Genomic DNA, 45,861 nt, shown 5'->3' on the forward strand with positions numbered 1-45,861 from the left:
ACGACCGGGCCATGCGCACCTTCGCGCGAGAGTTCGCCGAGCACTACCGCGCCTGCGTCGAACACCGTCCCCTGCGGTCGGCGCCGCCCCCCATGCAGCCCGGTGCGTACGCCATCCGGCAACGCTCGACACCACGCGACCCGGCGGCGCTGACCTACTGGCTCGGCAACCTGCGCGGCCTGTCTCCCGGCACGGCGACCACGATTCCCCCGACCCTGGCACCGGGGACACCACCCCACAGCGACCGGGTGGCCTTCGCGCTCGACGCCGCGCTCGTCGAGAGCCTCCGCGCCGCCTGCCGCAGGCTCCACACCACGCCCCTCGTTCTGCTCGCCGCGACGACGGCCCTCCTCCTGCACGCCGCCGGCGGCGCACGCGACGTCATCGTGGGCACCCCGGTGTCCTACCGGGGCGCCGCCGACCGCGATCAGATGATCGCCCCGCTCACCAGGCTCCTGCCGCTGCGGCTGCGGCTCGCCCCCGGCCAGTCGTACGCGGCCCTCGTCAGGCAGACCAAGCGGAAGGTCCACGAGGCCCTCGTCCACCGGAACGTGACCCAGCACGACCTCGTCCGGCTCGTCCGCAGGTCGCGGTCCGGCGCCCTGCGACTGTGCCGCACTCTGATCGTGGTCGACGAGCCCGAGCAGCCACGCATCGACCTTCCGGGCGTGACCGCCCGGCGGCTGCGCGTGGGGCCGGGGCCGTTGGGGGCCGACCTCTGTTTCACGTTCGTCGTCGACGGCGGCGAGCACCTCGGCTTCCTGGACTACGCGGCCCACCTGTTCTCCGCCACGACCGCACGGCACCTCGCCGAGACGTTCCGCACACTGCTGACGTCGTCTCTCGGCGACCTCCGCGGCGGTGGCCGCCAACCGGGGGACACGGTGAGAGCGGACACCTGACCGCACGGCCATCGCGTCTCGCACCTTTACATCCCCCGTACGCCGCGTGCGGTTTGCTGCGCGTGTCAGAAGTCGAACAGTTCCCCGGCGGCCGACCGCTTCTCACAGTCGTTGCCGAAGGTACGCCGGAACCGGAAGTACTTCCCGTCCCAGATGCCGCTGGCGGTGACCGTGACAGGTGCGTAGATCATCGTGCAGGGCTCGGCTTCGTTCACCCGCAGGGCGCCGGGGTCGAGGCCCGACCTGTTCAGCCAGGCGCACGCCTTCTCCGGAGCGGGATGTGAGCCGCCCGCCGGAGCGCAGTTCAGGAAGGCCGACCGCGTCGCGGGCTCCGGCTGCTCGCCGTCCGCGATGGTCAGGATCACCGCCCGCACCCGGGAGGCCGGCGACCGTGCGGCCCGCAGGGCGATCTCGGGCGGCGGCGGAGCCGGCAGGGTGGCCCGCCGCGCCGGCGCCGCACCCGCCCTCACGGGTGTCACGGGCCCGAGCGGCCCGGATCGGACGGTCTTTACGTCGTCGCCGGCCGCGCCGGGATGCGCCCATGCCTGGGCGGAGGGGCCGGCGGCCAGCGCCGCACCGGCCAGGACAACAAGCAGCGGTTTCATGCGATCCCCCCGTTTCCGCTGGTGACCAGCGTTCTCAAGGGAGCCCCCGGGGGCAAGCGCCCACTCCGGACCGCAAAGAAATCTGACGTACCACAGACCACATCGGTTCCGCTGGATTCATAACGAGCTGGGCAAGAAGGGATGCCACAACCGTGTGGATCTGGAAAAATCACCCTCTACTGTCCATATCTCCACGACGAGAGGTCCCACGGTGACCAGGAAGCTGACACTCGCCGCCGGTGGCGTCGTCGCCGCCGCGAGTGCGGTCGCCGTGCTGTGGAGTCAGGGCCCCGCCGTTCCCGCGACCGCCGCGTCCAGCGTCACCACGACGACGGTCTCCGCCGCCGCGGGCATCGGCAAGAACGGGGTCAGCGCCTTTCCCCTCGCCCCCCGTCAGGCCGACGAGCAACGGGTGGCGGCGTACTGGAGCCCGGAGCGGCTCAAGCAGGCGAGCAGCTACGTGCCGAGCACGAAGCCGTCGCCCTCGACCAAGAGCACCCCCTCCCTGGTCGAGGTGGGTCCGGCGGACGCGACACCGCGCGCGGTCGCGCCGCGCGGCGCGGCGCCCCCGGCCGCCGCCTCCCCTCCGATGGTGGGCAAGGTCTTCTTCAAGGTCGGCGACAAGGAGTACTGGTGCTCCGCCTCCGCGGTGCACTCCGCCCGCCGCAACCTCGTCGCCACCGCCGGGCACTGCGCGTACGCGCTGGCCCAGGACAAGACGGTGGACAACTGGGTCTTCATCCCCGGCTACCACGACGGCGTCGCCCCCTCCGGCATCTTCGTCGGCCACACGCTCTACATGCACGAGGACTTCGCCGGTCAGGGCGACTTCGACCGCGACTACGCCTTCGTGACCGTGCACCGGGGCTTCACCTGGCAGCCGTACGTGGAGAACGGCAGGCTCAAGTACCGGCCGGTCGACGTGGGCCGCCTGGAGGACAAGGTGGGCGCCTTCCGCTTCGCCTCCGGCAAGCCGACCGGACGACCGATCTCCGTCTTCGGCTACCCGGCCGGGGCCCACCCCGACGGCAGCCGCCCGTACACCGGCCAGACGGTGAAGTCCTGCGACGGCACCACCGAGAAGAAGTTCGTCAGCGCGCCGACGTGGCAGCTCGAACACGGGGTGCGACTGCCGGGCTGCCCTTTCACCGCCGGCGCGAGCGGCGGCCCGTGGGTGATCGGCTACGACGCCGCCAAGCGGACCGGCTACCTCACCGGAATCACCAGCCTGACCTGGAATCTCAGCGGCGGCGGACGCCTCGACGCCGTCTCCACGCCGTACTTCAACCAGCTGACGCAGCGGGTGTACACCCAGGCGAGCAAGCAGGGCACGGGCTGACTCTCCCCGCCGCGACGGGTCCCGATGTGATTCACGTCACACCTTGCCATCCCATCCGGCTGCGCACAGTACGTGATTTGACACGGAAGGCATCCGAGTGGACCTGCACTGATGTCACGAGACGGTCTCGACCCTGACAAGCGCTGTCATGCGTCACGGAAAAGTCACGGCCGATGTGCACTCAGAACCACGTAAAAATCGGATAAAGGCGAGAGGTACTGTCTTTACTAGCCCTTTACACACGGGTGGGACGCATGTGGCGTGCCACGACAGCACCTGGAGCTCTATGAACACCCGAGTCAACCGTCTGATCGTCCCCATCGGGGGTGTGGCCGCGGCAGGCCTCATCGGGGCCACCATCGCGGTCCCGGCGCAGGCGGCCGGTGACACGGCCTCCGACTCTCTGGCCGCGAGCGGCATCGCCGCGAAGAACGTCATCGCCTACTGGCTCAACCAGAAGGCCTCCAACCTGGTCCACGCCACCCCGTACGGGTACGAGAGCCAGGTCAGCGCCAAGCACGTCTCGACCGGCGGGCCGTCCGCCGACAGCAAGCCCGGCACCGTCTCGCCCACCGGCGGCGGCAAGTCTGGCGGCTCCCTGAAGAACGTCAACCTGCCGCGCACCACCGGCAAGGTCTTCTTCCGCGGCGGCGACGGCAGGCCGCACTGGTGCAGCGCGACCTCCGTCCAGTCGAAGTACGGCAACCTGGTCGCCACGGCCGGGCACTGCGTCTACGACACCAAGACGAACAAGGCCACCCTGGACCGCTGGGTCTTCATCCCCGGCTACTACCAGGGCAAGGCGCCGTGGGGCATCTACGTCGGCAAGACGGCCTACACGCACTACGACTTCGACGTCTACGAGGACGGCGACCGCGACTACGCCTTCGTGACCGTCTACAACGGCATCAAGGCGGGGCGCGGCGGCGACCTGCGCAACATCGCCGAGTGGAACTGGAAGCAGGTCGACAGGAAGACCTACCTCAAGTACGACCGCTTCCTGCGCAAGAGCCGGGGCGGCAAGTACTACATCGTCAAGTTCACCGACGTCGGCCGGCTCGAGAGCAACGTCGGCGGCCAGGGCCTGGCCTACAACCAGAAGATCGGCAGCTCGGTCTACGTGTTCGGCTACCCGAGCGGGTCGCACCCGGACGGCAACCACGCCTTCACCGGCCAGACCCTCAAGTGGTCGTACGGCAAGACCTTCGCCGCCAAGGCCCCCTCGGTCAAGGGCGAGGAGCTCGTGGGCGTCAAGTCGTCCTTCACCGGCCAGGGCTCCTCGGGCTCGTCGTGGCTGCTGAGGTACAGCAGCGCCAAGCGGCTCGGCTACCTCAACGGCGTCACCAGCGGCGTCTCCGACACCGACGGCAACAAGCGGATCGACACCAGCGTCTCTCCGTACTTCGACGGCGAGACCTACGGTGTCTACAAGGCCGCCGCCAACAACTGGTCCGGCTCCATCGCCTGAGTCGCGGACGCCCGGCGCCGCCCCTCGGGTGGCATGCTGAGCGGACGGCGATCACGAGGAGATCAGCGATGACCCACCCTTCCGGAATGCAGCCCGCTTCCCGGCGAACCCCCCTCGACGCGGAGGAAAGGGTGCGTGGCGAGGCCAACTTCTCGCTGCTCGTCGCCGAACACCTCATGACGAAGGGCCGGTTCAGGATCACCGCCGACAGCCCGGAGATGGTGGATCTGTGGCAGACGGCCGCCCGCAAGGCGGGTGAGAGGCTGCAGCGGCCGGTGGTCAGCTACGCCGACGGCCGGGACATCGTCATCACGTTCGCCCAGCAGGCTCCGAGCCTCACGACACAGGACTGAGCACCCCCCAGGAAGTGCCCCGCCGCGCCGCGGCGGGGCACTTCGGCGTTCCGGGGAGAACGACGAGCGTCCGCGTTGTTTTCCCGACTTGATCCCCATCGCTGTATGTTCCTTCGCAGCCCATTCACGTGTGGGGCGCGGGAGACGTCACACAGCAAGGAGATCCGTTGAAGCGCATCCTCCCCCCGCTGTGGGGTGCGGCGGCGACGGCCGCGTTGCTCGTCGCCGGGGCGGCGGTACCCGCTCACGGCTACGAGATCACCGTGACGACGCCCCTCGCCTCCGGCGCGAAGGTGGCTTCGGTGCTCGCCTACTGGCTGAGGAACGGCGGCCGCCCGCTCGCCGACGCGACTCCCGCGTCAGCGCCGGCCGGGATCGAGGCCACCCCCGTCGCGCCCGACGGCGCCGCTCCCGACGGCGTGCGGGGCGTGGTGCCCGCCGCCGCCGGGGTCAAGCGGGCCACCGGCCCCTCGAGAAACGTCAACCTGCCGAGGACGACGGGCAAGGTCTTCTTCGTCGGCCCGGACGGCCGCCCCCACTGGTGCGTGGGCACGTCCGTGCAGTCCGACCACCGCAATCTCGTGGCGACGGCCGGGCACTGCGTGTACGCCGCGCGGTCCACGGCGGGCTCCACCGCCACACCGCACCGGAACTGGATCTTCATCCCGGGCTTCGCCGGCGGCGGCACACCCTGGGGCGTCTACGCCGGCGGCCAGGCCTTCGCCCACAGCGACTTCACCAGGTACCGCGACCTGGACCGCGACTACGCGTTCGTCAGCGTCCACGCCGGCGTGCTGCCCAAACGCGTCGCGCTGCGCGACGCCGCGCAGTACGCCGCGTTCTCCGGCGGCCTCAAATACCGCACCGCGACCGGCTACACCGGAGTCCGGCTGCTCCCCGTAGGGCGTCTCGGCGACAAGGTCGGCGGGCAGGGCCTCGCCTACAACCTGCCGGTCGACCGGCCGCTCGCCATCTTCGGCTACTCCCTGCGGGCCTCCGCGCGTCCCGCGAACGGGCTCACCCGGGCGTACCGCAGGCCCTTCCTGGCCCAGGACCTGTCCAGGAGCGCGAACGAACTGGTCGCCGTGCGTTCGGCCTTCGCCGCCGCCTCCGGGTCGCCGTGGCTGGCCGCCTACCGCGGCGTACGCGGCCTGGGGTACCTGAACGGCCTGACCATCGGGCTCTCCGGCGCGGGCACCGGCCTGTCGCCGTACTTCGACGGGGAGCTGTTCCAGGTCTACAGCGCGGCCCGGCGCGCCGGCTGAGGGGCCGGCGCCCCGGCGGGGCGGCCCTCAGACGCCGACCGCCTCCCTGGCCGCGGCCTGCGTGCTCGTGCTCTGCCTGGTCCCCGCGCGGCCCCGGCCGCGCGCCAGCAGCTCCGCCACCCGCGGCTCCGCGGCGTAGGGCGCGAACCGGCGGCACATGTCCGCCACGTACGTCCGCGTGCGCGCCGACTGGATGTTCTCGGCGAGATCGAGGGCCGACGACGCCGCCTGGCACGCCTCCTCCAGCTCGCCCTCCTGGATGAGGGCCGTGGCGAGCAGCGAGAGGTTGAACATCTTGCCGCGCACGTAGCGCCCGTCCATCACCAGCGAACGCCGGGCCTGCCGTACGGCCCGCGCCCCGTCGCCGAGGTCACGCAGGCAGTGGGCCGACTTCGCGGCCAGGTAGGCCTCGTCGAAGTAGCCGATCCAGCCGGGCTCGTTCTGCGGCGTCCGCCGGTCGAAGGCGACCTCCGCCTCGTGCAGCGCGCCGCCGCACGCCGTGCGGTCCCCGAGCAGGGCCAGGGCGTGCGCCTCCAGCACCCGGGCCTCGGCCAGCAGCGACCCGACCCCCGAGCGCCGGGCGGCCGCCACCGCCGCCCTGGCCAGCTCCAGAGCATGCCGGGGATGCCCGATGTAGACGGCCTGGTGGCTCATCCCGGCCAGGATCTCGCCGCACAGGGCGTGGTCGCCCGCGCCGCGCGCCAGGCCGAGCGCCTGGATCAGGTAACGCTGGGCCAGCCCGTGCTGCTCCAGGTCGTAGGCCATCCATCCCGCCAGCCGGGTCAGCTCGGCCGCCGCGGTCGCCAGCGAGCGCCCGGTGGCCTCGCCGTACGCGCCCTCGCGCAGCAGCGGCGTCACGGCGGTGTGCAGGTAGCGCACGACCGGGCCGCGGATGCTGCCGCCGCCGAACCGGTTGTCCAGCTCGCCGAACGACCGGGTGACCTCGCGGATGGCGGCCACGTCGGAGGGCCCGACGCGGCGCGGCCCGTTCGCGGAGAGCCGCTCCCCGTCGGGCGCCGCCAGCCAGCGGACGATGCCCGCCGAACCCGCTCCCAGGGCGAAAGTGGAGTCGAGCAGGAACCTGCGCCGCTCGACGTCGGCCCTCCACAGTGCTGTCACGCTTGCCACACCCTCCTCCCACGAATGGGGGAACTCCCGTCCCAGATCGAGGGGGACCGTTCCACGCGGCATGCCGATGTCCTCCCTGGACACCTGCCGCCCCAGCCGCAGCGAGAAGATCTCCGCCAGCAGGCCGGGAACCGGTTCGCGCGGGCTGCGGCCGCCGATCCAGCGCAGCACGGAACCGTGGTCGTACCGCATCCCCCGCAGCCCTCGGGCCAGGCCGAGACCGTTGAGCCGGCGGGCCAGCCCCTTGCGGGACAGTCCGGCTTCGGTGAGGTGCTGCTGGAGCAGGCGGTTGGGGTCAGGTCGCATCGCTCTCCAACCGGGACAGGCAATAGCCGATTTGGTTACGGAGAGCTTTCTTTATAGCACTAACCGTGAGGACCTAAAGGCATTCCCAAATGTTTACGCGCCCTGACAGGGAGAAGACGAAGGGCCGCGCACCGCGCGTTCACGCGGCTCGCGGCCCTCGGGCGTCCGGTGGTGGCCGGAGGACTACTTGCGGGCGACGCCGTCCTCCCTGGCCTGCCGCGCGACGGCGGCGATCACGGCGGGGGCGACCCGGGCGTCGAACGGCGAGGGGATGACGTAGTGCTCGGTGACGTCGTCGCCGACCACGGCCGCCAGCGCGTCCGCCGCCGCCACCTTCATGTTCTCCGTGATCGTCGTGGCGCGGACGTCGAACGCGCCGCGGAAGACCCCGGGGAAGGCCAGCACGTTGTTGATCTGGTTGGGGTAGTCGGACCGCCCGGTGGCGACCACGCGGGCGTGCCTGCCCGCCACCGCGGGGTCCACCTCCGGGGTGGGGTTGGACAGCGCGAAAACGATCGAGTCCCGCGCCATCGACGCGATGGCGTGCTCCGACACGGTCGACCCGGACAGGCCGACGAACACGTCGGCGCCCGCGAGCGCCTGCTCGGTCGACCCGGACAGGCCGAGCTTGTTGGTGTCGCGGGCCAGCGCCCGCTTGACCGGGTTCAGGTCCTCGCGACCGGCGTGGATGACGCCCTTGGAGTCCGAGACCGCGATGTCGCCGATCCCGGCGTTCAGCAGGATCCGCGACACGGCGACGCCGGAGGCTCCGGCGCCGGCCACCACCGCGCGCAGCTCGCCGAGGGAGCGCCCGGTGAGGCGGGCCGCGTTGCGCAGCGCGGCCAGGACCACGATCGCCGTGCCGTGCTGGTCGTCGTGGAAGACGGGGATGTCGAGAAGCCCCCGCAGGCGCTCCTCGACTTCGAAGCAGCGGGGAGCGCTGATGTCCTCGAGGTTGATGCCGCCGAACGACGGCGCGAGCCTGACCACGGTCTCGACGATCGCGTCCACGTCGGTGCAGTCGATGCAGATGGGCACCGCGTCGACGTCGGCGAACTGCTTGAACAGCAGGGCCTTGCCCTCCATGACGGGCATGGCGGCGGCCGGCCCGATGTCGCCGAGCCCCAGGACCGCGGTGCCGTCGGAGACCACGGCCACGACGTTGGAGACCCAGGTGTAGTCGTTGACCAGGTCGGGGTTGTCGGCGATGGCGGTGCAGACGCGGGCGACCCCGGGCGTGTACGCGAGCGACAGGTCGTCGGCGTCGCGGACCGGGACGGTGGAGCGGACCTCCAGCTTGCCGCCGCGGTGCAGGGCGAAAGCGGGATCCAGGTCGAGAGATGCCAAGGAAGAAGAAGATGTGACGGTCACAGCGACCCCAGTGTCGAAAGGACGAGTTCCTTCGGTAGACGCCGTCAAGAGAACGAGAGCCCTGGCTTCGGTAGCCGCCGGAGGCCGTCGTCGTTGACGGTCGTCTCTTGAGGGGGTACGGGGGTCACCCGTTCCCTGATTGTGCCACAGGATGTGACACGCGCCCCGGCCGGATCGGGTCACATATCGTTGCACGTTCAGGTGTTCCCCCAGGCCATCGGGCATGTAATACTCGGCTTTGCCGGTGATCTCTTACGTATTTGGGCGTCCCAGTGGACTTGACGTCTTACGCCGAGCTGGCCGTACAGCTGGTCAACATGGGCGGCGAACTCAAAAACCCGTTCTCCCTGCGGGCCCTCCTGGAGGAGACGGGCCGTACGGAGGCGGCCGCGCGTCTCACCCGCCGCGACATCGACGCGCTGTGCGAGCTGCGCGACGAGCTCGCGGGGGTCTTCGCGGCGGCCGCGGAGGGCGACGACGTGGAGGTGGTCGAGCGGCTCAACGGGCTGCTGGTCCGCCATCCCGTGCATCCGCAGATCTCCGGGCACGACGGCCAGCCCTGGCACCTGCACCTGACCGAGGGCGGCCGGGTCGCCGACGCCCTCTCGGTCGGGTCGGTCATGGGCCTGGCCAGCGTCGTGACCCGGCTCGGCGTGGACCGGCTCGGCATGTGCCAGGCGGCGCCGTGCCGCAACGCCTATCTCGACACCTCCTCCAACCGGTCGCGCCGCTACTGCTCGGAGCGGTGCGCCAGCCGGGCGAACGTGGCCGCCTACCGGGCGCGCAAGCGGGGCGCCTGACGGGCCGGCCCGAAGAAGGGCGCGGTCAGGCGGCCGGCGTGGGGAAGCGCAGCGCCGGCCTGGGCCAGTAACGCAGCACGACCCTGCCCACGACGTCCTCCTCGGGCACCGCGCCGAAGTCCCAGCTGTCCCGGCGCCCCGGGGCCGACTGGTTGTCGCTCTCCAGCCACCAGCCGTCGCCCGTGAGCCGGAAGGCCCGCTTGACGATCAGCCCGTGCGGCCGCCTGGCGACCACCAGGTCGCCGGGACGGATCGGCGCGCCGCGCCGTACCAGCAGCCAGTCTCCGGGCCGCAACGCGGGCAGCATCGAATCGCCGGACACGCACACGGCGGTGAGCACATCCCCCTCCGCACAGTGATTTCGAGACGAGTAAGGTCGGTCCTGGAACAGTGCTGTCACCAGCATTCCTAAGGAAGGATTCCGATGCTCGCACGACTGCTGCGACCCCGGCACGAGGCGTCCGCCCACTGCGACCTGCCGTGCGGGGTCTACGACCCGGCCCAGGCCCGCATCGAGGCCGAGTCGGTGAAGGCGATCATTAAGAAGTACGCCGACAACGACGACCCGGTCTTCAGGACCCGCGCGCTGATCATCAAGGAACAGCGGGCCGAGCTGGTCAAGCATCACCTGTGGGTGCTGTGGACCGACTACTTCAAGCCCCCGCACCTCGAGCAGTACCCCCAGCTTCACCAGCTCTTCTGGGACGCCACGAAGCTGGCCGGCGCCGCCGGGGCCAAGGGCACCGTGGACCCCGCCCTGGCCGACGACCTCCTGGCGAAGATCGACGAGATCGCCAAGATCTTCTGGGAGACCAAGGCCGCCTGAGCCTCGGGAAACCTCGGGCCCCGCACGGCCTCCAGGGCCGCGCGGGGCCAGATCATCCCAGGGCCCCATACAAACTCCATATTCGGTAGCACGGAATTTACGTGCAGGTACCTCCAAGGATCGCCACAATCAGCGCGTCCGCCCGGGGCGGCACCGCTCGAGTGGCGGTAGGTTGCAGTCAGCGGCACTCAGCCGGCTGAAGAGGCGAGGAGGAACGTGACCGAGGAAACCGAGACGCCTGCGGTGGATCTGACCGGGATTCGCGATGCTGTGAGTGTCCGGCTGCCCGCCGTGAGCGCCTACCTGTCCGTGCTGCGCACGGCCACCGCCGGGCTCGCCGCACGGCTCGACTTCACCCTCGACCAGATCGAGGACCTGCGCATCGCCGTCGACGAGGCGTGCGCCATGTTGCTGCGGCACGCCGTGCCCGGAACGGATCTCCTCGCGGAGTTCGAGCTCACGGGCCCGGAGATGACGGTCCGCGTCGAGGTCAACACGCTGGGCGTCAGCTCGCCCAACCGGGAGGACTTCGCCTGGATGGTGCTGACCGCGCTGGCCGACGACGTGGACGCGATCTCCGACCACGCCGATCATCTGGCGATCGTGCTGCGTAAGCGCCGGAGCTCGGCGAGGCCGTCGTGATGACGGAAAGGACGAGTGCGATGACCTCCGGCGACTCGGCGGTGCCGGACCGCGTACGCGCCCGCACACTCTTCGCCGAGCTGTCGGAGCTTTCGCCGGACGACCCGAGGCGGCAGCGCATCCGCGACGAGCTGGTCGAGCTCCACCTGCCTCTGGTGGAGTACCTGGCCCGCCGCTTCCGCAACCGGGGCGAGTGGCTCGACGACCTCACGCAGGTCGCCACGATCGGGCTGATCAAGTCGATCGACCGGTTCGACCTCGCCCGCGGCGTGGAGTTCTCCACGTACGCCACTCCGACCATCGTCGGCGAGATCAAGCGGCACTTCCGCGACAAGGGCTGGGCGGTCCGCGTGCCGCGCAGGCTCCAGGAGCTGAAGCTCTCGCTCACCAAGGCGATAAGCGAACTGTCGCAGCGGGAGAGCCGCGCGCCCACGGTCGCCGAGCTCGCCGCCCATCTGGGCATGAGCGAGGAGGAGGTCCTGGAGGGCCTGGAGTCGGCCAACGCCTACTCCACCGTCTCGCTCGACGCGCCCGACTCCGGCGACGACGACGCGCCCGCCGTGTCCGACTCGCTCGGCATCGTGGACGAGTCACTGGAGGGCGTGGAGTACCGCGAGTCGCTCAAGCCGCTGCTTGAGCGCCTGCCTCCGCGCGAGAAACGGATCCTGCTGCTGCGGTTCTTCGGCAACATGACGCAGTCGCAGATCGCCACCGAGCTGGGGATCTCGCAGATGCACGTGTCCCGGCTGCTCGCCCGGACGCTGGCCCAGCTACGCGAGGGCCTCACCGCCGAGGACTGAGCGGGAACCCATCCGAGCCCGGACGATCGGACGATCGCCAGGCAGACGACCGCGACGCCGCGCTCCCCCCGGCGGCGCCCGGTCACCGATCGCACGGCTCAGGACGCGCCGGGTGCGCCGTCCTCGCCCATCAGGGCGCGTGTGGAGGCCGGCGCGAGCAGCGTGACCAGGGCGACCGCCGCCGCGGCGATGAGCGGAACGCCGAAGGCGTACTGCGCCGACTGGATGAGACTGATCGCCACCGGAAGCGCGAATATCTGCGTGACCACGGCCGGGCCCCGGCTCCAGCGCAGCACCAGCCACAGGCCCCGCGCCACCCAGAGCAGCGCAGCACCGCCGAGCACGCCGAATCCGGCCACGGCGATGCTGGTGATCACGTCGGTGGGCTCGCCGACGACGGTCTCGACGCCGACGTAGCCGCCCAGGACGAGGGCGAGCAGGCCTTCTGCGGCCAGGACTGCGGTGGCCACGGTGAGTGTGCCGGGACGGCCCACGGAACTGCTGATCACACCGCCCAACCCTACCCGCAGTGGCGCTCACCCCATTGAGCAGGCGTCACCCGGCGCGAGCGGTAAACCGTTCGTTAACCTTCAGGCATGCGGGCACTCCTCCTCGTCAATCCCAAGGCGACCTCGACGCACCGGCGCACCCGGGACGTGCTGATCCGGGCGCTCGGCGCCGCCGTCGATCTGTCGGTCGAGGAGACCGCGTACCGTGGCCACGCGACCGCGCTCGCGGCCACCGCGCACGGCAAGGGCTTCGACGCGGTGGCGGTCCTCGGCGGCGACGGCACGATCAACGAGACCGTCAACGGCCTGCTGGACGCCCGTCCCGACGGCGGCGCGAGCGACCGGCCCGCGCTCATCGTGATTCCCGGCGGAAGCGCCAACGTCTTCGCCCGCGCCCTCGGCCTGCCCAACAATCCGGTCGAGGCGACCGGTGCCGTCCTGGAGGCGCTGCGGGAAGGACGCCGCCGCACCATAGGTTTGGGACAGGCGATTTGGCATGACGAGGTTTCGGGCCCGGATCCGGGGGCAGATGCGCCACCTGACCAGCAAAGGTCCAGATATTTCACATTTTGTGCTGGGCTGGGATACGACGCCGAAGTCGTCCGGGCCGTCGAGGGCTTGCGGAGCGCGGGACATCGCGCCCTGCCCGCCCTCTACGTGAACACGACGGTTCGCCACTTCTTCGTGACGGACCGCCGGCGGCCGGCGATCCGGCTGACCCGTCCCGGCCGGCCGCCAGAGGATGGGATCTTCATGGCGATCGTGTCCAACACGTCGCCGTGGACGTACGCCGGCACACGTCCGATCAACCCGACGCCGTGGGCCGGTTTCGAGACGGGGCTCGACATGCTCGGGCTCCGGAGGATGAGCCTGCCGGCCATGCTCACGCTCGTCCGGCAGATCATCGGCGAACACCGGGGATTGCCGCGCGGTAAACACCTCGTTCAGATCCATGACGAGGCCGACTTCACCCTCCTCGCCTCCCGCCCGGTCGCCTTCCAGCTCGACGGCGACTACCTGGGGGAACACGAGTGGGTGATCTTCCGCGCTATCCCGGACGCGTTACAAGTTCTCGTCTGACCTGTTACATGTAGTCATAGTGTGACGCATCCGACAGCCACGACGGGCAAAACCTTGTCCCAAACCTCTTGTGTGGTGTTGGTACGGCTGAAAAGCTGAACACGACGTCGGAACGTAGGACCTTTACGGAGACCACAGCCTCCGTAAGGAGCCCCGGCGATCGCGCGGACATACCCGGCCCCTCACCCAGGATCCGGGTCGCTGTTCGCAGCAGCTAGTGAAAGAAATCACAAAGTTGACGAGGAGCCACGGTGGCTCCACTTTACGAAGGAGTGGAACGCATGGACTGGCGCCACCGCGCTGCCTGCCGTGACGTGGACCCCGAACTGTTCTTCCCGATCGGGAACACTGGTCCGGCGCTCATGCAGATCGAAGAGGCCAAGCAGGTATGCGGGCGATGCACGGTCGCCGAGTCCTGCCTCAAGTGGGCCCTCGAGTCGGGCCAGGACGCCGGAGTCTGGGGCGGGCTCAGCGAGGATGAGCGCCGCGCCCTCAAGCGCCGCAACGCGCGCGCCCGCGCCCGCGCCGCCGTCTGACTCCCCCGCCGCACGCGAACGCCTTCGGTGAATGCCGGGCATGGCATTCACCGAATCGCGGGGCATCCGGCCCCGGCCGGGACGGCCGAGGAGCCTCCCGCCCATAGGGCCGTCCGTCCACCAAGACATCGCGTCCACTATGGCATCCCCCACAACGGTCCCGCACAGCGGGTCCCCTGTGGCGCGTCCCGCGTCCCGTGAACGGAGACGCCGACGGGAGATCAGCCGGCGGGAGAGATCAGCCGGACTGCACCGGGATGCTGAGGCTGACCTCGGTGCCCCCGCCCTGTCTGCCCGCGACGCTGAGCCGGCCCGACAGCTCGCCGACGACCAGCGTACGGACGATCTGAAGCCCGAGGCTGCCGGTGGCCTCGAGGTCGAAGCCCTCGGGCAGCCCCTTGCCGTCGTCGGCCACCGTGAACTCCAGCCGGTCGGCGTCCCGGGCGACCACGACCTGCACGTTTCCCGAGCAGTGGGCGAAACCGTGCTCGACCGCGTTCTGCAGCAGCTCGGTGAGCACCATGGCGATGGGGGTCGCGACCGCGGCGGGCAGCACGCCGAAGCTGCCGACCCGCTTGATCCCCACCTGCGCGAGCGCCACCTCCGCCGTCATCGCGATGACCCGGTCGGCGATGTCGTCGAACTCGACCATCTCCTCCGGCATCTGGGCGAGGATCTCGTGGACGATCGCGATCGAGCCGACCCGCCGTACGGCCTCGTTCAGCGCCTCCTGGCCCTCGGGGTTGTTCAGCCGGCGCGCCTGGAGCCGCAGCAGCGCGGCCACGGTCTGCAGGTTGTTCTTGACCCGGTGATGGATCTCGCGGATCGTCGCGTCCTTGGTGAGCAGCTCCCGCTCGCGCCGGCGCAACTCGGTCACGTCGCGGATCAGCACCAGCGCACCGATGCGTCCGCCGCCGACGATCAGTGGGATCGCCCGTAGCTGCACGACCGTGCCGCCGTTCTCCACCTCGGTCTCCCGGGGGGCCCGGCCGCTGGCGACGACCATCAGGTCCTCGTTGATCGGCTCGTCGGAGTAGCACAGGTCGGCCGTCGTCTTCCCCAGGTCCGCCCCCACGAGGTCGGCGTGCAGGCCGAGCCTGCGGTAGGCCGACAGCGCGTTGGGCGAGGCGTAGGTGACCCGCCCGGCCTTGTCCAGCCGGAGCAGGCCGTCGCCCACCCGGGGCGACCTGACCAGGATCGGCTCCTCCTCCGCGAAGGGGAACCTGCCGTCGGCGACCATCTGCGCCAGGTCGGACGCGCTCTGCAGATAGGTCAGCTCCAGCCGGGACGGGGTGCGCGCCGACGACAGGTTGGTCGAGCGCTGGATGACCCCGATGATCGGGCCGTCCTTGCCCCGTCGCACGGGGATCGTCTCCTCGCGCACCGGCACGCCGCTGGACCAGTCGGGGTCGCCCTCCCTGCAGATGCGGTGCTCGCTCCAGGCCACGTCGATGAGGGACCGCTCCCCGGCGGCGACGGACATGCCCACGACGTCGTCGTGGTAGACGGTCGGGCCGGTCGTCGGCCGCATCTGGGCCACCGCCACCCACCTCGTGCCGCCCTGGTCGGGAACCCACAGGATGAGGTCCGCGAACGACAGGTCGGCGAGCAACTGCCAGTCCGAGACCAGCGAGTGGATCCAGTCGACGTCGGCGGAATCGAGCGCGGTGTGGCGCGACACGAGGTCGCTGAGAGTCGGCACGAGTGCATGATGCGCCGCCGTCCGGGTCGAAAGCGAATCGACCATCGTCACCTGGCAAGATGCACCTCATGACAGGGCCTGCGGACAGAGTCCGCGCGGCCGCCGCCGAGATCGGGGCGGCGGGTCTCGCCGGGTGCGGGGAGAGTGTGAGAACCGTCACGTTGCCGAGGTCGGCGCGGGGTCGGGGCGGCGCCGTTCCGGGTGCCCCCGAGCCGGCCGGCGCGCTCCTGGACACGGTCCGGTCGTTCACCGCCGGCACCGGCCGCGTCCCGGCCCGCGCCGGCGCCGCCCCGGATGTCGTGGACGTCCTGGAAATCATCGCTGACCTGCCCGGACGTGGCCGGCAGCGGAACCGGGAGCCGGCCGCCCCGGCTCGCGAACCCGGCCTGAGGACACCCGGTCCGGCGGCCGCCGTGGGACCTGTCGCGCCCGGCCCGCCCCCGCTCGCGCCCGGGGTGGGAGCCCTGGGTGCGCGCCGGGGCGTCCGCGTGGGATGCTTCCGCCCACCATCGGTGCCTCGGGGCCGGTCCTGTCCGCGGTTGACCGCGGGGGCCGATCTGAGGTCCGATGATCTCGCGGTGGTCCGGGGTGCGCTCACCGCTGTGGCCGAGTTGACGATATTGCCTGAGTTGGGCGATATGGCCGAGTTGAGGGTGGACAGGTGACGGAGCACAGCGAGGACTCTCCCCGGGTTCCGAAGTACTACGACGTGAAGCGCAGTCTTCTGGAGCTCACCAAGAGCCTGCCCGCGGGCAGCGCGCTCCCGCCCGAGCGCGCCCTGGCCGTGCGGTTCGAGACCTCCCGGACGACGGTCCGGCAGGCGCTGTCGGAGCTGGTGGTCGAGGGGCGGCTGCTGCGCATCCAGGGCAAGGGCACCTTCGTCGCCCAGCCCAAGGTCGCCCAGGTCCTCCAGCTCACGTCGTACACGGGTGACCTGCGCACGGTCGGCCTCGAGCCGGACACCAAGATCCTCGACATCAGCTACATCACGGCCGACGAGGCGCTCGGACGGCGGCTGGCCATCAACCCCGGCGGCAGGGTCCTGCGAATCCACCGCCTGCGCCTGGCCAACGGCGAGCCGATGTCGATCGACACCACGCATCTGTCCGCCCGGCGGTTCCCGCGCCTGCGGCGCGAGCTGGAGGTGCACTCGTCCCTGTACGAGACCCTGCACAACGCCTACAACGTACGGCTGACCGACGCCGAGGAGGTCATCGAGACCGTGCTCGCCACGCCGTACGACGCGCAGGTGCTGGGGGTGGACGTCGGCCTGCCCATGCTGCTGCTGACCCGGCACGCCTTCGACGCCGACGGCAACCCCGTCGAGTACGCCCAGTCGCTCTATCGCGGCGACCGCTACAAGTTCGTCACCCGCCTCCGCCGCCCGTAAGCGGGAAGGCTCTACCCTCCCGGGCATGAGTGTTCTCATCGTGACCGGGACGGACACCGGGGTCGGCAAGACGGTGGTGACGGCGGCGCTCGCCGTGCTGGCCGGGGAGCGGGGCGCGACGGTCGCGGTGGTGAAGCCGGCCCAGACCGGGGTGGCGGCCGGGGAGCCCGGGGACCTCGACGAGGTGATCCGCCTGTCGGGAGTGACGACGACCTTCGAGATGACGCGCTATCCCGACCCGCTCTCCCCCGCCGCGGCGGCCCGCGCCCGCGGCCTGCCGCCGGTCTCGCTCACGTCGGCGGCCGCCCGGATCGAGGAACTGGCCGAGTCGCACCGGCTGGTGCTCGTCGAGGGCACAGGGGGCCTGCTGGTCCGCTACGACGAGGAGGGCGGCACGCTCGCGGACCTGGCGCGGCGGCTGCACGCCCCCGTCCTCGTGGTGGCGCGCGCCGCGCTGGGCACGCTCAACCACACGGCGCTGACGCTCGAAGCCATGGCGGGCAGGGGCCTCGACCTGGCGGGCGTGGTGATCGGGTCCTGGCCGGCCGACCCGGGGGTCGCCGAGCGGTCGAACGTCGCCGACCTGGAGATGCTCGCCGCCCGGCCGCTGTCGGGCGCGCTGCCGGAGGGCGCGGGCGCGCTCGGCCGGGAGGCGTTCGCCCGCGCCGCCCGCGCCGGACTGGCCCCCGCGCTCGGCGGCATGTTCGACCCGGCCGGATTCCGCTCGACCCTCAGGCTGCCCCTGTGATCAAGATGCCCGTCAAGGGGCTCTCCCAGCCCCTCTGAAGACCGCCGGCGTGCGCCCGGATGGCGGTCGGCTGGAATCCCAGGCCATGCGAGCGGAGTAGCCGGGACGGCATCGGGCATCAGCGGAGGTGACCGACGTTCTCCTGAGGCTGGAGGGCATTGGCCATCCATCTGTTCCCATATGTGACCGACTGGTAGGTTTCACGGTATGGAGTCCCCCAAACACGCAGGCGACATCGCGGTCGCCGTCTCCCAGGCCTACGGCGTGGACACCATGTTCACGCTGTCCGGCGGGCACGTCTTCCCCCTGTACGACGGGGCCGTCCACCAGAACATGCGCATCATGGACGTGCGCCACGAGCAGAGCGCGGTGTTCGCGGCCGAGGCGACCGCCCGGCTGACCCGCAAGCCCGGCCTCGCCGTGCTCACCGCCGGCCCCGGCGTCACCAACGGCGTCTCGGGGGTCGCCACCGCCCACTCCAACGGCTCACCGCTCGTCGTGCTGGGCGGGCGCGCCCCGCGCTCGCGCTGGGGCTCGGGAGCCCTGCAGGAGATGGACCATCCGCCGCTGTTGGAGCCCATCACCAAGCTCGCCTTCACCGGGTCGGGCGCGGACTCCATCGGGCAGGACGTCGAGATGGCGTTCCGGACCGCCCTGGCCCCGCACCGCGGCCCGGTGTTCCTGGACTTCCACATGGACGACCTGTTCTCCCCGTCGCCCGAGTACGTCTCGGAGACGCTGACCCCGTCGCCGCTGGAGCCCGACCCCGAGGCCCTCGCCGGCATCGCGCGGCTGATCGCGGAGGCCGAGCGCCCGGTGCTCGTGCTCGGCTCGGACGTCTGGATGGAGCGCGCCGAGGAGGCGGCACGGGACTTCGCCGAGGAGTGGCGGCTGCCCGTCGTGCCGAACGGGCAGGGCCGGGGCATCCTGCCCGCCGGGCACGACCTGCTCGTCACCCGCGCCCGGGGCGTCGCCTTCGGCCAGACCGACCTCGTCATCGTGGTCGGCACCCCGCTCGACTTCCGGCTCGCGTACGGCTGGTTCGGCGGCAAGGAGGGCGCGCCTCTCGCCAGGGTCGTCCACATCGCCGACGCGCCCTCCCAGCTCGCCACGCACACCGGCCTGTCCGGCTCGGCGGCCGGCGACCTGTCGGTCGTCTTCTGGGGCCTGTCGGCGGCCTGCGGGGCCGCCGGGGTGAACCCCAAGGCGTACGAGCCGTGGGTGACCAGGCTGGGCGAGAGCGCGGCGGCGGCGATCGCCGAGGACGCGGCCCTGCTGGAGTCCGACGCCGACCCGATCCACCCGATGCGCATCTACGGCGAGCTGAACAAGGTGCTCGCCGACGACGCGGTCGTCATCGGCGACGGCGGCGACTTCGTCTCCTACGCCGGCAAGTACGTCGAGCCGCGGCGGCCGGGCAACTGGCTCGACCCCGGCCCGTACGGCTGCCTCGGCACCGGACTCGGCTACTCCATCGCGGCCCGGCTGGCGAGGCCGTCCTCGCAGGTCGTGCTGCTGCTCGGCGACGGCGCCGCGGGCTTTTCGCTGATGGACGTCGACACGCTGGTCCGCCACCGCCTGCCGGTCGTCATGATCTGCGGCAACAACGGCATGTGGGGCCTGGAGAAGCACCCCATGCAGATGCTGTACGGCTACGACGTGGCGGCCGAGCTCCAGCCGCAGTGCCGCTACGACCAGGTGGTCACCGCGCTCGGCGGCGGCGGGGAGCTCGTCACGTCGCCGAACGAGATCGGCCCGGCGCTGCGCCGCGCGTTCGACTCCGGCGTGCCCTATCTGGTGAACATCGCCACGGACCCGGCGATCGCCTACCCGCGCAACACGACCGGGGTGTGACCCTCACAGGAGCCCCGCGTGGTCGCGCGGGGCTCCGCTCCTGCGTGGTTCAGTTCGCCACGGTTCAGTTCGCCACGGTTCAGTTCGCCACGGGCGTGCGGGTCGCCGCCGGGCTCGGCGACGGACTGGGCGAGGGGGACGGGCACGTCTTCTTCACCACGAACGTGACCGTCGTGCCCTCCTTCACCGGCGTGTTCGGCGCCGGCTTCTGGCTGACGACCACGCCCTTGCACTCCCCCGTGCCCTCGTAGGCGGCCTTCGGGACGAGACCCACCATGCTGAGCCGCGCGTTCGCGGAGCTCTCCGGCAGGTTCTTCAGCTGCGGCACCTTGACCATGCCCTCGGTCGGGCTCGGCGAGGGCGTCGGGGAGGCGGAGCGACTCGGCGACGCGCTGGCAGTCGGGCTCGGCGAGGGGCTCGGCTTCCTCCTGGACGGGCTGGGCCGCGACACCGGCACCTCCTGCGTGGGCCTCGCGGAGGGCCGGGAAACCCGCGTCGGCGACGGGGTCGGCGGGTCGGTGGTGGCCACCGTCAGGGACGGCGCGGGCGACGGAGGGGTCGTGGACCCCGCCGAGGCCATGTTGATGCCGAGCACGGCCAGGCCTCCGACGACGGCGAACCCCGCCACCCCGGCCGCGACGGGCATCCCCTTGCCTCTCTTGGACCGCTGCGCCGCGCGCCGGGCCGTACGCGTGCCCTGCTGCGGCGTGGCGACGGTCGCCGGCGGCACGGCCGGCGCGTCGTTCCAGGCCTCGCGGGTGACCCGGTAGGTGTGGCCGGTGGACGGGATGGGCTCCGGTCCGATCGGGTGCGGGTGGGCCTGGGTGGCCGCCCCCGTGGAGGGCGGCGTGACCCCCATGCCCGTGGTGGCCGCCGGGCCCGGGGGCAGGCCCTGCGGGCCGTACGCCGCTCCGGCCGGGCCCTGCGGGCCGTAGGCGGGCGCCGAGTCCGGCACGGCCCCCGGAGGCAGCACCGACTGCCGGGCCGCGTGGCTCATCGCGGCGGCGGACGGCCAGCGGAGCGCCGGGTCCTTCGACATGGCCCGCTCGACGATGGCCCGCACGGCGGGCGGCACGTGCGGCGGCAGCGGCGGCGGCTCCTCCCGGATGTGCTTGAGCGCGATCGTCACCGGCGAGTCGCCGTCGAAGGGACGCTGCCCGGCCAGGCACTCGTACGCCACGACGCCCAGCGCGTAGATGTCGACGGCGGGGGTGACCGGCGCGCCCTCGGCCTGCTCCGGCGCGCAGTACGCCGCGGTGCCGAGCACCATCCCGGCGTCGGTGAGACGGGTCCCCTGGTCGGCGCGGGCGATGCCGAAGTCGGTGAGCACCAGCGTGCCGTCGGAACGCACCAGCAGGTTGCCCGGTTTGACGTCCCGGTGCACGATGCCCCGCTCGTGCACGGCCTGGAGGGCGGACGCGGCCTGCGCGATCAGCTCCATCGCGGGCTCGGCGCCGATGCGGCCGAGGCGGGTCAGCAGCCGGTCGAGGGGCTCGCCGTCGACGAACCGCATGACCAGGTACGCGGTGGAGCCGTCGCCGGGGACCTCGGTGACCCCGTAGTCGTAGACGTCGACGACGCCGGGGTGGTTGACGGTCGCCATCGCCCGGGCCTCGCCCTGAAAGCGGACGGCGAATCCGGGGTCGTCGAGGCGACCGGGGAGAAGCACCTTGACGGCGACGGTGCGCGCGAGGACGGTGTCCTCGCCACGCCATACCTCGCCCATGCCCCCGGCGCCGAGCCGGGCGTCCAAGCGGTAGCGCCCAGCCAGGGTCGTGCCTTGGGCCACCATTTGCGCCCCGTACCCCCTAAGTCACTCGACCCCCGAAGGTGTCCAACAAAGCAGGTTCGTGTCGCGGGTAGATAACGACAGGATCACGGAACCCTGTACGCGTACGGGATCCAGGCTCGGGGGTCGGAAGTCGAGCCTACCTGTGCATCACCCTAACCGCTGCCCGCCTCCGTCGCCCGGAAAGCATCGCGGAGTCCCCACCCCCGATTAAGACGCATCCCCGCCTCGTTTAGTTGCCTGCGTTCTCCACGGGCACCGGGAAATCACGACCCAATAGGCTGGCCCGCATGAGTCTTGCTCCAGGTCTGCACGCCGAGGTCCTCATCATGGTGGAGCGCGAGGACACGGCGATCCGGGTCGGCAGCGGCGACGTGCCGGTGCTGGGCACGCCGCGGCTGCTGTCGTTCGCCGAGGGGGCCACGGTCAAAGCCGTCCAGCAGCACCTGGAGCCCGGGCAGACCACGGTGGGGACCAGGGTGCTGCTCGAGCACCGGCTGCCCAGCCCGGTCGGGATGCACGTCGAGATCGGCGTGGAGCTCACGGAGGTCGACGGCAGGCGGCTCGTCTTCTCCGTCAGGGCCGTCGACAAGACCGGCGCCCTGGTCGCCGCGGGCACGATCGAGCGGGTCGTCGTCGACCGGGAGCGGTTCCTGTCCCGCCTCTGAACCCCCTTCGGCGCCTACTCGATGACGGCGATGAGGTCTCCCTCCTGGACGACGTCGCCCTCCTTCACCTGGAGCTTGGCGATGGTCCCGGCGTCCTCGGCGAGGACCGGGATCTCCATCTTCATCGACTCCAGGATCACGAGCGTGTCGCCCTCCTCGACGACCTCGCCCTCACTCACGACGATCTTCCAGACGTTCGCCACCATCTCGGCGCGCACCTCGGCCACGCGGGAACTCCCCTCAACATGAATGCAGCAGATCAGGCTTTTCTCATCCGGGAGACCAGCCCGGTGTCGTAGTCCCCGCTCACGAACTCGGGGTGGTCCAGCAACTCGGCGCAGAACGGCAGGTTGTGCTTCGGGCCCTCGATCCGGAACCCGGCGACGGCCTCCCGGCCCCGCTCCAGTGCCTCCTCGCGGGTGGCGCCGGTGACACAGAGCTTGGCCATCAGCGGGTCGTAGAACGGCGTGACGGTGTTGCCCGCCGTGTATCCCGAATCGATGCGCACCCCCTCGCCGACCGGCTCCTCCCACACTCCGATCTTGCCAGGCCCGGGGAGGAACCTGCGGGGGTCCTCGGCGTAGACGCGGAACTCGATGGCGTGGCCGCTCACCCGCGGCTCGACGGGGTAGACCTCCCCGGCGGCGACGCGGATCTGGTGCTCGACGAGGTCGAGGCCGGTGACCAGTTCGGTGACGGGGTGCTCCACCTGGAGGCGGGTGTTCATCTCCAGGAAGACGAAGTCCTGGGCGTCGGCGTCGACGAGGCACTCCACCGTGCCCGCGCCGCGGTAGGCCACGGCCTCTCCGGCCCGTACGGCCGCCGCCAGCATCCGCTCGCGCAGCTCGGGGGTCACGCCCGGGGACGGGCTCTCCTCCACGACCTTCTGGTGGCGCCGCTGCACCGAGCAGTCCCGTTCGCCCAGGGCGACCACGGTGCCGTCGGCGAGGCCCAGGATCTGCACCTCGACGTGCCTGGCCCGCTCGATGTAGCGCTCGAGCAGGATGGCCGGCTCGCCGCCGAAACGGGCGGCCGCCCGGCAGGCCTGCTCGAACGCCTTGGCCAGCGACGCGTCGTCACGCGCCACGCCCATGCCGATGCCGCCGCCCCCGCCGGCCGCCTTGACCATCACGGGGTATCCGATCTCCCGCGCGGCCCGCTCCGCCTGCGCGAGGTCGGACACCGGCTCCCTGGTCCCCGCGGCGACCGGCACGCCCGCCGCCTCCATCAGGTTGCGGGCGTTGATCTTGTCACCCATCTGCTCGATGGCCTTGGGGTCCGGGCCGATCCAGACGAGGCCGGCGTCGATCACCGCGCGGGCGAACGCCGCGTTCTCGGCGAGGAACCCGTATCCGGGGTGGACCGCCCGCGCTCCCGTCGTACGGGCGGCCTGGAGGACCTTGTCGATGTCCAGATAGCTCTGGGCCGGGTTCGCGGGACCGAGGAGCACGGCGTCGTCGGCCTCACGCGCGAACGGCAGGTCGGCGTCCGCCTCGGAGTGGACCGCGACCGCGCGCAGGCCCATGCCCCGCACCGTACGGATGATCCGCCGGGCTATTTCGCCACGATTGGCGACGAGAACTGAGTCGAACACGCAGCCAACTCTAGGGTGGCCCGCCGCTCCGTCCCTCCGACCCTTCCGACTGAACGTGGGGGCCGATTCTGTAGGGTCGCCACAACATCGGCGGCGTCGGCGCGGCGGTGAACGCGCTCCGGTGCGACGTCTGCTACAAGCGCGCGACGAGCACGAGCCGGTCGACGACGCGCGCCATCGCCTCCACCACTCCGGGGTCGTAGGCCGAGCCGCCGTCGAGGCGCAGCCGCTCCAGCGCCGCCGCCGCCCGGTCCCTGTCGGTCGAGCCGCCCACGAGGTCGTCGTAGGCGTTGGCGGCCTTGATGATGCGGCTGGCCGTCGGCGGGGCCTCGCCGAGCGTGTCGCACTGCCGCCGGACGATCTCCGCGACGCCGTGGAGGACGCCGGTCTTCCTGATCACCTCGGCGCCCAGCTCGGCGATCCGCCGCGCCTGCGCCGGGTCGGCGAGCACGGTCGCGCCGCCGGGGATCGGGTCGCGCAGCGACAGCTGGCCGATGTCGTGCATGAGCGCGGCGTACTCCAGCTCCAGCAGCTGCGGCTCCGCCATGCCGAGCTCCCGGCCGATCGCGACCGACAACTGGCTGACGCGGCGCGAGTGGCCCGGCTCGACGTATCCGCCGACCTCGGTGACCCGGCTCAGCGCGCGCACGGTCTGCAGGTAGGTCGCCCGGATGCCGGCGTACTTGCGGAAGGCCACCTGTGTGACGAGCAGCGGCGCGGCGAACGCGGGCAGCGCGGTCATGTCCATGCTGTGCGAGGCGAGCGCGAGCAGGATGCCCGACGCCCCGACGGCGGCGCCGAGCGGCGCGGCCATCCTGATCTCGTCCCGTACGGCGACGCCGAACGCGGTCTTGACCTGGTCGGCCCGGTGCATGGCCGCGATCACCACGTCGGCCGCGAGCATGACCGTGACGAGCACCGCCATCACGCCGAGCGCCGGCCACCAGTTGCCGTTCCGGTCGCCCGTGTCCCGCGCGAGCTCCCCCAGCGGGCCGGTGAGCGGCCGGTAGGCGAAGGCGAGCAGCGACCCGGCGAGCAGCCGCCGGGCCATCGCGTCGAGCCGCGGCGGCCGGCCGACCGCCAGATGCGGCAGCCCTCCCGCGATCATGCCGACCGACATCACCGCCACGACCTGCAGGGCCGAATGGTGCGCCGGCCGTCCGCCCACGTCGAGCAGGAGGGCGTACCCGAGCGAGGCGGCGGTGGAGATCGGAGCGACCTCACGGTTGCCGGGCATCGTGAGCCGGGCCAGTTCCCCGGCGGCGATGAGCGCGCCGAACCCGATCGCGACCCGCGGGTCGGTCAGCCCCTGGGCCGTGGTGTGGGCGATCCCCGCCACGGTCAGCATCCCGGCGGCGCAGATGAGCAGGAGCTGGCCCGAGTCGAGCCCCACCGGCCTGGCCGTCAGCCGACGCTCCCTCACCGCTCCGACACCACCTGGATGGGCGTGGTCGGGTCGTCGTGGTCCTTGACGGTGGTCTCCACGGCGGGGTCGTCGGGCGGGACCTGCACCGGCTGGGCGAGATGCCAGCCGTGCCGGTCGAGCGCCCTGACGAACGCGCAGACCATGTCGGGGTCGAACTGCGTGCCCGCGTTCTTGCGGAGCTCCGCCACCGCGAAATCGATCGGCTTGGCCTTGCGGTAGGAGCGGTCGGAGGTCATGGAGTCGAACGCGTCGGCCACCGCGATGATCCTGGCGAACTCGGGGATCTCCGCCCCGGCCAGCCCCATCGGGTAGCCCTTCCCGTCATGTCGTTCGTGGTGGTGCATGATCCCGGCGAACGCCTCGTCGAGGAAGTCGATGCCCCGCACGATCTCCAGTCCGCGCATCGGATGGAGCTGGATCGCGGCGTACTCCTCCTCGGTCAGGCGGCCGTCCTTCTGCAGCACCTTCGTCGGCACGCCGAGTTTGCCGACGTCGTGGAGCATCCCGGCGTACCGGATCGCGCGCAGCCGCTCGGTGCCCATCCCGATCTCCTCGGCGATCATCGACGACGCCGCGGAGACCCGGGTGCAGTGCCCGCGCGTGTAGTAGTCCTTCGTCTCCACCGCCTGGCACAGCGCCGCGATGGTCGCGTCGTACGCGCGCTGCTCGGCGTGGTAGTGCCCGAGCGCCCACCGGGCCACGAACAGCGGCAGCAGCACCAGCACGGCCGAGATCGACTGCACGGTCGACCACAGGGCCGCGATCAGCAGGCCGAAGGTGGCGAAGCCGACGTAGGAGCTCAGGAACTGCACCATCGCGCGGAGCGAGACCTGGTCTTTGTGCACCTCGGACGCCAGGCGCAGGATGACCGCCGTCAACGCGAAGTTGACGGCCACGAAGACCCCCGTGGCCGCGGCGTACGGCACGAGGATGCCCGGGAAGTCGGCCGGCTCGGGCAGCCCGGCCCGGCCTCCCGCGCTCTCGTACGCCCACCCCGCGGCGTATCCGCACAGGGCGTACTGCGCGCCGTTGAACAGACGCTTCACCATCGCGAGGCCGGGGCGCACGCTCACGACCGCGGCCAGCCCGACCAGGGCCGCGCCCTCCGCGCCGACGAGCACCACGGCGGCCAGCGCGGCGGAGAAGCTCACCGACACCGCGACGTGCGGCACGTTGAGCAGCGTCGGCACCGACTCGCAGAGCAGGAAGAGCAACGCCAGGACGAGGAGCGCCGACCAGTCCTCCGGCGCGAGCCCGCGATGCGCGAGGAGACCGCGCGTGATCACGAGGCCGGCGGTTCCGACGAGCGCGACGAAGTAGACCCTGGCGGGCCACGGCAGTTCCCGCATTGCGCCACCTTGAATGCGGATCGGACCCGTGGGCCGGCCCTGCCGGGCCGGCCCACGGGCAGTGACTACGTCCAGGAGATCCCCGGGGTGCCGGCCGCGAGACCGGCCAGAGCGACCACCGGAGTGAGCAGCGCCAGCGCCACTATCAGCCTGACGACGGTCTTCCCTAGCATTGCGCCGCCTCCACGTCGATGTCGGATTCAGGCTACAGAAGGGCCGACGGCCGGTCCGGGATGTCGCGACCATCGCAGCCAAACCGTAACCAAGCCATCACACCGCGTGCAATTGCACCGGTTTGTCAGCGCCTTTTCCTGACGCGCCTTCTCCCGGCGCGAGCCGCACCCGCAACCTGCGGACGACGTCGTCCACGTCGGTCCGGGGCCGTCCGGCCGGGTGGCCGCCACGACCCGTACGAGCCGGTCCGCACCGTGCCGTTCGTGGCCGTGTCGCGGGAGTCCACCGGTTCACCGGTCAGACGAGCGCCTGGCGGGCCCATTCGACGGTGGCCTTGAGCCCGGTGGGCAGGTCGTGCCGGGGACGCCAGCCGAGGGCCTCGTACGCGGGAGCGGGGTCGACGGCCATCGCGGGGAGGTCGCCCAGCCGGGCCGGCTCGAAGCGGGGCTCGTCCGGGGCTCCGGCCGCCGCGGCGACCAGCGCGTGCAGCTCACGGTCGGTGGTCTGCACGCCCGTGCCGAGGTTGAAGCGGCGGCCGTCGCCGTACGGCCCGCAGGCGCGGGCGAAGCCGTCCACCACGTCCTCGACGAAGACGTAGTCGCGTGTCTGGGAGCCGTCGCCGTAGACGACCGTGGGCCTGCCCGCCAGCAGGGCGTCGGTGAAGATGGCGACCACCCCGGCCTCGCCCTCCGGCGACTGGCGCGGCCCGTAGACGTTCGACAGCACGAGCGTGGTGTATTCGAGCCCGTACAGCGCCCGGTAGGTGGCGAGGTACAGCTCGCCGCCGAGCTTGGAGGCGGCGTACGGCGAGCGGGGATCGACAGGGGCGTCTCCCGGGACCGGGATCACGGCCGGCCTGCCGTAGACGGCGACGGAGGACGCGTAGACGACCTTGCGGGTCCCGGCGCGGCGGGCGGCCTCGAGCACGTTGACCGTGCCCTCGACGTTCATCCTGGTGTCGGTCAGCGGGTCGGCGACGCTCCTGCGCACGCTGATCTGCGCGGCGAGGTGACAGACGACCTCCGGCCGCCAGCGTTCGGCGAGCTCCGCGAGCGCGGGGTCGCGCACGTCCATGACGTGCAGGGAGGCGTCGGGGTTGCGCACGTGCCCGGACGACAGGTCGTCCACCACCGCGACCTCGTGGCCGTCCGACAACAGCCGATCGACAAGGGTGGACCCGATGAACCCCGCCCCGCCCGTGACCAGTGCCCGCATGTCCCCGTCCTTCCCGGCCTGTACGGAAGATCCTAACGAGCATTGCCCCGGCGTGGCCCGGTCACGCCTCCCGTGGGCCGCGGGCTATTCCACCATCTCGGCGCGGACCTGCTCGATCCTGCTGAGCACCTTGGCGCGCAGGTCCCGCGGGACGGGGTCACACCCGCAGTGCTTGGCCACGAGCCGCTTGACGGCCTCCTCCAGGCCGTACTCCTCCAGGCAGGGGCCGCACTCGTCGAGGTGCTTCCTGATCTCGGAGATGCGGTCGTTGTCCAGCTCACCGTCCAGGTAGGTGTACACCCGGTCGAGCACCTCGCTACACGGGGTGTCGTGGTGTTTCCCGCAGCTCATCGCTCCTCCTCGCCAAGCGTCCCGCCGAGACTCGCGCCGCGGGAGTCCGGCCGCACGAGACCGCGCTCGCGCGCGTAGTCCTCGAGCTGGTTGCGCAGCTGCCGACGGCCCCGGTGGAGGCGCGACATCACGGTCCCGATGGGCGTGCCCATGATCTCGGCGATCTCCTTGTACGGGAAGCCCTCCACGTCCGCCAAATAGACGGCGATGCGGAACTCCTCGGGGAGCGCGGCGAGAGCGTCCTTCACGTCGCTGTCGGGAAGGTGCTCGAGCGCCTCGATCTCGGCCGACTTCAGCCCGCTCGACGTGTGCGACTCCGCCCGCGCGAGCTGCCAGTCCTCGATCTCCTCGGTGCCCGCCTGCTTGGGCTCCCGCTGCTTCTTCCGGTAGCTGTTGATGAACGTGTTGGTGAGAATGCGGTAGAGCCAGGCCTTGAGGTTCGTCCCCTCCTGGAACTGGTGGAAGGAGGCGAAGGCCTTGGCGAAGGTCTCCTGGAGGAGATCCTCCGCATCCGCTGCGTTTCGGGTCATCCGGAGCGCGGCCGAGTACAACTGGTCGAGAAACGGCATCACGTCGCGCTCGAACCGCTCGCTGCGCTGCTCCAGAGTCTCCTCGGCTGTCTTGGAGACCGGACCCACCCCCTTAAGGACACCGTACCCAGCTGAGGATACCGGCCCGGAGAGGTCCAGCCCGTCGAGGCCTTCTGGCAGCACCAACGTCTTCATGCCCAACTGCAACAGGGCGGGCGTAGAGTCTGTTCCCGGTGCAGATTGAGGTGACGAACGACCCGGTGCGGGGAAAAAAGTAAGCACCGGCTTGGTAGCCCGGAAACCGAGTTTCGCTGTCTCACACCCATGTGCGGGGCAGCCAGAGTCCAGGAGTCGCTCGTGCTGCCTATACCGGCCAACGAACTCAACGGCTCGGGCACACTCGGGCCGTACTGGACCTTCTACCACGCGGTCGTCGCCGAGCAGTTGCGCCAGTGGCTGCCCGACCGGCCCGGCCTCCTGCTGGACCTGTCCGGCGGGCGGGGGCGGTGGCCGGTCCAGGCGGCGCGCGCCGGCCACCGGGTGATCGAGGTCATGGACTTCCGCAGACCCGCGGAACCGTGGTTGCGCGACGCCTCCGACCGCATACAGAAGGTGCGCGCCGACAACCTCGCCTTCCTGCCCGAGGGGTGCGTGGACGGCGTGGTCGCCGAGGAGCGCGTGCTGTCGGTCGAGATCATGGCGGAGTCCGTCATCGAGGACGTGGCCCGGGTGCTGCGGCCCGGCGGGCGCGCGCTGCTGTGCGTCGACTCGCTGGTCCTCGGGATGGCGATCCTGGCCGAGCAGAACTACTGGGCGCACCTGTGCCAGACGGGCGAGGTCATGCTCATCCCCTGGCCCGACGGCAGCATCACCCGCTGCTTCACCAGCCAGCAGATACGCGAGCTGATCACCGGCGCCGGCCTGGAGGTGGAGTGGGTGCGCCCGCGCACGGTGCTGTCCCCCTCCACCGTCGACCACGTGCTGAGCACGGAGAGCAAGTCGCTGTCCTGGCTGGTCCGCACCGAACTCGAGACCGAGGCCGACGACGACGACACGGTCGGCATCCACCTGGTGGCCAGCGCGCGCAAGCCCCTGTGAACGCTCTCCCCGTGTCCGGGAACGGCCGGATCAACAGCAGGGCCCAGCGGCAGGGCCCAGCGGCAGGGCTCAGCGGCGACGCTCGGTCCGCGACTGGCACTGCACGCAGCGGGCCGCCTCGGGGCGCGCCTCCAGCCTGCCCTCGGGAACGAGGGTGCCGCAGTCGACGCAGCGGCCGTAACCGCCGTCGTCGAGCCGCCGCAGCGCGGCGAGCACGGCCGTGCGCTGCCGGGACGCGGCGTCGAGCATGGCCCGGGTCCGGTCGGCGTCGGTGAGGTCGGCTCCCGCGTCCGCGAGGGACCTGTCGCGCCCGGCGACCGGGTCCCCGCGCAGCACGCTGATCGACCGGTCGAGTTCGGCGAGCATGCCTTCCAGGCGCATACGCACGGTCGCGACGTCCACGGATCCGCACCTCCGGGAGTGGGGGATTCACCCGTCCAGGAGCCCCCGGTCTCCTGGTCGGTCAGCGGCCGATCACCTCACGTGCGGCCGCTTTCCCGAACGGATGCCCACTTCGCGCGCCGCTTACACCCCTTGGAGATCCCCGTACGGGCTCATTGCGCGGAGGGCAGCCCGATGAGGTGTGTCGCGCCGAGGAAGAAGGCGGCCCTGACGCGGTCGTCGCCCATCAGGTCGCGGACCGCCGCCGCCGACGTTCCCGCCTCGCCGTAGCCGACCTTGAGGAACGACCCGTCGGGCGCCTTGGTCGCGCCGACGCCCTTCAGCAGGACCTCGGTGGCGGCGCTCGACTGGGACACCAGGCCCCACAGCCGCGTGTAGACGTCGAGGGCCAGCAGGTCGACGAAGCCCTCGGAGACGATCTGCCCGTGCCGGATCCTGCCCGCCGTGGCGGTGAAGTCGGGATGCGCGAGCCGGTGCATCAGCTCATGGGCGAGGGTCCTGATCACCCGCCAGCGCCAGTCGGCCTTCGTGCCCCAGGCGGCACTGGGGAAGATCGGCTGCACCGAGATCCTGCCCTCGCCCCCGCTGTGCGCCGCGGTCAGCTTGACCATGGCGCCGACCCTTCTGCTCAGGGACTCGTCGGACTCCAGACGCTCGCGCAGAACGCGGCGCAGTGTCTCCTGGTCGCCGCCACGGGTGCCGTCGTAGTTCGCCTTGGCGAGCAGCGCGCCCCGTTCCTTGTCCCAGCCGACCGCCTGGGCCCTGTTCGTCATCCAGTTCAGCCGCTGGGCGGGCCCCGCGGGCAGTTCCCACGTGCTCTGCAGGCGCTCGGAGTAGCGGAAGCCGTCGAAGTACGGCCCGTCCTCCCGGGCGTCCGCGTACGGCCCGAGAACGCGGGCCACGTACTTCTGGAGATAGTCGGCGATGCGCCTGAGATGGTCGAGCGACTCCGGCTCGGCGGGCGTGTCCTTGGGCCGCACCCAGTGGAGGAGCTGCTCGTCCACCACCTTCGCCAGCACGTCGACCAGCTCCTTGAGCACGTCCGTGCGCAGCGGCCCGACCTGCTGCCTGCCGTCGACGCCCCGGTCCTGGCCCGGGGGGTTGTAGATCGAGGTCAGCTTCGAGGTCTCGCCCTGGTCCGGCGGGGCGAGGTCCCTGACGATCATCGCCGACACCCATCCGCTGGCCCGGAGCACCTCGCGTTCGAACGCGTCGTCCTGGGCGCCGGGCATCGCGGTGCGCTGTGTCGCCCGGTTGATCAGACGAGCCACCGCCGCCGTGTGGTCGAAGCCGGCGGGGAGGGCGTCCTTGTTCCTGCCGTACAGGTAGAGGGCGTGGGCCAGCCACTGCTTGTCCTCGCCCTCGTACTGCGCGATCTGCGACCAGACGTCGAACTCGAGCCCGGTGAACAGCGTGTAGACGCGGTTGAAGTACTCCGGGTACTTGTCCGCGGTGAGGGCACGCAGCGCCTTGTAGTCGGCGGTCGCGTTGACCGTTCCGAAGGTCACCGTCCTCGGCTCGGCCGGTGTGCGCGTGAGGTCGTTCGTCAGGGACATGCGACGCTCCTGGTAACTGGGAGTGGCGGGTCACGTACATGTCGTGCAAAGCGCCACCGGAGCGTACGTCCGGACATGTCCCCGATCAACACGTTGTCCCCGATAGGACGAACGTGTGGTTTTCTCGGATTCGCGGCCTGTCAGAGGAGCCGCGGGACGTCGTCTCCTTCGAGGGGCTCGATGAGCTCGGGGCCGTTGTGCCGGACGCTGTTCACGGCGTCCGACACCGCGTACGCCTCCAGCCGGTCCGGCCCGGCCGGGACCAGCAGCCCCGTGGGGTCGGTCACCCGCGGGTCGAGCCACTCCTCCCAGCGCTCGCGCTCGACCATCATCGGCATCCGGTCGTGGATGCGGCCCAGCTTGTCCGCCGCCGTGGTGGTGATCACCGTGCAGGTGCACAGCCACTTCAGCGGGTCGTCGTCCGCGCGGGTGGGGTCCTTCCAGAACTCGTACAGGCCGGCCATCGCGAGCACGCCGCCGTCGGCGGGGTGGATGAAGAACGGCTGCTTCTTCTTGCCCTCGAGCGGCATCCACTCGTAGTAGCCGTCCGCCGGGATCAGGCAGCGCCGGGACTTCAGCGCCCTGCGGTAGGACGGCTTCTCCGCCACCGTCTCCACCCTGGCGTTGATCATCCGCGAGCCCACCGACGGGTCCTTGGCCCAGCTCGGCACGAGCCCCCACCGGACCACCCGGAGCTGCCTGACGGGCTCGTCGCCCCGGCTCTCGCCGCCGTCGTCCTTGGGCACGCGGCACATGACCGCGTAGACGTTCTTCGTGGGCGCGACGTTGTAGTCGGGCCGCAGCTCCTGGTCGGGCACACCGTCCAGCTCGACCTGGAACTCCTCCAGCAACTCCTGCTTCTTGCGCGCCGACGCGTACCTCCCGCACATGCCACCAAGACTGCCACTCCCGGGGGGCGGACGCGTTCTCCGAGACGGTCCGGTCGGGCACGCGCACACTAAGCTTGCGCACATGGCCTCTCCGCAGTCCGCGTCCGGCGGCGCCGAGCCGCACGCCGCCCACCAGAACGCCGCCGCACCGCTCTGGCCCGCCCCGGTGGCCGCCGAGCCGGTCCACGCGACGGTCCGCCTGCCCGGCTCCAAGTCGGTGACCAACCGCGCGCTGCTGCTCGCCGCGCTGGCCGACGCCCCCGGCACCGTACGGCTCGCGCTGCGCAGCCGCGACGCCGATCTGATGGCGGCCGCGCTGCGCTCGCTCGGCGCCGAGATGACGCCGTCCAACGAGAGCGCCGACAGCGTGGACTGGTCGGTGACCCCGCATCCCGTGCGCGGCGGGGCGTCGGTCGACGTCGGGCTCGCCGGGACGGTGATGCGGTTCGTGCCCCCGGTCGCCGCGCTCGCCGACGGGCCGGTCTTCTTCGACGGCGACGCGCACGCGCGCAAGCGGCCGATGGGCCCGATCCTGGGCGCGCTGCGGGCGCTCGGCGCGGCGGTGGACAACGACGCGCTGCCGTTCACGATCCGCGGTCCGATCCCGGGCGGCGAGGTCACCCTCGACGCCTCGGTCTCCTCGCAGATGGTCTCCGGCCTGCTGCTGGCCGCCGCGCGCTTCGAGAAGGGCGTGACCGTACGGCACAGCGGCCCGCCCGTCCCGTCGATGCCGCACATCGAGATGACGGTGCAGATGCTGCGCCAGGCCGGGGTCGAGGTGGACGACTCCGAGCGCGACGTGTGGCGGGTGCAGCCCGGCCCGATCCGGGCCAGGGACGTCACGGTCGAGCCCGACCTGTCCAACGCCGCGCCCTTCCTGGCGGCGGCCCTGGTCACCGGGGGTTCGGTCGTCGTGCCGGACTGGCCGGAGGAGACGACGCAGGGCGGCGACGCGCTTCGCGGGCTGCTCGCCGAGATGGGCGCGCGGGTCGAGCGGGTGCCGGAGGGCCTGCGGGTGACCGGTGAAGGCAGGGTGCGCGGCATCGACGCCGACCTGCGCGACGTCAGCGAGCTCACCCCCACGATCGCCGCGCTGGCCGCGCTGGCCGACGGGCCGTCCCGCATCCGGGGCGTGGCGCACATCCGGGGGCACGAGACCGACCGGATCACTGCCCTCGCCACGGAGATCAACCGGCTGGGCGGCGACGCCCGGGAGACCGACGACGGCCTGGAGATCCACCCCCGGCCGCTGACCGGCGGTGTCTTCCACTCCTACGCCGACCACCGCATGGCCACGGCGGGCGCGGTCATCGGCCTGGTCGTGGCGGGTGTCGAGGTCGAGGACATCGCCACGACCGGCAAGACGCTGCCCGAGTTCCCCCGCATGTGGGCCGCGATGCTGGGCAGCGAGGACCACCTGGGATCGGGGCACTCCGAAGGGCGCGGGCGCTGAGAAAGCGGCAGTACGACGAGGACGACGTCAGGGTCAGGCCGGGCAAGGGCTCACGGCCCCGGACGCGGATCCGGCCTGCCCACAGCGAGGCGGTCGAGGGCTTCGTGGTGGCCGTCGACCGCGGGCGCTACACCTGTCTGGTGGGCGAGGGCGTCCCCCGCTCCGCCACACCGAAGAAGCGCAGGGGCGAGCGGACGCTCGTCGTGGCGATGAAGGCCCGCGAGCTCGGCCGCAAGGGCATCGTCGTGGGCGACCGCGTGGCGCTGGTGGGCGACGTCACCGGGCAGCCCGACACGCTGGCGCGCATCGTGCGCGTGGAGGAGCGCACCTCGATGCTGCGCCGCAGCGCCGACGACGTCGACGACATCGAGCGCCCCATCGTCGCCAACGCCGACCAGCTGGTCATCGTCACCGCGCTCGCCGACCCCCCGCCGCGCCCCCGGATGATCGACCGGATGCTCGTCGCGGCGTACGACGCCGACATCGAGCCGCTGCTGTGCCTCACCAAGGCCGACCTGGCGCCCGCCGGCGACCTCGTGGCGCTGTACGAGCCCCTCGGCGTGCCGTACGTCGTCGTCCGCAAGGGCGGCCCGCTCGACGACCTGGGCGAGGCGCTCGCGGACCGGATCAGCGTCCTCGTCGGCCACTCGGGGGTCGGCAAGTCGACCATGGTGAACGCGCTGGTTCCGCACGCCCGCCGGGCCGTGTCCCACGTGAACGCCGTCACCGGGCGCGGCAGGCACACCTCCACCTCCGCGGTCGCCCTCGAACTGCCGGAGGGTGGCTGGATCATCGACACCCCCGGCGTACGCAGCTTCGGGCTCGCGCACATCTCGGTGGAGACCGTGCTCGCCGCCTTCCCCGACCTGGTGGACGCCACGGCCGGCTGTCCCAAGGGCTGCACCCACCTCGGCGACGAGTGCGCTCTCGACCGCTACGTCGCGGAGGGACACGCCGATCCCACGCGGCTGGAGTCCCTGCGGCGGCTGCTCGCCAGCCGCGAGGGCTCCGCCGACGAGGACTAGAGCAATCCGCCGAGGGCGAGCATTACGGCGAGCACTCCGAGCATGCTCCCCATGGCGATCCGCTGGGCCCGCAGCCACTCCGGCCGGCGCGCCAGGAAACCCGCGACGCTTCCGGCGGCCAGCACGATCGACAGGTTCACCGTCGAGGCCACCGCGATCTGGAAGAGGCCGAGAACGACGCCCTGGAAGAGCACGTGTCCCGCGCCGAGATCGACGAACTGCGGAATGACGGAGACATACAGAATGGCGATCTTCGGATTGAGCAGGTTCGTCATCAGTCCCATGGTGAACAGCCGGAGCGGCGAATCGCCCGGCACCTCCCGCACGCTGAACACCGACGCGGCGCCCGGCCTGATCGTCTTCCACGCGAGCCACAGCAGGTAACCCGCCCCGGCCAGCCGGATGGCGGCGAGGACCTGCGGAACGGCGGCGAACAGCACGGCCAGCCCGAGGTTCGCGGCCGTCAGGTAGGCGAGGAACCCCGCGACGACTCCGGCCAGCGAGATGATCCCGGCCCGGCGTCCCTGGCTGATGCTGCGGGAGACCAGATACATCATGTTCGGGCCCGGGGACAGCACCATTCCGAGCGCCACGGACACGACGCCCAGGACCGCTTGGGTTTCGACCATCGATATCGCTTTCTCTTCGCGGGTCATTCACACCGGTCCGGACGGCTTTATCAGGCTAATCCTCCTCGCGTTATCAGGGCAATAATTCATATTGTTCTCGGAGCAATGTCGTGTTTGAATGCGTCACCGTGGCACGGTGAGGCGGCGGTGAGGAGGCGGCGGTGGAGAGCTACCGGGAGCTGGCGGACGAGGTGGCCGCGGACATCGCGGCCGGGCGGCTGAGACCCGGAGACCGGCTGCCCCCGCAGCGGGACTTCGCCCGTCGGCGCGGCATCGCCGGCTCCACCGCGGCACGCGTCTACGCGGAGCTGACCCGCCGCGGCCTCACGGTCGGCGAGGTCGGCCGCGGCACTTTCGTCCGCGCCTCCGCCCGGCGTCCGGGGACCGCTCTGGCCGAACCGAGCGGCAGCAGGGTGGACCTCGAACTCAACTATCCCGTCATCCCCGGACAGGCCCGTCTGATCGAGGACGGCATCAGGCGACTGCTGCGCCCGGACGTGCTGGAGGCCTCTATGCGGCCGGTGGGCGCGGCGGGCACCCCCGTCGCCCGCGAGGTCGTCGCGGACCTGCTCGCCCGCCCGGGCTGGCGCCCGGACCCGGCGCGGGTGCTCTTCGCGGGCAACGGACGCCAGGCGATCGCGGCCGTCGTCGCCGCGCTGGTCCCGCCGGGCACGCGGCTGGGCGTCGAGGAGCTCACCTACCCCGTCGTGAAGACGATCGCCACCCGGCTCGGGGTCACCCTCGTCCCCCTGCCGGTCGACGACGCGGGCCTGGTGCCCGAGGCCGTGGAGACCGCCGCGCGCGGGGCTCCGCTCAGGGCCGTCTATCTCCAGCCGACGCTGCACAACCCGTCGTCGGTCAGCATGCCGGTCGAGCGCCGCGCCGCGCTCGCGGCCGTGCTCGCACGGCTGGACGTGCCCGCGATCGAGGACGGCATCTGGTCGTTCCTCCGGGACGAGCTGCCCCCGCTCGCCGCCGTGGCGCCCGGGCGCACGATCCTCGTCGACAGCCTGTCCAAGCGGCTCGCGCCCGGGCTGACCGTCGGGTTCGCGGTCGTACCCGGGGCCGCGGCCTCCGCCGTGACCGCGGCGCTGCATTCGATGGGTGCGGCGCCGCCGCGGTTCGCGCTGGAGGCGGCGGTCCGGCTGGCCGGTGACGGCGTGGTGGGAGCGCTGAGCCGGGGCAAGCGGCGGGACGCCGAGGCGCGGCAGGAGATCGCGGCGCGTCACCTGGGCGAGTTCGCCGTCCGCGCCGACCCGCGGTCCTACTACTGCTGGTGGGAGCTGCCCCCGCCGTGGCGGGCCGACACGTTCGTGGCGGCCGCGGCGCGGCACGGCATCGCCGTCACTCCGGCGGCCGCCTTCGCCGTCGGCGACCACCGCACGCCGAACGCCGTCCGCCTCGGCCTCGCCTCACCGCCCGCCCACACGCTGGAAAGCGCCCTCGCCACCCTCGCCGGGCTCGCGCGCTCCTCCCCGGACGACGTCCTCGCCGAGTGACGCGTCAGCTCCGGCGGTTGGGGCGCAGGGTCCAGGAGACGGTCATCTCCGACACGACGACGTCACCGGCGTCGCGGATCTCGACGCCGACCTCGAACTCGGGCCGCTCCCCCGCGTCCAGCCGGGCGACGACCGCCTCCCGCTCGGCCCGCAGGGTGGCGGCCGCCGTGACCTCGCCCTTGGCGAGCTTGAGGTAGCGGATCGACGCCTCGGTGGCCAGCGGCACCGCCCTGGACAGCTGGTCACCGAAGGCCGACAGCATGGCCGCGCCCGAGGCGGTCTCGGCCAGCGTGAACAGGGCGCCGGCGTGCGGGCCGCCCACGTGGTTGTGCAGGTCCGCCCGGTCGGCCAGGCGGGCGACCGCCGTACCGGAGCCGATCGTGTCGAACGTGATGCCGAGCAGCCGCGCGAACGGGACGCTGTCGAGCATGAAGGCGCCGATGTCCATGGCCGGGATGTTACCGGCAGGTACGGTCCGGAGCGATCCTTCCTCTGATGTGACCAGGTGGCGGCACGATACGTTGGGCCTGTGACGGAGTACCGCGACGACCTGCACCTCGCGCATCTACTGGCGGACGCCGCCGACGACCTCACGATGCGCCGCTTCAAGGCCGTGGACCTCAAGGTCGACACCAAGCCCGACCTCACCCCGGTCAGCGACGCCGACCGGGCCGTGGAGGAGGCCATCCGCGGCACGCTGCGCCGTGCCCGCCCCCGCGACGCCGTCGTCGGCGAGGAGTTCGGCATGACCGGGTACGGCATGCGCTCCTGGATCGTCGACCCGATCGACGGCACGAAGAACTACGTGCGCGGGGTCCCCGTGTGGGCCACGCTGATCGCGCTGATGGAACACGGCAAGGTCGTCGTGGGCGTGGTCTCGGCCCCGGCGCTCGGCCGCCGCTGGTGGGCCGCCAAGGAGAGCGGCGCGTGGACCGGGCGCAGCATGAGCAAGGCGACGCGCTGCGAGGTGTCCTCGGTCGGCCGCCTCGACGACGCCTCCTTCTCCTTCTCGGACCTGGAGGAATGGGAGAAGGCCGGGCGGCTCGACCCGTTCCTCGATCTGACCAGGGAGTGCTGGCGCACCCGCGGCTACGGCGACTTCTGGTCGCACATGATGGTCGCCGAGGGTGCGGTGGACATCTCCGCCGAGCCCGAACTGTCCCCGTGGGACATGGCCGCCCTCACGATCATCGTCGAGGAGGCCGGCGGCTCCTGCACCTCCCTCGACGGCACCCCGCCGCTCGAGGGTGGCAATCTCGTCTGCACCAACGGCCGGCTCCACGACGAGGTTCTCAAGCGCCTGTCCCCTCGCTGAGCCCTACAACGCCAGGACGTCGCCCGCGGCGGTGAGAAGGCTGCCCCGGTACGCCTCGCCGAACAGGCAGACGTGGACGGCCAGCGGGTGGAGCTGGTGCAGGGGCACACGCTCACGCCAGCCGTCCGCGAGGGGCGCCGCCTCGCGGTAGGCGGCGAGGATCGTGTTGAGGTGCGGCGCCCCGAACAGCGCCAGCATCGCGAGGTCGGTCTCCCTGTGCCCGCCGTGGGCGGCCGGGTCGACGAGCACGACCCCGTCCGCGCACCACAGCAGGTTCCCGCTCCACAGGTCGCCGTGGATCCGGCTCGGCGGCTCGGCCGGCCCGGCGACCTCCGTCACCCGGCCGCACGCCTCCTCGACCAGCTCCACGTCGGCGGCCGACAGCGCCCCACGGTCACGCGCGAGCCGTACGAACGGGAGCACCCGGCGGGACACGTAGAACGACGGCCAGTCCGGCGCGGACTCGTTGCCCATGGCGAGCTCGGCGATGTAGCCGGGCCAGGGAGCGCCGAAGTCCGCGGCGCCGGCGGCGTGCAGCGCCGCGAGCGACCGGCCGAACCGCTCGGCCGCCCCGGCCGTGGCGGGGACGGTGTCGATCCACTCCAGCACCAGCGTGCCGCCGTCCTCGGCGATCACCTCGGGGACGGCCACCACCCCCGGTTCGGCCAGCCAGCGCAGCCCCGCCGCCTCACTCTCCAGCACGGCGGACGCGGCCCCGCTCTTCTTGACGAAGACCCTGCGGCCGTCGTCGAGCACGCCCTCGTGCAGGGTCCAGGCGTGCCCGCCGCCGAGGTTCCTAGTGATCCTCAAGGTACTTCGCCACCCCCTCGCAGGCCGCCTCGACCATGCGCAGCACCTCGGCGAAGCCCTCGGGTCCCCCGTAGTAGGGATCGGGCACCTCGGCGCCGTCGGGGGCGGCCGGGTCGAACGACCGCAGCAGCCGCACGTCGGCGTCCGGCGGCGCGATCCGGCGTATGGCGCGCAGGTTGTCCTGGTCCATGACGAGAACGAGGTCACGCTCGGCGAACCACGCCCGGTCGAACTGGCGGGCCCGGTGGGACGAGCCGTCGTACCCGTGGCCGGCCAGCGTGGCCAGGGCCCGCTCGTCCATCGGCTCTCCCGCGTGCCAGCCTCCGGTGCCGGCGCTGTCCACCTCCACGTCGAGCCCGCGTTCGGCCAGCGTACGGCGCAGCACGACCTCGGCCATGGGCGATCGGCAGATGTTCCCCATGCAGACCAGACATACACGCTTCATGAACTCAATCCTCTCCCATAACACCCGTGACCTGCTCGTTATCTCTCGCGAAGCCATACGAGAGCGACCGGGGGCGTTCATTACGCGTTCACCTTTACCAAGGTTTTAGGTCACCTTGGCTCCCTACCGTCCCTGCTGTTGAGAGACAAGGGGAGGAACAACCGTGAAGTATGCAGGCCGGCTCGCCGCCGCCACCATCGCCGGCGTGCTCTCGCTCGCCGCATGCGGGACCGATGACAACACGAGCACGGCGGGGGGCACCTCCAGCGCCGCCGCTCCCGCGCAGGGCGACGACACCCTCCAGGGCACCATCAACGCCGCCGGCTCCTCGGCCCAGGCGAACGCCATCGCGGAGTGGAAGAAGAACTTCCAGTCGTCGAACCCCGGCGTCAGCATCAACTACAACCCGAGCGGCTCCGGCGCCGGCGTCCAGGCGTTCATCCAGGGCACGGTGGCCTTCGCAGGCTCCGACTCGGCCCTCAAGGAGGACAAGGGCGAGCCCGCCCAGGCCGACGCGCGCTGCAAGACCGGCAAGGCGATCAACTTGCCGATGGTGACCGGCCCGGTGGCCGTCGTCTACAACCTGCCGGGTGTGGACGGCCTGCAGCTCTCGCCGAAGACCATCGGCGGCATCTTCAACAGCAAGATCACCAAGTGGGACGACCCGGCCATCAAGGCCGACAACCCCGACGCCAAGCTGCCCTCGACCGCCATCCAGGCGTTCCACCGCTCGGACGAGTCGGGCACCAGCGACAACTTCACCAAGTTCCTCAAGGCCACCGCCGACTGGCCGTACGAGCCCGCGAAGGCGTGGCCGGCCGAGGCGCAGGGCCAGGGCTCGAAGGGCTCGGACGGCATCGCCTCCAGCGTCAAGAGCACCGAGGGCGCGATCAGCTACGTCGAGCTGTCCTTCGCCGAGAACTCCCAGCTCCAGAAGGCCAAGGTCGCCAACGGCTCCGGTGAGTTCGTCGAGCTCACCCCGGAGAGCGCCGCCAAGACCGTCGAGGCCGCCCAGATCGAGGGCACCGGCAACGACCTCAAGCTGAAGATCGACTACGCCACCAGCGCCGCGGGCGCCTACCCGATCGTGCTGGTCACGTACGAGATCACCTGTGAGAAGGGCCTGGCGGCCGAGGACGCGAAGCTGGTCAAGTCGTTCCTCACCTACACCGCCAGCGACGAGGGCCAGCAGGCGCTGACCAGCCTGGGCTACGCCCCGCTGCCGTCGAGCCTGCTCACCAAGGTCCGCACCGCGGTCGAGGCGATCGCCTAACAGATGGCGACGTCAACCAGAACCAGGGAGAGCGGGCCGGCCATGCGCCGGTCCGCCTTCCGGCGCAGCCGCGGCGACGGCCCGTTCCGCTTCGCCTCGACCGGGGCCGGTGTCGTCCTTCTGGCGATCATGGCCGCGATCGGGGTGTTCCTGGTCGTCAAGGCCGTCCCCGCCCTCCAGGCGAACACGTCCCGCTTCCTCACCGAGCTGACCTGGCAGCCGAACGCCACCGAGCCGGTCTTCGGCATCGGGGCGCTCGCCTTCGGCACCGTGCTGAGCTCGCTGCTCGCGCTGGTCATCGCCACCCCGGTGGCGGTCGGCGTCGCGCTGTTCATCTCGCACTACGCGCCCCGGCGGCTCGCCTCGGTCCTGGGCTACGTCGTGGACCTCCTCGCGGCGGTCCCCAGCGTGGTGTACGGCCTGTGGGGCGTCGCCTTCCTCGTGCCGTTCATGCTCGGCCCGTCGAAGTTCCTCAACGACTACCTCGGCTGGATCCCGCTGTTCGGCGGCGACACCATCGTCGGCAAGAGCATGCTCACCGCGTCGCTGGTGCTCGCGATCATGATCCTGCCGATCATCGCCGCGATCTCCCGCGAGGTCTTCCTGCAGGCCCCCAAGATGCAGGAAGAGGCCGCGCTGGCGCTCGGCGCGACGCGCTGGGAGATGATCAGGATGTCGGTCCTGCCGTTCGGCCGGCCCGGCGTCATCAGCGCCGCCATGCTCGGCCTCGGCCGCGCGATGGGCGAGACCATCGCGGTCGCGCTCATCTTCCCCGCGACGTTCAAGATCACATTCCAGATCCTCGGTCCGTACGGCAACAGCATCGCCGCCAACATCGCCAACGGCTTCGGCGAGGCGACCGAGGTGGGCCGCGGCGCGCTGATCGCCTCGGGTCTCGTCCTGTTCCTCATCACCCTGCTGGTGAACATGGCCGCCCGCTTCGTCATCGCCCGCCGCAAGGAGTACGCGAGGGCCGCAGCGTGACCGTACAGACCGGAATCCAGATGAGAACCGGAATCCAGCCCATCTCCGCCGTCCGGCGGGTCAAGGACCGGCTCGTCCAGGTGCTCGTCTACCTGGCGTTCGCGCTCGCGGTCATCCCGCTGCTGTCGGTGCTGTGGCTCGTCGTCAAGAACGGCATCGGCCGCCTCGACATGGAGTTCCTCACCCACTCCATGCGCAACATCGGGGCGCGCGACGCCGGCGGCGGTGCCTACCACGCCATCATCGGGACGCTCGAACAGGTCCTGCTCGCGTCGCTCATCGCGGTCCCGATCGGCCTGCTCACCGCCGTCTACCTCGTCGAGTACGGCGAGGGCGGACGGTTGTCCCGCACGATCAGCTTCTTCGTGGACGTCATGACCGGCGTCCCTTCCGTGGTTTCCGGGCTCTTCGTCCTGGCCTTCTGGATCCTCGTGCTCGGCATGCCGTTCTCCGGCTTCGCCGGCGCGCTCGCCCTGTCGATCCTGATGATGCCGGTCGTGGTCAGGTCCGCCGAGGAGATGCTCCGCCTGGTGCCCCGGGAGCTGCGCGAGGCGTCGTACGCGCTGGGCGTGCCCAAGTGGCGCACCATCGTCAAGGTCGTCCTGCCCACGGCGTTCACCGGCATCGTGACCGGCGTCATGCTGGCCGTCGCCCGCGTCGCCGGGGAGACCGCGCCGCTGCTGCTGACCGTCTTCATCACCGACTCCATAAACAACGACCCGTTCAACGGGCCGCAGATGGGGCTCCCGCTGTACGTCTTCGATCAGGCCGGTCGTCCCACGGACACCGCGATCGACCGGGCCTGGACCGGCGCGCTCACGCTGATCCTGATCGTCATGCTGCTCAACCTGGTCGCGCGCCTCATCACCTGGTGGCGTTCGCCCGCGAGGAGGAGGTAAGGAATGGCCAAGCAGATCGAGGTCGCGGGCCTCGACGCCTACTACGGCTCGCACAAGGCGATCGAGGGCATCTCGATGACCATCGAGCCGCGGTCGGTGACGGCCTTCATCGGCCCGTCCGGCTGCGGGAAGTCGACGTTCCTGCGGACCCTCAACCGGATGCACGAGGTCATCCCCGGCGCACGGGTCGTGGGCAAGGTGCGCCTGGAGGAGCAGGACCTTTACGGCGCCGACGTCGACCCCGTGTCGGTCCGGCGGACCATCGGCATGGTGTTCCAGCGGCCGAACCCCTTCCCCACGATGTCCATCTTCGACAACGTGGCGGCGGGCCTGCGGCTCAACGGCCGTCACTCCCGGTCGGAGCTGGAGGGCGTCGTCGAGGAGTCGCTCAAGGGCGCCAACCTCTGGAACGAGGTCAAGGACCGGCTGAACAAGCCCGGCGCGGGCCTGTCCGGCGGTCAGCAGCAGCGCCTGTGCATCGCCCGCGCGATCGCCGTACGCCCGCAGGTGCTGCTCATGGACGAGCCGTGCTCGGCCCTGGACCCGATCTCGACGTTGGCGATCGAGGACCTGATCTCGCAGCTCAAGCAGGACTACACGATCGTCATCGTGACCCACAACATGCAGCAGGCCGCCCGGGTCAGCGACAGGACCGCGTTCTTCAACCTGGCCGCCCAGGGGCAGCCCGGCAAGCTCGTGGAAATGGACGAGACCTCGAAGATCTTCACCAATCCGGCCGAGAAGGCGACCGAGGACTACATCACGGGCCGTTTCGGCTGACGACCGCTCCCGGCTGACAGCATTGGAGGGACCGGGTGACGGCACCCGCAGTGGAGGGGGACACTCGGACGGCGCCCATGCTCCTGGTGGCCGATCCGGACGCGGGTCTGGTGCGACAGCTCTCGGCCGCCATGCAGGCCGAGGGCGTCGACGTGACCGGCGTACCGGACGGCGCCCAGGCGCTGCTGCAGGCCGGGGCGCTCCGGCCCGACGCCGTGCTGATCTGCGCCTCCCTGCCCATCGTCGGACCCGTCGACTTCGTCCGCGCCGTACGGCTCGCGCGGTCCGTGCCCGTCCTGCTCGGCATCGACTTCGGCGGCGACGCCGGGCAGGCGCTGCAGGCCCTGGAGGCGGGCGCGACGGCCTGCGTCGCCAGGCCGTACCGCGTGCCCGAGCTGCTCCCCCTCGTCCACGCTGCCTTCCAGCGGCAGGACGGCCACCGGACCGTGCTCACGATCGGCGACGTGGAGCTCGACGTCACGGCATACCAGGTGAAGGTCGGCGGACGCGTGGTGCACCTGCCCCTGCGCGAGTTCGAGCTGCTGCACTACCTGATGCGCAACGCCGACAGAACCGTCACCCGCGAGCAGATCATGCGCCACGTCTGGCACTCCACCGACGGGATGTCGACCAACACCATCGCCGTACACGTCAAACGCCTGCGCCACCGGCTCGGCGACGTGGAGGACACGATGATCCAGACCGTCCGCGGCGTGGGGTACCGCCTGGTCACCGGGTGAGCGCCGTCTCACGTGGCGACGTGCGTCACAAGGAGACGTCTTCGGAGGGTGCGCGTCCGGGAAGGCGCGCCTCACGGGAGGGCACGCGTCACGAGAAGGTGCGCGTCACGAGAAGGTGCGCGTCACGAGAAGGTGCGCGTCACGAGAAGGTGCGCGTCACGAGAAGGTGCGCGTCACGAGAAGGTTCGCTCGAGATGCGCGAGACCGGCGTCCGCGTAGGCCCGAGCACCTGCCGAGCGGAGGCCATACGCGACGTCCTCCAGCAGCGCGCATCGGGCGTAGAAGAGGACACGTGCATGCCCGGCGTCGTCGAGACCCCCGTGATAGCGCGCCAGTGTCCGCTCGAACACCTCCGGACCGAGATCCCGGAAGACGAGCGCGAGGTCGTACGCGGGATCGGCGATGGCCGCGTCGGTCCAGTCGATGACTCCCGTCACGGTGCTCGTCTCGGCCTCCGCCAGCACATGCTCGGCGCCCAGGTCGTTGTGGCAGAACGCCGGAACGCCGGGCGCCGGCGGGGCCTGGGTGCCGAGAAAGTCCTCGACCATCCGCCGGGCGGCCGGCGACACGTGAGGCCCGACCTCCCGGTAGTGGTCCTCGGCCTCCTCCAGCAATTCGCTCAGCGGATAGATGTCCCGCGGCGCGAACGCCTCCATCCGCTCCACCGGGGCCGCATGGAGCCGGCTGAGGAGATCACCCAAAGGAGCCGCCAGGCGCATCGGCTCCCTGACCGGGTGCAGGTTCAGCGGACGGCCCGGCAGTTTGCCGTACGCCAGCACGCCCGCCTCCTCGTCCACGAAGACCGGCTGCGGCACGGGCACCGGAGACAACTCGGCCACGGCAGCCAGCAACGCCGCCTCCCGCCGCACCGCTTCCCCACGGTCGGCCGCCTCGTCAATTTTGCTCTGCCGTACGACCAACTCACCGTTGACCTCGTACGCCGCATTGTCCTGTCCCTCGCCCAACCGTTCGACACTGCCGATCTCGTAGCCGGGCAGATGGCGGGCCAACAACCGGATGATTTCCTCGGTCACTCCCGTAACCCTAGCCATTCACACCCGACCCGGCCGTACGACAAGGGCGGCTGGACGGGGACGGGTGCCGCTGGGACGCGTGTTGGGCTGGGGTGAGTTGGGGTGCGGTGAGTTGGGGGTGTGGGCGGGGGTTGGTCACTGGGCTGGGTGGTTCGATCCCTCGACGCTCACGCCCAGCTCTCTCTGAATGTGTGTGGGGTGGGGGACTGGGGTGTGGCTGGGGGTTGGTCACTGCGCCGGCCGGAAGGTCCGGTCCTCGCGAAGCCCGCTTCGCTGGGCCTTCGCTGCGGTCCTCCCTCCCGCCCGCTC

General features: G+C 71.3%; 47 protein-coding genes (1 of these 47 cut by a window edge). 25 read left to right on the top strand and 22 right to left on the bottom strand.

Annotated features, from left to right (window positions below):
* Positions 1-902: the 3' portion of a condensation domain-containing protein gene (locus ACWEQG_RS36230; protein ID WP_452291830.1), read on the top strand. Its footprint begins 550 nt before the window's first position; only the last 902 of its 1,452 coding nucleotides appear in the window; the start codon falls outside the window, past its left edge; the stop codon is at positions 900-902.
* A gap of 65 nt (positions 903-967) precedes the next feature.
* Here the strand turns inward: ACWEQG_RS36230 and ACWEQG_RS36235 are convergent, their stop codons facing one another.
* Positions 968-1,507 (bottom strand): SSI family serine proteinase inhibitor, encoded by a 540-nt coding sequence (locus ACWEQG_RS36235; RefSeq protein ID WP_452291831.1) that lies wholly within the window; start codon positions 1,505-1,507, stop codon positions 968-970.
* A 211-nt stretch (positions 1,508-1,718) separates the two neighbouring features.
* Here ACWEQG_RS36235 and ACWEQG_RS36240 point away from each other — a divergent pair, with 211 nt between their 5' ends.
* The 4 genes from ACWEQG_RS36240 to ACWEQG_RS36255 all read left to right on the top strand — a co-directional run bounded on the left by ACWEQG_RS36240 (position 1,719) and on the right by ACWEQG_RS36255 (position 5,932).
* Positions 1,719-2,846 (top strand): trypsin-like serine peptidase, encoded by a 1,128-nt coding sequence (locus ACWEQG_RS36240; protein WP_452291833.1) that lies wholly within the window; start codon positions 1,719-1,721, stop codon positions 2,844-2,846.
* Between the two features lie 286 nt (positions 2,847-3,132).
* Positions 3,133-4,314 (top strand): trypsin-like serine peptidase, encoded by a 1,182-nt coding sequence (locus tag ACWEQG_RS36245; protein WP_452291835.1) that lies wholly within the window; start codon positions 3,133-3,135, stop codon positions 4,312-4,314.
* 68 nt (positions 4,315-4,382) lie between these two features.
* Positions 4,383-4,667, top strand: a complete 285-nt coding sequence (locus ACWEQG_RS36250) for a hypothetical protein (protein WP_452291837.1) — start codon at positions 4,383-4,385, stop codon at positions 4,665-4,667.
* A 167-nt stretch (positions 4,668-4,834) separates the two neighbouring features.
* The gene (locus ACWEQG_RS36255; RefSeq protein ID WP_452291839.1) at positions 4,835-5,932 is read left to right on the top strand and encodes a trypsin-like serine peptidase; all 1,098 of its coding nucleotides are present in this window, start codon (positions 4,835-4,837) and stop codon (positions 5,930-5,932) included.
* Between the two features lie 27 nt (positions 5,933-5,959).
* Here the strand turns inward: ACWEQG_RS36255 and ACWEQG_RS36260 are convergent, their stop codons facing one another.
* Together ACWEQG_RS36260 and ACWEQG_RS36265 are read right to left on the bottom strand one after the other, a co-directional pair.
* Positions 5,960-7,366, bottom strand: a complete 1,407-nt coding sequence (locus tag ACWEQG_RS36260; RefSeq protein ID WP_452291841.1) for a hypothetical protein — start codon at positions 7,364-7,366, stop codon at positions 5,960-5,962.
* Between the two features lie 183 nt (positions 7,367-7,549).
* The gene (locus tag ACWEQG_RS36265) at positions 7,550-8,713 is read right to left on the bottom strand and encodes an NAD(P)-dependent malic enzyme (RefSeq protein WP_452291843.1); all 1,164 of its coding nucleotides are present in this window, start codon (positions 8,711-8,713) and stop codon (positions 7,550-7,552) included.
* 296 nt (positions 8,714-9,009) lie between these two features.
* Here ACWEQG_RS36265 and ACWEQG_RS36270 point away from each other — a divergent pair, with 296 nt between their 5' ends.
* Positions 9,010-9,537: a CGNR zinc finger domain-containing protein gene (locus ACWEQG_RS36270; RefSeq protein WP_363464797.1), complete on the top strand. Its 528-nt coding sequence runs from the start codon at positions 9,010-9,012 to the stop codon at positions 9,535-9,537.
* A gap of 25 nt (positions 9,538-9,562) precedes the next feature.
* On the opposite strand, the gene ACWEQG_RS36275 is transcribed toward ACWEQG_RS36270, so the two are convergent.
* Complete coding sequence (locus tag ACWEQG_RS36275) at positions 9,563-9,877, bottom strand: S24 family peptidase (protein WP_363464794.1); 315 nt, start codon at positions 9,875-9,877, stop codon at positions 9,563-9,565.
* Between the two features lie 84 nt (positions 9,878-9,961).
* On the opposite strand from ACWEQG_RS36275, the gene sodN reads away from it, so the two are divergent.
* From sodN to ACWEQG_RS36290, 3 genes are all read left to right on the top strand, one after another.
* Positions 9,962-10,363, top strand: coding sequence for a superoxide dismutase, Ni (sodN, locus tag ACWEQG_RS36280; RefSeq protein ID WP_169988168.1), 402 nt, complete (start codon positions 9,962-9,964; stop codon positions 10,361-10,363).
* 216 nt (positions 10,364-10,579) lie between these two features.
* Positions 10,580-11,005, top strand: coding sequence for an anti-sigma factor (locus ACWEQG_RS36285; protein ID WP_363464791.1), 426 nt, complete (start codon positions 10,580-10,582; stop codon positions 11,003-11,005).
* The gene (locus ACWEQG_RS36290; protein ID WP_363464789.1) at positions 11,005-11,805 is read left to right on the top strand and encodes an RNA polymerase sigma factor SigF; all 801 of its coding nucleotides are present in this window, start codon (positions 11,005-11,007) and stop codon (positions 11,803-11,805) included. Before ACWEQG_RS36285 ends, ACWEQG_RS36290 begins: the two co-directional genes overlap by 1 nt.
* Positions 11,806-11,903: 98 nt before the next feature.
* Here ACWEQG_RS36290 and ACWEQG_RS36295 read toward each other — a convergent pair whose 3' ends face one another.
* Positions 11,904-12,314 carry a hypothetical protein gene (locus tag ACWEQG_RS36295; protein WP_452291845.1) on the bottom strand — a complete coding sequence of 137 codons (411 nt, stop codon included), beginning with the start codon at positions 12,312-12,314 and terminating at the stop codon, positions 11,904-11,906.
* An 87-nt stretch (positions 12,315-12,401) separates the two neighbouring features.
* Between ACWEQG_RS36295 and ACWEQG_RS36300 the strand changes: the two genes are divergently transcribed.
* Positions 12,402-13,394 (top strand): diacylglycerol/lipid kinase family protein, encoded by a 993-nt coding sequence (locus ACWEQG_RS36300; protein WP_452291847.1) that lies wholly within the window; start codon positions 12,402-12,404, stop codon positions 13,392-13,394.
* A 281-nt stretch (positions 13,395-13,675) separates the two neighbouring features.
* Positions 13,676-13,930 (top strand): WhiB family transcriptional regulator, encoded by a 255-nt coding sequence (locus ACWEQG_RS36305; RefSeq protein ID WP_346229614.1) that lies wholly within the window; start codon positions 13,676-13,678, stop codon positions 13,928-13,930.
* Between the two features lie 238 nt (positions 13,931-14,168).
* On the opposite strand, the gene ACWEQG_RS36310 is transcribed toward ACWEQG_RS36305, so the two are convergent.
* A complete protein-coding gene (locus ACWEQG_RS36310) occupies positions 14,169-15,632 on the bottom strand; it encodes a histidine kinase N-terminal domain-containing protein (RefSeq protein WP_452291849.1) in 1,464 nt (487 codons plus the stop codon).
* 661 nt (positions 15,633-16,293) lie between these two features.
* Between ACWEQG_RS36310 and ACWEQG_RS36315 the strand changes: the two genes are divergently transcribed.
* The 3 genes from ACWEQG_RS36315 (at position 16,294) to ACWEQG_RS36325 (ending at position 19,624) form a co-directional block, all read left to right on the top strand.
* Entirely contained in the window at positions 16,294-17,022 is a 729-nt protein-coding gene (locus tag ACWEQG_RS36315; RefSeq protein ID WP_142565677.1) for a GntR family transcriptional regulator, read from the top strand.
* 25 nt (positions 17,023-17,047) lie between these two features.
* A complete protein-coding gene (gene bioD / locus ACWEQG_RS36320) occupies positions 17,048-17,770 on the top strand; it encodes a dethiobiotin synthase (protein WP_452291851.1) in 723 nt (240 codons plus the stop codon).
* A 207-nt stretch (positions 17,771-17,977) separates the two neighbouring features.
* On the top strand, positions 17,978-19,624 hold the full coding sequence (locus tag ACWEQG_RS36325) for an acetolactate synthase (protein ID WP_452291853.1): 1,647 nt from the start codon (positions 17,978-17,980) through the stop codon (positions 19,622-19,624).
* Positions 19,625-19,703: 79 nt separating this feature from the next.
* Here the strand turns inward: ACWEQG_RS36325 and ACWEQG_RS36330 are convergent, their stop codons facing one another.
* On the bottom strand, positions 19,704-21,416 hold the full coding sequence (locus ACWEQG_RS36330; protein ID WP_452291855.1) for a protein kinase domain-containing protein: 1,713 nt from the start codon (positions 21,414-21,416) through the stop codon (positions 19,704-19,706).
* A 287-nt stretch (positions 21,417-21,703) separates the two neighbouring features.
* On the opposite strand from ACWEQG_RS36330, the gene ACWEQG_RS36335 reads away from it, so the two are divergent.
* Positions 21,704-22,081 (top strand): thioesterase family protein, encoded by a 378-nt coding sequence (locus tag ACWEQG_RS36335; RefSeq protein WP_363464769.1) that lies wholly within the window; start codon positions 21,704-21,706, stop codon positions 22,079-22,081.
* A 14-nt stretch (positions 22,082-22,095) separates the two neighbouring features.
* On the opposite strand, the gene ACWEQG_RS36340 is transcribed toward ACWEQG_RS36335, so the two are convergent.
* From ACWEQG_RS36340 to ACWEQG_RS36370, 7 genes are all read right to left on the bottom strand, one after another.
* The gene (locus ACWEQG_RS36340) at positions 22,096-22,308 is read right to left on the bottom strand and encodes a biotin/lipoyl-binding carrier protein (protein ID WP_169988150.1); all 213 of its coding nucleotides are present in this window, start codon (positions 22,306-22,308) and stop codon (positions 22,096-22,098) included.
* A 32-nt stretch (positions 22,309-22,340) separates the two neighbouring features.
* Positions 22,341-23,675, bottom strand: coding sequence for an acetyl-CoA carboxylase biotin carboxylase subunit (locus tag ACWEQG_RS36345; RefSeq protein ID WP_452291857.1), 1,335 nt, complete (start codon positions 23,673-23,675; stop codon positions 22,341-22,343).
* A 133-nt stretch (positions 23,676-23,808) separates the two neighbouring features.
* On the bottom strand, positions 23,809-25,098 hold the full coding sequence (locus tag ACWEQG_RS36350; RefSeq protein ID WP_452291859.1) for an HD-GYP domain-containing protein: 1,290 nt from the start codon (positions 25,096-25,098) through the stop codon (positions 23,809-23,811).
* Entirely contained in the window at positions 25,095-26,450 is a 1,356-nt protein-coding gene (locus tag ACWEQG_RS36355) for an HD-GYP domain-containing protein (RefSeq protein ID WP_363464760.1), read from the bottom strand. Before ACWEQG_RS36355 ends, ACWEQG_RS36350 begins: the two co-directional genes overlap by 4 nt.
* A gap of 471 nt (positions 26,451-26,921) precedes the next feature.
* On the bottom strand, positions 26,922-27,839 hold the full coding sequence (locus ACWEQG_RS36360; RefSeq protein ID WP_452291861.1) for an NAD-dependent epimerase/dehydratase family protein: 918 nt from the start codon (positions 27,837-27,839) through the stop codon (positions 26,922-26,924).
* A gap of 84 nt (positions 27,840-27,923) precedes the next feature.
* Positions 27,924-28,190, bottom strand: a complete 267-nt coding sequence (rsrA, locus tag ACWEQG_RS36365) for a mycothiol system anti-sigma-R factor (RefSeq protein WP_363464754.1) — start codon at positions 28,188-28,190, stop codon at positions 27,924-27,926.
* Positions 28,187-28,828, bottom strand: coding sequence for a sigma-70 family RNA polymerase sigma factor (locus ACWEQG_RS36370; RefSeq protein ID WP_452291863.1), 642 nt, complete (start codon positions 28,826-28,828; stop codon positions 28,187-28,189). The genes rsrA and ACWEQG_RS36370 overlap by 4 nt, the downstream gene beginning before the upstream one ends.
* A 249-nt stretch (positions 28,829-29,077) precedes the next feature.
* On the opposite strand from ACWEQG_RS36370, the gene ACWEQG_RS36375 reads away from it, so the two are divergent.
* Complete coding sequence (locus ACWEQG_RS36375) at positions 29,078-29,818, top strand: class I SAM-dependent methyltransferase (RefSeq protein ID WP_363464749.1); 741 nt, start codon at positions 29,078-29,080, stop codon at positions 29,816-29,818.
* 69 nt (positions 29,819-29,887) lie between these two features.
* Here ACWEQG_RS36375 and ACWEQG_RS36380 read toward each other — a convergent pair whose 3' ends face one another.
* The 3 genes from ACWEQG_RS36380 to ACWEQG_RS36390 form a co-directional block, all read right to left on the bottom strand.
* Positions 29,888-30,220: a TraR/DksA family transcriptional regulator gene (locus tag ACWEQG_RS36380; RefSeq protein ID WP_452291865.1), complete on the bottom strand. Its 333-nt coding sequence runs from the start codon at positions 30,218-30,220 to the stop codon at positions 29,888-29,890.
* A gap of 152 nt (positions 30,221-30,372) precedes the next feature.
* Complete coding sequence (locus tag ACWEQG_RS36385; RefSeq protein WP_452291867.1) at positions 30,373-31,776, bottom strand: hypothetical protein; 1,404 nt, start codon at positions 31,774-31,776, stop codon at positions 30,373-30,375.
* 140 nt (positions 31,777-31,916) lie between these two features.
* The gene (locus ACWEQG_RS36390) at positions 31,917-32,666 is read right to left on the bottom strand and encodes an SOS response-associated peptidase (RefSeq protein WP_363464742.1); all 750 of its coding nucleotides are present in this window, start codon (positions 32,664-32,666) and stop codon (positions 31,917-31,919) included.
* Positions 32,667-32,748: 82 nt separating this feature from the next.
* Here ACWEQG_RS36390 and aroA point away from each other — a divergent pair, with 82 nt between their 5' ends.
* Together aroA and rsgA are read left to right on the top strand one after the other, a co-directional pair.
* The gene (aroA, locus tag ACWEQG_RS36395) at positions 32,749-34,119 is read left to right on the top strand and encodes a 3-phosphoshikimate 1-carboxyvinyltransferase (protein WP_452291869.1); all 1,371 of its coding nucleotides are present in this window, start codon (positions 32,749-32,751) and stop codon (positions 34,117-34,119) included.
* Positions 34,116-35,144, top strand: coding sequence for a ribosome small subunit-dependent GTPase A (gene rsgA, locus ACWEQG_RS36400; RefSeq protein WP_452291888.1), 1,029 nt, complete (start codon positions 34,116-34,118; stop codon positions 35,142-35,144). The genes aroA and rsgA overlap by 4 nt, the downstream gene beginning before the upstream one ends.
* On the opposite strand, the gene ACWEQG_RS36405 is transcribed toward rsgA, so the two are convergent.
* Positions 35,141-35,773: a LysE family translocator gene (locus ACWEQG_RS36405; protein ID WP_452291870.1), complete on the bottom strand. Its 633-nt coding sequence runs from the start codon at positions 35,771-35,773 to the stop codon at positions 35,141-35,143. The two genes, rsgA and ACWEQG_RS36405, sit on opposite strands and share 4 nt — an antisense overlap.
* Positions 35,774-35,934: 161 nt before the next feature.
* Between ACWEQG_RS36405 and ACWEQG_RS36410 the strand changes: the two genes are divergently transcribed.
* The gene (locus tag ACWEQG_RS36410; RefSeq protein ID WP_452291872.1) at positions 35,935-37,272 is read left to right on the top strand and encodes an aminotransferase-like domain-containing protein; all 1,338 of its coding nucleotides are present in this window, start codon (positions 35,935-35,937) and stop codon (positions 37,270-37,272) included.
* A gap of 4 nt (positions 37,273-37,276) precedes the next feature.
* On the opposite strand, the gene ACWEQG_RS36415 is transcribed toward ACWEQG_RS36410, so the two are convergent.
* A complete protein-coding gene (locus tag ACWEQG_RS36415) occupies positions 37,277-37,720 on the bottom strand; it encodes a DUF4442 domain-containing protein (protein ID WP_452291874.1) in 444 nt (147 codons plus the stop codon).
* Positions 37,721-37,801: 81 nt separating this feature from the next.
* Between ACWEQG_RS36415 and hisN the strand changes: the two genes are divergently transcribed.
* Positions 37,802-38,587: a histidinol-phosphatase gene (gene hisN / locus ACWEQG_RS36420; RefSeq protein ID WP_452291876.1), complete on the top strand. Its 786-nt coding sequence runs from the start codon at positions 37,802-37,804 to the stop codon at positions 38,585-38,587.
* A 3-nt stretch (positions 38,588-38,590) separates the two neighbouring features.
* Here hisN and ACWEQG_RS36425 read toward each other — a convergent pair whose 3' ends face one another.
* On the bottom strand, positions 38,591-39,397 hold the full coding sequence (locus ACWEQG_RS36425; protein ID WP_452291878.1) for a fructosamine kinase family protein: 807 nt from the start codon (positions 39,395-39,397) through the stop codon (positions 38,591-38,593).
* A complete protein-coding gene (locus tag ACWEQG_RS36430; RefSeq protein ID WP_363464726.1) occupies positions 39,384-39,842 on the bottom strand; it encodes a low molecular weight protein-tyrosine-phosphatase in 459 nt (152 codons plus the stop codon). The genes ACWEQG_RS36425 and ACWEQG_RS36430 overlap by 14 nt, the downstream gene beginning before the upstream one ends.
* A gap of 163 nt (positions 39,843-40,005) precedes the next feature.
* Here ACWEQG_RS36430 and pstS point away from each other — a divergent pair, with 163 nt between their 5' ends.
* From pstS to ACWEQG_RS36455, 5 genes are read left to right on the top strand one after another with little or no spacing between them, the layout of a single operon-like run.
* A complete protein-coding gene (gene pstS / locus ACWEQG_RS36435) occupies positions 40,006-41,115 on the top strand; it encodes a phosphate ABC transporter substrate-binding protein PstS (RefSeq protein ID WP_452291880.1) in 1,110 nt (369 codons plus the stop codon).
* Positions 41,116-41,157: 42 nt separating this feature from the next.
* Positions 41,158-42,099 carry a phosphate ABC transporter permease subunit PstC gene (gene pstC, locus ACWEQG_RS36440; RefSeq protein ID WP_452291882.1) on the top strand — a complete coding sequence of 314 codons (942 nt, stop codon included), beginning with the start codon at positions 41,158-41,160 and terminating at the stop codon, positions 42,097-42,099.
* A gap of 20 nt (positions 42,100-42,119) precedes the next feature.
* Positions 42,120-42,998: a phosphate ABC transporter permease PstA gene (pstA, locus tag ACWEQG_RS36445; protein WP_363464718.1), complete on the top strand. Its 879-nt coding sequence runs from the start codon at positions 42,120-42,122 to the stop codon at positions 42,996-42,998.
* Positions 42,999-43,001: 3 nt separating this feature from the next.
* On the top strand, positions 43,002-43,778 hold the full coding sequence (gene pstB, locus ACWEQG_RS36450; RefSeq protein ID WP_346229642.1) for a phosphate ABC transporter ATP-binding protein PstB: 777 nt from the start codon (positions 43,002-43,004) through the stop codon (positions 43,776-43,778).
* Between the two features lie 35 nt (positions 43,779-43,813).
* On the top strand, positions 43,814-44,518 hold the full coding sequence (locus tag ACWEQG_RS36455) for a response regulator transcription factor (RefSeq protein WP_363464714.1): 705 nt from the start codon (positions 43,814-43,816) through the stop codon (positions 44,516-44,518).
* Between the two features lie 173 nt (positions 44,519-44,691).
* Here ACWEQG_RS36455 and ACWEQG_RS36460 read toward each other — a convergent pair whose 3' ends face one another.
* The gene (locus ACWEQG_RS36460) at positions 44,692-45,552 is read right to left on the bottom strand and encodes a phosphotransferase family protein (RefSeq protein WP_452291884.1); all 861 of its coding nucleotides are present in this window, start codon (positions 45,550-45,552) and stop codon (positions 44,692-44,694) included.
* Positions 45,553-45,861: the final 309 nt, after the last annotated feature.

This window comes from Microbispora sp. NPDC004025 (assembly GCF_053604425.1).

Bases quoted from the DNA above. Each gene is read 5' to 3' on its own strand.
- ACWEQG_RS36235 (WP_452291831.1), bottom strand. From the start codon at position 1,507: ATGAAACCGCTGCTTGTTGTCCTGGCCGGTGCGGCGCTGGCCGCCGGC.
- ACWEQG_RS36245 (WP_452291835.1), top strand. From the start codon at position 3,133: ATGAACACCCGAGTCAACCGTCTGATCGTCCCCATCGGGGGTGTGGCC.
- ACWEQG_RS36250 (WP_452291837.1), top strand. From the start codon at position 4,383: ATGACCCACCCTTCCGGAATGCAGCCCGCTTCCCGGCGAACCCCCCTC.
- ACWEQG_RS36260 (WP_452291841.1), bottom strand. From the start codon at position 7,366: ATGCGACCTGACCCCAACCGCCTGCTCCAGCAGCACCTCACCGAAGCC.
- sodN (WP_169988168.1), top strand. From the start codon at position 9,962: ATGCTCGCACGACTGCTGCGACCCCGGCACGAGGCGTCCGCCCACTGC.
- ACWEQG_RS36290 (WP_363464789.1), top strand. From the start codon at position 11,005: ATGACGGAAAGGACGAGTGCGATGACCTCCGGCGACTCGGCGGTGCCG.
- ACWEQG_RS36300 (WP_452291847.1), top strand. From the start codon at position 12,402: ATGCGGGCACTCCTCCTCGTCAATCCCAAGGCGACCTCGACGCACCGG.
- ACWEQG_RS36305 (WP_346229614.1), top strand. From the start codon at position 13,676: ATGGACTGGCGCCACCGCGCTGCCTGCCGTGACGTGGACCCCGAACTG.
- bioD (WP_452291851.1), top strand. From the start codon at position 17,048: ATGAGTGTTCTCATCGTGACCGGGACGGACACCGGGGTCGGCAAGACG.
- ACWEQG_RS36325 (WP_452291853.1), top strand. From the start codon at position 17,978: ATGGAGTCCCCCAAACACGCAGGCGACATCGCGGTCGCCGTCTCCCAG.
- ACWEQG_RS36330 (WP_452291855.1), bottom strand. From the start codon at position 21,416: ATGGTGGCCCAAGGCACGACCCTGGCTGGGCGCTACCGCTTGGACGCC.
- ACWEQG_RS36335 (WP_363464769.1), top strand. From the start codon at position 21,704: ATGAGTCTTGCTCCAGGTCTGCACGCCGAGGTCCTCATCATGGTGGAG.
- ACWEQG_RS36355 (WP_363464760.1), bottom strand. From the start codon at position 26,450: ATGCGGGAACTGCCGTGGCCCGCCAGGGTCTACTTCGTCGCGCTCGTC.
- ACWEQG_RS36360 (WP_452291861.1), bottom strand. From the start codon at position 27,839: ATGCGGGCACTGGTCACGGGCGGGGCGGGGTTCATCGGGTCCACCCTT.
- rsrA (WP_363464754.1), bottom strand. From the start codon at position 28,190: ATGAGCTGCGGGAAACACCACGACACCCCGTGTAGCGAGGTGCTCGAC.
- ACWEQG_RS36385 (WP_452291867.1), bottom strand. From the start codon at position 31,776: ATGTCCCTGACGAACGACCTCACGCGCACACCGGCCGAGCCGAGGACG.
- ACWEQG_RS36390 (WP_363464742.1), bottom strand. From the start codon at position 32,666: ATGTGCGGGAGGTACGCGTCGGCGCGCAAGAAGCAGGAGTTGCTGGAG.
- aroA (WP_452291869.1), top strand. From the start codon at position 32,749: ATGGCCTCTCCGCAGTCCGCGTCCGGCGGCGCCGAGCCGCACGCCGCC.
- ACWEQG_RS36405 (WP_452291870.1), bottom strand. From the start codon at position 35,773: ATGGTCGAAACCCAAGCGGTCCTGGGCGTCGTGTCCGTGGCGCTCGGA.
- ACWEQG_RS36415 (WP_452291874.1), bottom strand. From the start codon at position 37,720: ATGGACATCGGCGCCTTCATGCTCGACAGCGTCCCGTTCGCGCGGCTG.
- ACWEQG_RS36430 (WP_363464726.1), bottom strand. From the start codon at position 39,842: ATGAAGCGTGTATGTCTGGTCTGCATGGGGAACATCTGCCGATCGCCC.
- pstC (WP_452291882.1), top strand. From the start codon at position 41,158: ATGCGCCGGTCCGCCTTCCGGCGCAGCCGCGGCGACGGCCCGTTCCGC.
- pstA (WP_363464718.1), top strand. From the start codon at position 42,120: ATGAGAACCGGAATCCAGCCCATCTCCGCCGTCCGGCGGGTCAAGGAC.
- pstB (WP_346229642.1), top strand. From the start codon at position 43,002: ATGGCCAAGCAGATCGAGGTCGCGGGCCTCGACGCCTACTACGGCTCG.